Source organism: Haemophilus sp. SZY H68, assembly GCF_018829685.1.
Taxonomy (GTDB): Bacteria; Pseudomonadota; Gammaproteobacteria; order Enterobacterales; family Pasteurellaceae; genus Haemophilus; species Haemophilus haemolyticus_K.
On the sequence record NZ_JAHKKB010000002.1, the window covers coordinates 346,030 to 403,700 of the forward strand.

At 36.6% G+C, this 57,671-nt stretch carries 46 protein-coding genes (2 of these 46 only partly in view); 14 read left to right on the top strand and 32 right to left on the bottom strand.

The window, feature by feature from the left end; genetic code table 11:
* The 4 genes from yggU to holA all read left to right on the top strand — a co-directional run.
* Positions 1–166, top strand: partial view of a DUF167 family protein YggU gene (gene yggU, locus KP712_RS05645; protein ID WP_005631228.1) — the 3' portion only. 122 nt of this gene lie to the left of the window's left edge; only the last 166 of its 288 coding nucleotides appear in the window; its start codon lies beyond the left edge, outside the window; its stop codon occupies positions 164–166.
* A gap of 128 nt (positions 167–294) precedes the next feature.
* Positions 295–2,880, top strand: a complete 2,586-nt coding sequence (leuS, locus tag KP712_RS05650) for a leucine--tRNA ligase (RefSeq protein ID WP_215770639.1) — start codon at positions 295–297, stop codon at positions 2,878–2,880.
* Between the two features lie 96 nt (positions 2,881–2,976).
* Positions 2,977–3,480 carry an LPS assembly lipoprotein LptE gene (gene lptE, locus KP712_RS05655; RefSeq protein ID WP_215770640.1) on the top strand — a complete coding sequence of 168 codons (504 nt, stop codon included), beginning with the start codon at positions 2,977–2,979 and terminating at the stop codon, positions 3,478–3,480.
* Positions 3,480–4,514 carry a DNA polymerase III subunit delta gene (gene holA / locus KP712_RS05660; RefSeq protein ID WP_215770641.1) on the top strand — a complete coding sequence of 345 codons (1,035 nt, stop codon included), beginning with the start codon at positions 3,480–3,482 and terminating at the stop codon, positions 4,512–4,514. Before lptE ends, holA begins: the two co-directional genes overlap by 1 nt.
* 82 nt (positions 4,515–4,596) lie before the next feature.
* On the opposite strand, the gene mutT is transcribed toward holA, so the two are convergent.
* The 3 genes from mutT to secM all read right to left on the bottom strand — a co-directional run bounded on the left by mutT (position 4,597) and on the right by secM (position 8,206).
* A complete protein-coding gene (gene mutT / locus KP712_RS05665) occupies positions 4,597–5,007 on the bottom strand; it encodes an 8-oxo-dGTP diphosphatase MutT (RefSeq protein ID WP_215770642.1) in 411 nt (136 codons plus the stop codon).
* A 64-nt stretch (positions 5,008–5,071) separates the two neighbouring features.
* Positions 5,072–7,777: a preprotein translocase subunit SecA gene (secA, locus tag KP712_RS05670; protein WP_215770643.1), complete on the bottom strand. Its 2,706-nt coding sequence runs from the start codon at positions 7,775–7,777 to the stop codon at positions 5,072–5,074.
* A gap of 126 nt (positions 7,778–7,903) precedes the next feature.
* Positions 7,904–8,206, bottom strand: coding sequence for a secA translation cis-regulator SecM (gene secM, locus KP712_RS05675; RefSeq protein WP_048952772.1), 303 nt, complete (start codon positions 8,204–8,206; stop codon positions 7,904–7,906).
* A gap of 78 nt (positions 8,207–8,284) precedes the next feature.
* Here secM and KP712_RS05680 point away from each other — a divergent pair, with 78 nt between their 5' ends.
* Positions 8,285–8,614: a DciA family protein gene (locus tag KP712_RS05680; protein ID WP_215770644.1), complete on the top strand. Its 330-nt coding sequence runs from the start codon at positions 8,285–8,287 to the stop codon at positions 8,612–8,614.
* Here KP712_RS05680 and KP712_RS05685 read toward each other — a convergent pair.
* The 6 genes from KP712_RS05685 to yedE form a co-directional block, all read right to left on the bottom strand.
* Positions 8,604–9,458, bottom strand: coding sequence for a Dam family site-specific DNA-(adenine-N6)-methyltransferase (locus KP712_RS05685; protein WP_111407655.1), 855 nt, complete (start codon positions 9,456–9,458; stop codon positions 8,604–8,606). The two genes, KP712_RS05680 and KP712_RS05685, sit on opposite strands and share 11 nt — an antisense overlap.
* 1 nt (position 9,459) lies before the next feature.
* The gene (aroB, locus tag KP712_RS05690; protein WP_048952769.1) at positions 9,460–10,548 is read right to left on the bottom strand and encodes a 3-dehydroquinate synthase; all 1,089 of its coding nucleotides are present in this window, start codon (positions 10,546–10,548) and stop codon (positions 9,460–9,462) included.
* A gap of 20 nt (positions 10,549–10,568) precedes the next feature.
* The gene (gene aroK / locus KP712_RS05695; RefSeq protein WP_048952768.1) at positions 10,569–11,111 is read right to left on the bottom strand and encodes a shikimate kinase AroK; all 543 of its coding nucleotides are present in this window, start codon (positions 11,109–11,111) and stop codon (positions 10,569–10,571) included.
* 211 nt (positions 11,112–11,322) lie between these two features.
* Positions 11,323–12,066: a 23S rRNA (guanosine(2251)-2'-O)-methyltransferase RlmB gene (gene rlmB, locus KP712_RS05700; RefSeq protein WP_111407656.1), complete on the bottom strand. Its 744-nt coding sequence runs from the start codon at positions 12,064–12,066 to the stop codon at positions 11,323–11,325.
* Between the two features lie 55 nt (positions 12,067–12,121).
* Positions 12,122–14,470: a ribonuclease R gene (rnr, locus tag KP712_RS05705; protein ID WP_111407657.1), complete on the bottom strand. Its 2,349-nt coding sequence runs from the start codon at positions 14,468–14,470 to the stop codon at positions 12,122–12,124.
* A 103-nt stretch (positions 14,471–14,573) separates the two neighbouring features.
* Complete coding sequence (gene yedE / locus KP712_RS05710; protein ID WP_111407658.1) at positions 14,574–15,632, bottom strand: YedE family putative selenium transporter; 1,059 nt, start codon at positions 15,630–15,632, stop codon at positions 14,574–14,576.
* Positions 15,633–15,860: 228 nt separating this feature from the next.
* Between yedE and gss the strand changes: the two genes are divergently transcribed.
* Together gss and KP712_RS05720 are read left to right on the top strand one after the other, a co-directional pair.
* A complete protein-coding gene (gene gss, locus KP712_RS05715) occupies positions 15,861–17,756 on the top strand; it encodes a bifunctional glutathionylspermidine amidase/synthase (RefSeq protein ID WP_111407659.1) in 1,896 nt (631 codons plus the stop codon).
* Between the two features lie 130 nt (positions 17,757–17,886).
* Entirely contained in the window at positions 17,887–22,401 is a 4,515-nt protein-coding gene (locus KP712_RS05720) for a S6 family peptidase (RefSeq protein WP_215770645.1), read from the top strand.
* Positions 22,402–22,510: 109 nt separating this feature from the next.
* Here the strand turns inward: KP712_RS05720 and ispC are convergent, their stop codons facing one another.
* The 6 genes from ispC to serB all read right to left on the bottom strand — a co-directional run bounded on the left by ispC (position 22,511) and on the right by serB (position 28,724).
* Positions 22,511–23,698, bottom strand: a complete 1,188-nt coding sequence (gene ispC / locus KP712_RS05725) for a 1-deoxy-D-xylulose-5-phosphate reductoisomerase (protein ID WP_215770646.1) — start codon at positions 23,696–23,698, stop codon at positions 22,511–22,513.
* A gap of 109 nt (positions 23,699–23,807) precedes the next feature.
* Positions 23,808–24,365: a ribosome recycling factor gene (gene frr / locus KP712_RS05730; RefSeq protein WP_215770647.1), complete on the bottom strand. Its 558-nt coding sequence runs from the start codon at positions 24,363–24,365 to the stop codon at positions 23,808–23,810.
* Between the two features lie 150 nt (positions 24,366–24,515).
* A complete protein-coding gene (pckA, locus tag KP712_RS05735; protein ID WP_215770648.1) occupies positions 24,516–26,132 on the bottom strand; it encodes a phosphoenolpyruvate carboxykinase (ATP) in 1,617 nt (538 codons plus the stop codon).
* A gap of 173 nt (positions 26,133–26,305) precedes the next feature.
* Positions 26,306–27,187, bottom strand: coding sequence for an Hsp33 family molecular chaperone HslO (gene hslO / locus KP712_RS05740; RefSeq protein ID WP_065265417.1), 882 nt, complete (start codon positions 27,185–27,187; stop codon positions 26,306–26,308).
* 83 nt (positions 27,188–27,270) lie between these two features.
* Positions 27,271–27,762: a YajQ family cyclic di-GMP-binding protein gene (locus KP712_RS05745; RefSeq protein WP_005629625.1), complete on the bottom strand. Its 492-nt coding sequence runs from the start codon at positions 27,760–27,762 to the stop codon at positions 27,271–27,273.
* A 17-nt stretch (positions 27,763–27,779) separates the two neighbouring features.
* On the bottom strand, positions 27,780–28,724 hold the full coding sequence (serB, locus tag KP712_RS05750; RefSeq protein ID WP_215770649.1) for a phosphoserine phosphatase: 945 nt from the start codon (positions 28,722–28,724) through the stop codon (positions 27,780–27,782).
* A 56-nt stretch (positions 28,725–28,780) separates the two neighbouring features.
* Here serB and KP712_RS05755 point away from each other — a divergent pair, with 56 nt between their 5' ends.
* The 4 genes from KP712_RS05755 (at position 28,781) to tal (ending at position 33,630) form a co-directional block, all read left to right on the top strand.
* Entirely contained in the window at positions 28,781–29,419 is a 639-nt protein-coding gene (locus tag KP712_RS05755; protein ID WP_215770650.1) for a YtjB family periplasmic protein, read from the top strand.
* A gap of 111 nt (positions 29,420–29,530) precedes the next feature.
* Positions 29,531–31,528 (top strand): transketolase, encoded by a 1,998-nt coding sequence (gene tkt, locus KP712_RS05760; protein WP_065265420.1) that lies wholly within the window; start codon positions 29,531–29,533, stop codon positions 31,526–31,528.
* 158 nt (positions 31,529–31,686) lie between these two features.
* The gene (locus KP712_RS05765) at positions 31,687–32,553 is read left to right on the top strand and encodes a DUF535 family protein (RefSeq protein ID WP_215770651.1); all 867 of its coding nucleotides are present in this window, start codon (positions 31,687–31,689) and stop codon (positions 32,551–32,553) included.
* Positions 32,554–32,676: 123 nt separating this feature from the next.
* Positions 32,677–33,630, top strand: a complete 954-nt coding sequence (tal, locus tag KP712_RS05770; protein ID WP_065265422.1) for a transaldolase — start codon at positions 32,677–32,679, stop codon at positions 33,628–33,630.
* Positions 33,631–33,713: 83 nt separating this feature from the next.
* On the opposite strand, the gene KP712_RS05775 is transcribed toward tal, so the two are convergent.
* Positions 33,714–35,576, bottom strand: a complete 1,863-nt coding sequence (locus KP712_RS05775) for a monovalent cation:proton antiporter-2 (CPA2) family protein (RefSeq protein ID WP_140449886.1) — start codon at positions 35,574–35,576, stop codon at positions 33,714–33,716.
* 132 nt (positions 35,577–35,708) lie between these two features.
* Here KP712_RS05775 and KP712_RS05780 point away from each other — a divergent pair, with 132 nt between their 5' ends.
* From KP712_RS05780 to hrpA, 3 genes are read left to right on the top strand one after another with little or no spacing between them, the layout of a single operon-like run.
* Positions 35,709–36,161, top strand: a complete 453-nt coding sequence (locus KP712_RS05780) for a DUF441 domain-containing protein (RefSeq protein ID WP_215767991.1) — start codon at positions 35,709–35,711, stop codon at positions 36,159–36,161.
* The gene (locus tag KP712_RS05785) at positions 36,162–36,536 is read left to right on the top strand and encodes a DUF423 domain-containing protein (RefSeq protein WP_215767992.1); all 375 of its coding nucleotides are present in this window, start codon (positions 36,162–36,164) and stop codon (positions 36,534–36,536) included.
* Positions 36,533–40,444 (top strand): ATP-dependent RNA helicase HrpA, encoded by a 3,912-nt coding sequence (gene hrpA, locus KP712_RS05790; protein ID WP_215770652.1) that lies wholly within the window; start codon positions 36,533–36,535, stop codon positions 40,442–40,444. Before KP712_RS05785 ends, hrpA begins: the two co-directional genes overlap by 4 nt.
* A 120-nt stretch (positions 40,445–40,564) precedes the next feature.
* On the opposite strand, the gene rfbB is transcribed toward hrpA, so the two are convergent.
* The 16 genes from rfbB to glnA all read right to left on the bottom strand — a co-directional run.
* Positions 40,565–41,581 (bottom strand): dTDP-glucose 4,6-dehydratase, encoded by a 1,017-nt coding sequence (rfbB, locus tag KP712_RS05795; RefSeq protein ID WP_215770653.1) that lies wholly within the window; start codon positions 41,579–41,581, stop codon positions 40,565–40,567.
* Position 41,582: 1 nt separating this feature from the next.
* Positions 41,583–42,515: a glycosyltransferase family 2 protein gene (locus tag KP712_RS05800; RefSeq protein WP_215770654.1), complete on the bottom strand. Its 933-nt coding sequence runs from the start codon at positions 42,513–42,515 to the stop codon at positions 41,583–41,585.
* Positions 42,516–42,518: 3 nt separating this feature from the next.
* Complete coding sequence (locus KP712_RS05805) at positions 42,519–42,875, bottom strand: GtrA family protein (protein WP_215770655.1); 357 nt, start codon at positions 42,873–42,875, stop codon at positions 42,519–42,521.
* Positions 42,853–45,357, bottom strand: coding sequence for a YfhO family protein (locus tag KP712_RS05810; protein ID WP_215770656.1), 2,505 nt, complete (start codon positions 45,355–45,357; stop codon positions 42,853–42,855). The genes KP712_RS05805 and KP712_RS05810 overlap by 23 nt, the downstream gene beginning before the upstream one ends.
* A gap of 13 nt (positions 45,358–45,370) precedes the next feature.
* Entirely contained in the window at positions 45,371–46,786 is a 1,416-nt protein-coding gene (gene wbaP / locus KP712_RS05815) for an undecaprenyl-phosphate galactose phosphotransferase WbaP (protein WP_215770657.1), read from the bottom strand.
* 12 nt (positions 46,787–46,798) lie between these two features.
* Positions 46,799–47,902 carry a UDP-galactopyranose mutase gene (gene glf, locus KP712_RS05820; protein ID WP_215770658.1) on the bottom strand — a complete coding sequence of 368 codons (1,104 nt, stop codon included), beginning with the start codon at positions 47,900–47,902 and terminating at the stop codon, positions 46,799–46,801.
* 4 nt (positions 47,903–47,906) lie between these two features.
* Positions 47,907–48,953: an NAD(P)-dependent oxidoreductase gene (locus KP712_RS05825; RefSeq protein ID WP_215770659.1), complete on the bottom strand. Its 1,047-nt coding sequence runs from the start codon at positions 48,951–48,953 to the stop codon at positions 47,907–47,909.
* Complete coding sequence (locus KP712_RS05830) at positions 48,953–49,669, bottom strand: 2-C-methyl-D-erythritol 4-phosphate cytidylyltransferase (protein WP_215770660.1); 717 nt, start codon at positions 49,667–49,669, stop codon at positions 48,953–48,955. Before KP712_RS05830 ends, KP712_RS05825 begins: the two co-directional genes overlap by 1 nt.
* Before the next feature lie 21 nt (positions 49,670–49,690).
* Positions 49,691–51,109 (bottom strand): flippase, encoded by a 1,419-nt coding sequence (locus KP712_RS05835; protein ID WP_252346411.1) that lies wholly within the window; start codon positions 51,107–51,109, stop codon positions 49,691–49,693.
* A gap of 36 nt (positions 51,110–51,145) precedes the next feature.
* Positions 51,146–52,300, bottom strand: coding sequence for a hypothetical protein (locus KP712_RS05840; protein ID WP_215770662.1), 1,155 nt, complete (start codon positions 52,298–52,300; stop codon positions 51,146–51,148).
* A gap of 9 nt (positions 52,301–52,309) precedes the next feature.
* Complete coding sequence (locus tag KP712_RS05845; protein ID WP_215770663.1) at positions 52,310–53,356, bottom strand: glycosyltransferase family 2 protein; 1,047 nt, start codon at positions 53,354–53,356, stop codon at positions 52,310–52,312.
* Positions 53,349–54,161, bottom strand: coding sequence for a phosphorylcholine transferase LicD (locus KP712_RS05850; protein WP_215770664.1), 813 nt, complete (start codon positions 54,159–54,161; stop codon positions 53,349–53,351). Before KP712_RS05850 ends, KP712_RS05845 begins: the two co-directional genes overlap by 8 nt.
* 3 nt (positions 54,162–54,164) lie before the next feature.
* Entirely contained in the window at positions 54,165–55,163 is a 999-nt protein-coding gene (locus KP712_RS05855) for a glycosyltransferase family 2 protein (protein ID WP_215770665.1), read from the bottom strand.
* Positions 55,163–55,963 carry a DUF4422 domain-containing protein gene (locus KP712_RS05860; RefSeq protein WP_215770666.1) on the bottom strand — a complete coding sequence of 267 codons (801 nt, stop codon included), beginning with the start codon at positions 55,961–55,963 and terminating at the stop codon, positions 55,163–55,165. Before KP712_RS05860 ends, KP712_RS05855 begins: the two co-directional genes overlap by 1 nt.
* A 2-nt stretch (positions 55,964–55,965) precedes the next feature.
* Entirely contained in the window at positions 55,966–57,084 is a 1,119-nt protein-coding gene (locus KP712_RS05865; protein ID WP_215770667.1) for an LPS O-antigen chain length determinant protein WzzB, read from the bottom strand.
* Between the two features lie 174 nt (positions 57,085–57,258).
* Positions 57,259–57,671, bottom strand: partial view of a glutamate--ammonia ligase gene (glnA, locus tag KP712_RS05870; protein WP_215770668.1) — the 3' portion only. The gene runs 1,006 nt beyond the window's last position; only the last 413 of its 1,419 coding nucleotides appear in the window; its start codon lies beyond the right edge, outside the window; it ends in the stop codon at positions 57,259–57,261.

Here is a 57,671-nt window from a genome sequence, read left to right on the forward strand (position 1 = left end):
ACCTGTTGATGGTCAAGCAAATGCGCATTTATTGAAATTTTTAAGTAAATCCTTCAAAGTACCCAAAAGCAGTATTATTTTAGAAAAAGGGGAATTGAGCCGACACAAACAAGTTTGGATTCCTGAACCCAAATTAATTCCAAAAGAAATTCAAAATCTATTGTAAAAACAAAGAAAAAAATCACCGCCCTTTGGTCTCCTACCCTATCAATTTATGCCGTTTTACGGTATTCTATGCCACATTTTCTATTGTCAAAATGCTGCAAAAGTGCGGTTAAAATTTAAGGTGATTTTATGCAAGAACAATATCGCCCCGATATGATCGAACCAAAGGTTCAACAATATTGGGCAGAAAATAAAGTTTTCAAAGCAATCAAAGACGAATCTAAAGAAAAATATTACTGTCTTTCTATGTTCCCATATCCTTCTGGCCGCCTGCATATGGGGCATGTGCGTAACTACACTATTGGTGATGTAATTTCTCGTTATCAACGGATGCTAGGCAAAAACGTATTACAGCCATTTGGTTGGGATGCTTTCGGCTTACCGGCAGAAGGTGCAGCGATCAAAAATAAAACTGCGCCAGCTAAATGGACGTACGAAAACATAGCCTACATGAAAAAACAACTTCAGCTTTTAGGCTTTGGTTTCGATTGGGATCGTGAAATCGCAACCTGTAAACCAGAATACTACAAATGGGAACAATGGTTCTTCACTGAGCTTTACAAAAAAGGCTTAGTGTACAAAAAGACCTCAACCGTAAACTGGTGTCCGAATGATGAAACCGTACTCGCAAATGAGCAAGTACACGAAGGTTGTTGCTGGCGTTGTGATACACCTGTGGAACAAAAAGAAATCCCACAATGGTTTATCAAAATTACTGACTATGCCGAGCAATTATTAGGTGGTTTAGATACCCTTCCACAATGGCCTGATATGGTAAAAACTATGCAGCGCAACTGGATTGGTCGTTCTGAAGGGGTAGAAATTACCTTTGATGTTGCAGATACCAACGAAAAAGTAGCGGTTTACACCACGCGTCCAGATACCTTTTACGGCGTAAGTTATTTAGGCATTGCGGCAGCGCATCCATTAGCAAGTTTGGCAGCTCAAAACAATCCCGAATTAGCCGCCTTTATCCAAGAAGCGAAAAACGCCAAAGTAGCAGAAGCTGATCTTGCGACAATGGAGAAAAAAGGAATGGCAACGGGCTTATTTGCTATTCATCCATTGACGGGTGAGAAATTACCAATTTGGGTCGCTAATTTCGTGTTAATGCACTACGGTACTGGTGCGGTAATGGCTGTTCCAGCTCATGACCAGCGTGACTTTGAATTTGCTCAAAAATACAGTTTGCCAATTAAACAAGTGATCGCACCGCTTGCAGATGAAGAAATTGATTTAACTAAACAAGCCTTTACTGAACACGGCAAACTTGTTAACTCAGCCGAATTTAATGGTAAAGATTTTGATGGTGCTTTCAACGGCATTGCAGATAAATTAGAAAAATTAGGTGTTGGAAAACGTCAAGTTAATTATCGTTTACGTGACTGGGGCGTTTCTCGCCAACGTTATTGGGGGGCACCAATTCCGATGCTAACCCTTGAAAATGGCGATGTAGTACCTGCACCAATGGAAGATTTACCAATTATTCTTCCTGAAGATGTGATAATGGATGGCGTGAAAAGTCCTATTAAAGCTGATCCTAATTGGGCAAAAACAACCCTTAACGGCGCACCAGCACTCAAAGAAACTGATACCTTTGATACCTTTATGGAATCCTCTTGGTATTACGCGCGCTACACTTGTCCACAATATCAAAATGGCATGCTTGATGCGGAAGAAGCAAACTATTGGTTACCTGTAGATCAATATATCGGTGGTATTGAACACGCAACAATGCACTTGCTCTACTTCCGTTTCTTCCACAAATTATTACGCGATGCAGGATTTGTAACCAGTGACGAACCAGCCGATAAATTATTATGTCAAGGTATGGTGCTTGCAGATGCCTTCTACTACACCAGTCCGACCAACGAGCGTATTTGGGTAAGTCCAACACAGGTGACTCTTGAACGTGATGAAAAAGGCAGAATTATTAAAGCAACCGATCCTGAAGGACGTGAACTAGTCCACAGTGGCATGACAAAAATGTCGAAATCCAAAAATAACGGTATTGACCCACAAGAAATGGTAGAAAAATATGGTGCTGATACTGTTCGTCTCTTTATGATGTTTGCCTCTCCAGCAGAAATGACCTTGGAATGGCAAGAATCTGGCGTAGAAGGTGCGAAACGTTTCTTAGGGCGTGTTTGGAATTTGGTATATCAATATCAACAAAACCCAGCAAAAACTAGCCTAGATATCACCGCACTTTCAGCAGCGCAAAAAGCGCTTCGTCGTGAAGTACATAAAACGATTGCGAAAGTGAGCGATGATATTGGTCGCCGTCAAACATTTAATACTGCGATTGCAGCAGTAATGGAGTTGATGAATAAACTCACTAAGGCTTCCTTAGAAAGTGATCAAGATCGTGCTGTCATGGTGGAAGCATTAAGTGCAGTTGTTCGTATGCTTTATCCAATTACACCACATATCTGCTTTGAATTATGGCAAGCGCTAGGAAATGAAAGCAACATCGATACCGCTGAATGGGTGAAAGCTGATGAAGCCGCAATGGTAGAAGATGAAAAACTCATTGTAGTGCAAGTAAATGGCAAAGTTCGAGGAAAAGTTACTGTTCCTGCAACATCTTCAGAAGAAGAAATTAAAGCAGCAGCTAAAGCAGATCCTAATGTTGCAAAATTCCTTGATGGAAAAGAAATTCTTAAAGAGATCTATATTCCATTAAAAATGTTGAATTTTGTGGTTAAACCATAATCCGTAGAATCTGTGGAATATTGATATTTCACAGATTCTATCTTTATTAGTGTATGGATTTTAAATTTGTACACTCCACAATAAAGGGTAATTTTTATGATTAAATCAATCAAAGTGGTGTTTATTGTAGCAGGTTTTACCGCGCTTTCTGCTTGCGGCTGGCATTTTCAAAACGGTACATTAATTCCACAAGAATTACGTACTCTTACATTTGAAAGCCCCGATCCATATAGCGAAATGTCAGTGGCGATGCGTAATCAGTTACAAGCGAACAATGTTCAACTCGTCAATTCGACTCAAGGCATTCCTGTTTTACGCATCAATAAATTCCGTACAAATGATGAAGTCGCTTCTGTCTTTAAACGCGGACGCGAAGCTGAAAAAGTATTGATGTTAGAAGTGGAAGCAAGCATTCGTTTAGCGAATGGTGAAAGCCACCCAATCACGGCAAAAGTCAACCGCACTTTCTTTGATAACTCTCGCGCAGCATTAGCTAAATCCGCCGAACGAGACGTAATTTGGAATGATATGCGAGAACAAGCTGCACGTCAGCTCATTACTAAAATGGTTGCATTAGAAAAACAAGTGAAAAACAAATAATGAATCGCATCTTCCCTGAGCAACTCAATCAACATCTTTCCCAACGTTTGGCCAAAGTTTACTTTTTGGTAGGGCAAGATCCATTGTTACTGAGTGAAAGTGAAGATGCCATTTATAAAACAGCCAACCAACAAGGATTTGATGAGAAAAATAGCATTCAGATTGATAGCCAAACTGACTGGGCACAACTCATAGAATCCTGTCAGTCCATGGGATTGTTTTTTAATAAACAAGTCATGGTATTAAATTTACCTGAAAATTTCACCGCACTTTTACAGAAAAATCTGCAAGAATTTATTTCGGTTCTACATGACGATATCTTGCTGATTTTACAAATTGCAAAGCTAGCAAAATCAAATGAAAATCAAGCATGGTTTGTTGAACTAAACCAATATGAAACCAGTGCGATTCTTGTAAATTGTCAAACACCTACGGCTGAAAATCTTCCTCGTTGGGTAAAAAATCGTACCAAAGCGATGGGATTAGAAGCTGATGATGAAGCCATCCAACAACTTTGTTACAGTTATGAAAATAACCTGCTCGCGCTCAAACAGGCTCTGCAGCTTTTAGATTTGCTCTATCCTGACCATAAGCTTAGCTATAATCGTGTCATTAGCGTCGTCGAACAATCCTCAATTTTTACACCATTTCAATGGATTGATGCTTTGCTAATGGGAAAAGCAAATCGTGCTAAACGTATTTTAAAAGGGTTACAAGCTGAAGATGTGCAACCTGTCATTTTATTACGCACACTACAGCGAGAATTATTTACGTTGCTTGAACTTACCAAACCGCAGCAACGTATTGTGACAACGGAAAAACTTCCAACTCAACAAATTAAGACTGAATTTGACCGTCTAAAAATCTGGCAAAATCGCCGACCGCTCTTTTTAAGTGCGATTCAACGTTTAACCTACCAAAAGCTCTATGAAATTATTCAAGAGCTCACCAATATTGAACGTCTTGCTAAGCAAGAATTTAGCGATGACGTGTGGATTAAACTCGCTGATTTATCTGTAAAAATTTGTTTATAGAGCACTATTTTTCAGCCGTGAATTCACATTCCTAGCAATCAATAGATTAAAAATAAACCCCAGCTAAAAACTGGGGTTTATTTTAAAGAGAATTATTCGCTTCATTCAGTAATCGATGAATTAATTTTGCATTAGCGGGAGGAAACTGTCCTGCATCTAATGCACGTTGCTCAACCCAAAAACCTTCTTGCCCTTCTCGCCCAAAAGGCTCACCAATCCATTCATCTACGACATAAAAGAAAAAAGAAATAATCTTTGTTGGATATTCAAATTGGAAGCGTTCGTAAAGTTCAGCATTTAATACCACAATGCCAATTTCCTCTTCCAGTTCACGTTTTAAAGCCTGTTCTGGGGTTTCCCCCGCATCCACTTTTCCACCGGGAAATTCTAAAGATTGAGCAAAATCCTGTCCTTCTAAACGCTGCGTTAAATAGATCTGGCCAAACTCATTACGAATAATCCCCGCAGCAACTTGTATAATTTTTTTATCCATTTCTTCTATCCGATAGCACCTATGAAAAAAGTGCGGTGAAAGATCACCGCACTTTGGCTAATCATTAATGGCGAGCAGCACGACTACCATGACAATGCTTATATTTTTTACCCGAACCACAAGGACAAGGCTCATTGCGTCCAATACGACGATCTGAATAATCTTCAGAATCTGAATTCTGGATTGCCTGACCATTTTCATCCACAGGTAAATTATTTTGATTGATACGAGCAGCCATTTCTTGACGAGCACGTTCAGCTTCTTCCATTTCTTCTTGAGTACGCACACGCACACGCGTTAAAGTCGTGATAACGTGGTGTTTTAAAGAATCCAACATTTCCGTAAACATACGGAAAGATTCTTTTTTATACTCTTGTTTTGGATCTTTTTGCGCATAGCCTCGTAAATGAATACCTTGGCGTAAATAATCCATAGCAGCTAAGTGTTCTTTCCAAAGCTCATCTAAGGTTTGTAACATGACACCTTTTTCAAAGTTGCGCATGGTTTCTTCACCAGCTAGCGCTTCTTTTTCTTTATATTCTTTTTCGGCAACTTCTACGATGCGTTCACGCAAGTTTTCTTCGTGAAGATTATTGTCTTCTTCTAGCCAATGAGAAATTGGTAATTCCATACCAAACTCTTGAGCTAAACGCTCTTCAAGCCCTTTAATATCCCATTGTTCTTCCAAAGATTGCGGTGGAATATATTGATCAATCACGCTATTAAATACATCGTGGCGAATAGCGTTGATAGTTTCAGAAATATCATCATTATCAAGCAAATAATTACGTTGCTCATAAATGGCATGACGTTGGTCATTTGCCACATCATCATATTCAAGTAGGTTTTTACGACCATCGAAATGGAAAGCCTCAACTTTTGCTTGAGCAGATGCAATCACTTTCGCCAACATTTTCGATTCCATAGCCTCACCAGGCACGGTGAACGCTTTACGCATTAAATTAAGTTTACCTTCATTTAAATAAATGCGCATTAAGCCATCTTCCAAAGAAAGATAGAAACGAGAAGATCCAGGGTCACCTTGACGACCAGAACGACCACGCAACTGGTTATCGATACGGCGAGATTCATGACGCTCTGTACCAATAATATGCAAACCACCCGCCTTCATTACAATCTCATGATTCTTTTCCCACTCAGCTTTAAGCGCTTCAATTTGTTCTTGAGTTGGATTTTCTAATTTGGCAGCCTGCGCTTTCCAGTTACCACCAAGAATAATATCCGTACCGCGACCCGCCATATTCGTTGCGATAGTCACCGCACCAGGATAACCAGCTTCTGCCACGATTTCCGCTTCTTGTTGGTGGAATTTCGCATTCAACACATTGTGTTTGATGCCCGCTTTATCTAAAGCCTTAGATAACTCTTCCGATTTTTCTACTGAAATCGTTCCCACTAATACTGGTTGTTGGCGTTCTACACAATCTTTGATGTCTTCAATAATCGCATTAAATTTATATTGTTCATTTTCAAACATCACATCGGTACGATCATCACGAATCATTGGACGATTTGTTGGAATCACAACAGTTTCCAAGCCATAAATTTGTTGGAACTCAAACGCTTCGGTATCCGCAGTCCCCGTCATACCCGCAAGACGCTCATATAAACGGAAGTAGTTTTGGTAAGAAATTGACGCAACAGTTTGGTTTTCACTCTTAATTTCAACCCCTTCTTTTGCTTCAATGGCTTGATGTAAGCCATCTGACCAACGACGCCCTGCCATCGTACGACCAGTGTGTTCATCAACAATCACGATTTCACCATCTTTCACAATGTAATCGACATCTTTTTCAAACAATGTGTGCGCACGCAAGGCAGCCATAACATGATGAAGCAACACGATTCGGCCAGGAGAATACAAAGAGTCGCCTTCTGGCATTAAACCTTGCGCAATCAACCAATCTTCCACTTTTTCTTGGCCACGTTCCGTTAAATGTGCCTGTTTAGATTTAAGATCTAAAGTAAAGTCCCCTTCACCTTGGTATTCTTCTGTATCTTCTTTTTCCTGTTTAATTAAGTTTGGAATCAGTTTATTAACCGCAATATAAAGCGCAGAACTGTCTTCCGCTTGACCAGAAATAATCAATGGTGTACGAGCTTCATCGATTAAGATGGAGTCCACTTCATCCACCAGCGCATAGCCTAAAGTTCGTTGGAAACGCTCTTCTTTTGAGTGAGCCAAGTTATCACGTAAGTAATCAAAACCAAGTTCACTATTGGTTGCATAAGTAATATCTGCTGCATAAGCTGCACGTTTTTCTTCAGGTGGTAAACCAGGAATATTCACGCCTACACTCATGCCTAAAAATTCAAATAACGGACGGTTTGTTTCTGCATCTCGGCGAGCAAGATAATCATTCACCGTCACAACATGAACGCCTTTACCTTCAAGTGCGATTAAATAACAAGGCAAAGTCGCCGTTAATGTTTTACCTTCACCAGTACGCATTTCTGCGATACAGCGGTTAGTCAATACCATCCCACCGATAAGCTGAACATCAAAATGTCTCATACCAAGCACGCGCTTACTTGCTTCACGTACCGTTGCGAATGCTTCTGGTAAAATTTGTTGCAAAGTTTCGCCCGCACTTAAACGTTGACGGAATTCATCTGTTTTTGTACGAAGCTGTTCATCTGTGAGGGCTTCAAACTCAGATTCTAATTTATTGATTTTTGCAACTTGTTTTCTTAATTTACGTAAAATACGGTCGTTACGGCTGCCAAAAATTTTCGTTAAAATGCTCATAATTTCTCTTTTTAAATATATAAGTTAAATAGCTAAATGCGTATGAAATACTTTATTTCATGAACAATAATTCTTTTTTAAAATATCGCTATTTCAATAGCAATATTCTTTACAGAAAACAGAAAATTAAATAAGCAAAGGGCCTGCTCGAATTGGCGCACTAGGATTCAACACTTCAACCAAAAAGTGCGGTTGAATTTTAAGTTGTTTTTCAGTTTGGTGGGAAATTGAAGGTTGAGGAATGGCTTGTCGTTGCACTTCACGTGCAACTTTTACCGTCTCTAACGCTTGTTGAATGGAAACACTTGAAGAATAATTTTCTGCATTATTTTGATTTTCAAAACTTTGTGCGTTAGGCAAAGCAAAAATCGCGATGATACTTAAAAGTAATCGCGACCAAAAATTCGGTTTGACAGTGCCTGAAATCATCATCTCGTTGTTTATTATGAAAATTGCGTGTATTGTAGCGGAAATCTAAACTAATGTCATTTACTGGGGGCAGACTTTATGGAAAACAAGGCTGAGCGTTATCAAAAAGCAGTCAATATTATGGATGTGCTTGAGCAATCGCCCTTTGCCAAAATAATGAAAAAAGGTCTTGCTATCAATGAACTGAATCAAAAATTTAACCGCATTTTTCCACAGGAATTTCACGGCAAATTTAGTATTGGTTCCGTTAACGGTAATAGTCTTTTTTTAGAAGTATCGAATGCAATAGTGCGTCAAGGAATCTTATTTCGTCAAACTGAACTTATAAAATTAATTCAAGAGGATTTTCCACAAATCATAAAATTGGATATCGTTATAAACCCTGAGCTATCAAAAATTATACCTTAAAAATCGCAATCAACTCTCTTACTTTTACTCGTTTTTCTGAGCTCTGGCTAATCGAGCGTTGTACTTTCACACGTTTAAATTTAGCCCCCTTATAAATTTCTCGGGTAAATTTGGTATCGTGGTTAGATATTAAAACCGAAATTTGTTTTTCTTTTTGTGTAAATTTTGCGAGTTCAGCTAAAATGAGTTGATGCTCACAACTAAACTCATTACCCGCATAGCTCGTAAAATTTGAATCCTGCAGTAAGGGAGCATAAGGTGGATCGCAGTAAATCACCGAATCTTTATCAGCTAATGCAAATGTTTGCTGAAAATCGCTACATAAAAATATTGCACTTTGTGCCTTATGTGCAAAATAACGTAACTCGTCCTCTGGGAAATAATGCGTTTTATATGCGCCAAAAGGCACATTAAATTCATTTCTGCTGTTATAACGGCATAGTCCATTAAACCCAAAGCGATTTAAGTAGAGAAAAAGTACAGATCGTTCAAAAGGATCAGTTGAAGCATTAAATTGGCGACGTTTGTCATAGTAGTAATCAGGATCATTCGCATTAGGGGCAAAAAAAATGGTTTTACAAGCCTCAATGTAAACATCTACATTTTCTTTCACTATATTAAAAAGATTAATTAAATCAGGATTAATATCAGCCAAAATATAGCGCTCAAAATTCGAGTTTAAAAAAACGGCCCCTGCTCCGACGAACGGTTCAATAAGACATTGTTTTCTCTTAGGAAAGATATTATTAATTTCATCTGTTAAACGAAACTTCCCACCAGCCCATTTCAAAAATGGACGGTGTTTAAGTTTCGGTTTTAGGGAATGTTTTTTTGGACGTAACATCTTAGTCCATTTGGGTACAACGCTTAATAGCGTTTAACACAAGATCCTTATCAGTATCAGTTACTATATAAGCTTGACCTAGTGATTTAAGTAACACCAGACGCAACTTACCTGCTAGAACTTTTTTATCTCGCATCATATGCGGTAAATAGTCCTCCGGCTGCATCGAATCCGGTGATAAGGTGGGCAAATTAGCGCGTGCGAGTAATTTTTCTAAGCGTGAAACATCTGCTACAGAAATATCACCCAACTGCTCGGAAAGCGCGGCTGCCATCATCATTCCGGTAGATACCGCTTCACCATGGAGCCAGTTACCATAGCCGAGATGAGTTTCAATCGCATGTCCAAAGGTATGACCAAGATTAAGTAAAGCTCGATCACCTTTTTCTGTTTCATCACGAGCAACTACATCCGCTTTAATTTGACAGCAACGAGCAATACAATGTTGTAGGGATTCGTTATTTAATGCAACAAGCTCATCAATATGAGCTTCAAGCCATTCAAAAAATTCGTAATCTAAAATTGCGCCATATTTTATTACTTCAGCCAACCCTGCATTTACTTCACGTTTTGGTAACGTGCCAAGAGTATGCGTATCAATAATAACCATAGAGGGCTGATAAAATGCACCGATCATATTTTTCCCAAGTTCATGATTCACTGCTGTTTTTCCTCCAACAGAAGAATCCACTTGGGAAAGTAAAGTGGTTGGAATTTGAATTAATCGTACTCCTCGTTGATAACTGGCTGCGGCAAATCCTGCCACATCACCAATCACACCACCACCTAGTGCTATAATTGTTGTATCACGCCCATGATTACCTTGTAAAAGCGCAGTAAAAATTAAATTTAAGGATTCAAGCGTTTTATACTTCTCACCATCGGGCAAAAGAACATGATCGACTTCGCATCCGCGTTTTTTTAGCGCAAATGTTACCGTATCTAAGTAAAACTGTGCAACCGTGGGATTCGTCACAATCATCACGCGCTCTCCTCGCTTAACCGGATAACTGCGTTCATCTTGCAATAGTCCATTACCAATTAAAATTGGGTAACGACGCTCCTGTAATTCCACGTTTACGCACAGCATAAATTTATCCTTAGACACACTTAAAGTGCGCCATTTAATCCATTCATATTATCGATGAGTTCAACAATCTGGTTTACCATTACTTTGGCATTTTGCTCATCTGTAGGTAGGGTGATGTCAGCTACTTCCTCATAAAGTGGATTACGAATTTTTGCCAACTCTTCCAATACTTGACGAGGATCTTCTGCGCCTTGCAACAGCGGACGTTTTTTGTCACGCTGAGTACGTTGAAATTGTTTTTCTACAGTAGTTTCTAAATAAATTACAATACCACGTGCAGATAAATAATTACGGCTATCTTTAGAAAGCACTGCTCCTCCACCAGTAGACAGGACAATCCCCTGCATTTGAGTGAGTTCGTTAAGAATACGTTCTTCACGTTTGCGGAAGCCCTCTTCGCCTTCCAGATCAAAAATCCAGCTAATATCTGCGCCAGCACGTTCTTCAATTACAGCATCCGAATCAACAAAATCCATATTTAACTGTTGCGCTAACTGACGACCAATCGTGCTTTTTCCTGCCCCCATTGGCCCGACTAAAAAAATATTACGTTTTTCCGCCATTGTTCTTATCTAATTTAAAGGTGAAATAAAAATCTAATCTTTCTAACAAAAAATAAACAAGCCAAAATAAACTTCAGCAGTTAAAAAGATTTTCCCGAAATGGTTTAAATTATCGCAATAAATCCCCCTATTTTTCAACCTTTTGAGGGAATTTATTTTCTTTAACGAAAAAGGAAAATAAAATAGCGGTGAAATTTACAACGCTTCTAACTTAAATGTATGCTAAACGCTGACGCACAATTTCAAATAAACATACCCCTGTTGCGACAGATACATTTAATGATGAAACTGAACCAGCCATTGGAATGCTAATCAGTTGATCGCAATGTTCACGCGTTAAACGACGCATTCCTTCGCCTTCAGCTCCCATAACAAGTGCTAGTGGCCCTGTCAGTTTGCTTTGATAAATGGTTTCAGTGGCTTCGCCAGCAGTGCCAACCACCCAAATATTATGATTTTGCTGTAAATCGCGTAGTGTGCGAGAAAGATTGGTTACACGAATTAACGGTACGGTTTCTGCAGCACCACAAGCAACTTTACGCGCGATAGATGTTAATTGTGCCGATTTATCTTTCGGTACGATCACGGCTGCTGCGCCCGCTGCATCAGCTGTTCGCAAACATGCTCCTAAGTTGTGTGGATCCGTCACACCATCCAAAACTAATAAAAGCGGATTTTGTTTATTCGCAAGAATTTCATCAAGATCATTTTCATTAAGTTCTTTTGCCGCTTGTACTCGAGCAATGACACCCTGATGAACCTCACCATCGGCTTTTTTATCAAGTGTTTGTCGATTAACGAATTGCACACCAATTCCTAGGGAATAAAGCTCATTTAAGAGTGGCTGTAGACGTTTATCTTCACGGCCTTTAAGCACGAAGACTTCAATTAAACGTTCTGGTGAATGGGTTAAAATACTATTAACAGCATGAATGCCATAGATTTGTTCTGACATAAATTTCTCTTTTTCTTATTTGAATTTTTAATTCATTCTTAAAATAGGAAGTGAATTATTTTCGTTTTCTAGATGTTTTCTTCGAAACTTCTTTCTTTTTTACCGCACTTTTCCGTTTTTTGGATGCTTTAGACGGTAGCTCTTTAAAGACTTTCTTGGCTTTTTCTTTCGCGGTTTTTCCAGCTCGACGAGGTTTACGTTCACTCCCCATCAGCGAGAAATCGACCATTTTATTTTCTAAATGTACTGCTTCAACTTTGATGCGAACTTTATCGCCTAAGCGATATTGTATTCCGCTATTTTCTCCAATTAAACGCTGTTTTGTTGCATCGAATTGGTAATAATCGTTTTCTAAGGTGGAAATATGGACTAAACCATCGATGAATAAGTCATCTAAGCGTACAAATAAACCAAATCCAGTCACAGATGAAATAACACCGCTAAATTCACCGCCAACATGATCTTGCATATATTCGCATTTCAACCAATCTGCCACTTCACGAGTTGCGTCGTCAGCACGGCGTTCCGTCATTGAACAGTGATTGCCAAGTAAATCCATTTCATCAAAAGAGTAATGATAACCGCCAGTATCAGTTGTTTTACGTTTTGCTCCTTGTTCTTTAGCGAGTAAATACTTGATGCCTCGATGAAGTGTTAAGTCTGGATAACGGCGAATTGGCGAAGTAAAGTGTGCATACTCTTCCAAAGCCAAACCAAAGTGCCCAATATTATCAGCATGATAGACAGCTTGGCTTAATGAACGTAGCAACATTGTTTGAATAAGTTCATGATCAGGTCGTTCTTTAACTTTTTCTAAGAGCGCAGCATAGTCTTTTGTGGTTGGTTTTAATCCGCCTTCTAAAGTTAAACCAAACTCACTTAAGAAAGTGCGGAAAGATGTTAATTTTTCTTCGCTCGGGGTGGCATGAATACGATATAACGCAGGCTCTTTATGTTTTTCCATAAAATTGGCTGCTGCGATATTCGCAAGAATCATACATTCCTCAATGATTTTGTGGGCATCATTTCGAACAACGGGTTCAATGCGCTCAATTCTCCCCATTGCATTGAAAATAAACTTAGTTTCAATGGTTTCAAAATCGATCGCACCACGTTGATGACGCGCACCAAGCAAAGCTTGATAGAGTTTATAAAGAGCTTCCAAATGAGGCACAAGCGTAGAATAACGAGCGCGTAATTCTTCATTGCCTTCAAGCATTTTTGCTACTTTGGTATAAGTGAGGCGGGCGTGAGAATTCATCACCGCTTCATAAAAGCGATAATCTGTGAGCTTACCTTTGGCAGAAATTTGCATCTCACACACCATACACAAACGATCCACTTGTGGGTTAAGAGAGCATAAGCCGTTTGATAAAATTTCAGGTAGCATTGGTACAACTCGGTTCGGAAAATAGACCGAGTTACCACGATTATGCGCTTCTACATCCAAAGCGGAACGTAAACGTACGTAATAACTGACATCTGCAATCGCTACCCAAAGTTTCCAGCCTTTGCCATGTTTTTCACAATAAACAGCATCGTCAAAATCGCGAGCATCTTCACCATCAATGGTCACAAGCGATAAATTGCGTAAATCCACACGACCTTTTTTTGCTTCTTCAGGGACTTCTTCAGTGAATTTTTTTACATATTTTTCCACCGTACTTGGAAACTTATGGGGAATATCGTGGTTACGCAAGGCGATTTCCACTTCCATTCCTTTCGCCATATTATCGCCTAGAATTTCAGTGATCACGCCAATTGGCTGGTTAAAACTGGCAGAGCGTTCTTGCAATTCGACAACGACAACTTGTCCCATGCGAGCGCCATTACGATGTTCATTTGGCACGAGAATATCTCGGCCAATTCTGTTGTCATCAGGCACTACATAGCTAAAACCGTTTTCTAAGAAAAAACGGCCCACAATTTGTTTTTTACGACTTTCTAATACGCGCACAATTCGCACTTCACGTCGACCACGACGATCTAAACCTGCAGGTTGCGCTAAGACAAAATCTCCATGCATGACTTTTTGCATTTGATGGTTCGGAATGAATAAATCATCTTTTTTGCCATCGACCTGTAAAAAACCGAAACCTTCGCGATGACCAATTACCGTGCCTTTAAATAAATCTAATTTTTCTGGTAAGGCATAGCGTTTACGTTTGGTGAACACTAATTGTCCGTCATTTTCCATCGCTCGTAACCGGCGACGCATCGCTTCTATTTGATCTTCATTTCGAATGGAAAGTGCGGTCAAAATTTCATCCCGATTCATCGGTGCATTATTGTCTCGAATAACGCTTAAAATGAATTCACGGCTCGGGATTGGATTGCCGTATTTTTCCAATTCTCGTTTGTAATGCGGATCTTGGTTGATTAAGTTTTTACGTTTTTTTGTCATTATTTTTTACAGTTTTAAAAAGTGCGGAGAGTTTGACACTGTAAGGGGGATAATGCAAGGAAAAGAAAATCTGCACTCGTGATGAGTGCAGATAGAAAGTGAGTTAAGCCGATTTTTTTGTAAAGCCAATATAGGCGCAGAATATAAATCCAAGAACTAAAGCATAAGGCGTGAATTCACCAATGCCAGAGCCTGAAGCAGCAAGGCTTAAGCGATGTGCAGCGGCTGCACCTAAAAGCATACCAAGTACAAAAATAGCGGAGTCATTATCGCCTTCACCAAGATGAACTAAATGTTTGCCAGGACAACCACCGCCAAGGGAGAAGCATAATCCGCAAAGAGCCATGCCGAGGAAGTTCCAAAGATATTGATTATGTGCACCAGGTTGTTGTTCAAACCCTAAATGGAATTGACCAAGTAAAGCATTGGTAATAGTAGCAAATACCACTAAAGCGATGACACCGTTCAATAACGAAGAATCACGGAATAGAATAAAATTACGGAATGCGCCAATTGAGCAGAAACGTGATTTTTGCATTAATACGCCTATGATTAGCCCGCCTGCTAAAGATAATGCCCAAAATGCATGTTGTGTGCCAGGGCCTTTTTGTGAGAAATAAAGGGGTAAGCCTTCGCCAAAACTAAATTGTGTGATAACACCAATAAGTAATAAACCCGCAATAATGACAGAAATCCATCCACTGATGGGAGCTTGTTCTTTTGATTTGCCGAGAGAAAATCCTCGATTACTAAAGAAAATTCCACCTAGTACACCGACAAATAAACCGACAATACCGGCAATTGCAGATAAATCGCCACCGCCTAAACGCAAATATGCCCGCCATGGGCAGCCTAAGAATGTTAGTGCACCAATCATGGCAAATGCCCCTAAAATTAAGCGAATGAATGGCGATGAACCACCACGAGCACGGAATTCTTTTGCAAATAACGCACTCACTAATGCACCGAAAATTAATCCGATGAGTTCTGGGCGAATATATTGAAGTGGAGCGGCTTGATGTAAGCCAATGGAGCCAGCTGTATCGCGTAAGAAACAGGCTGCGCAGAATCCCATATTACCAGGATTTCCGCTATAAGTAAGTAGTGGAGCGATGATACCAAGTGCAGCACCTGCAACCACAGGCCATTTTGATCCTTTCATAATGAAACCCTTGTGATATCTAAAGTTAAACTAAATTGTGTACTCTCGAATACTCGAAAAGCACGTTCATTTTAATCTAAGAAGTTAAATGGTAAAGAATGTTTTGATGAAAAGATGAGATAAATCAAAAATTTGCCACGAAAAAAGTGCGGTAAAATTTTTATTGATTTCCGTAATGAAAATAAAAGATCTATACTAACTACGTTCATTTTTTACTCGGAAGATACTATGACAGAACGTTCAGCCAATATCATTACCCACGATCCTTTTGGTAGCTTGCTTGGATATGCACCTGGTGGCGTGGCAATTTATTCCTCAGATTACAATACTGCAGATGATAAAGAGTTCCCGAATGATGCTGCATTTCGGAGTTATCTAGGGCGAGAATATATGGGCTATAAATGGCAGTGTGTGGAATTTGCACGTCGTTATTTATATCTCAATCATGGCGTTGTGTTTGCCGATGTTGGTATGGCGTACGAGATCTTTTCTTTACGTTTTTTACGCCAAGTGGTGAACGATGCCTTGTTGCCCTTGCAGGCATTTTCTAATGGTTGTAAACGTAAACCTCAAGCAGGTTCCTTATTAATTTGGCAAGAAGGGGGAGAATTTAAACACACGGGGCATGTGGCAATTATCACCGAGGTGTTGCCTGATAGCGTTAGAATCGCCGAGCAAAATGTAATTCATTCCCGCTTGCCAAGTGGTCAGCAATGGACGCGTGAATTGCCGATGATTGTTTCAGAACAAGGTTATTTTCTACAAGATACTTTTGATGATACTAAAATTCTTGGCTGGATGATTCAAACAAACGATACTGAATTTTCAGAACCCCAACCTTTCCCAAAATCCACCGCACTTCGGTTACAAGCTCATCATGTTGACAATCACGGTCAATTTAATGGGAAATGGTTAAATGAAAATGAGCCATTTGATGCAGCATATATTAAGGCAATGAGCGGACATAAAGTGAGCCATTCTGATCAATATCGCTATTTTGCTATGTCTGAAAGTGCTCAACAGGAATTAATTCACGCCACTAATGAACTGCATTTAATGTATTTGCATGCGACAGACAAGGTACTTAAAGATGATAATCTGTTGCAGTATTTCAATATTCCGAAACTCCTTTGGCCACGCTTAAGGCTTTCTTGGCAAAATCGCCGTTATCAGACGATTACAGGTCGTTTAGATTTTTGTATGAGTAAACGAGGTTTGAAAGTCTATGAATATAATGCAGATTCAGCTTCTTGCCATGCTGAGGCAGGCGATATTATGAATCGTTGGGCAAAACAAGCTGGTGGCGTATTGGGGGAAAATCCATCCGATGGTTTACGTAATGCGTTAGCTGATTGTTGGCAACATAGTCAAGCCTCAAAATTAGTTCATATTTTGCAAGATCACGATGATGAAGAAGATTACCACGCTATGTTTATGCAACAAGCATTGGTACAAGCGGGATTTCAAGCTAAAATTATTCACGGCACAGAAGGATTGCATTGGGATAATCGTGGTCGCCTGATTGATGATGAAAATAACCAAGTTCAAACCGTTTGGAAAACATGGGCGTGGGAAACTATGCTGGAACAACTTCGTGAAGATGCAACAGGAATGGAAGTCGCACCACCTATTCGCACTGGTTATCCTGAAGATAAAGTACGGTTAATTGATGTACTACTTCGCCCAGAAGTGTTGGTTTATGAACCACTTTGGACGGCAATTCCAAGTAATAAGGCGATTTTGCCTGTGCTTTGGTCTTTATTCCCTAATCATCGTTATTTATTAGAGGCAAGTTTTCATCTCACACCAAATTTAATCCAAAACGGCTACGCACAAAAACCAATTGCAGGTCGTCGAGGTGATAATGTTAAATTGATTGGTGAAAATAATTCTACGCTGGATACAACCGATGGGCAGTTTGGTCAGCAAGATAGTATTTATCAACAGCTTTGGTGCTTACCGCAAGTGGAAGATCAATATTTGCAAATCTGTACTTTTACCGTGGGAGGGCATTATGGTGGCACTTGCCTACGTTCTGATTCGAGTCGTGTCATCATGGGAAATAGTGATATGCAGCCTTTGAGGGTGTTGAAGGATAAAGTATTTTTTGGACAAAAGAAATAATCAGGTTACCGTGCATTACCTACGAAAATAGGGTAAAATTAACGGATCTAATTTTTAAAGATTTACGGAATTTTTACCGCACTTTACTCGAATTTATATTTTTCTATTTATAAGTTATAAGGCAACCATAATGCATCAAATCAATTTGTTTCGTCCAACACTTTTGGCATTAAGTCTTGCTTTTGCGAATTCTTACGCGCAAGCCTCAATGGTCCGTAATGATGTGGACTACCAATTCTTCCGCGATTTTGCTGAAAATAAAGGACAATTTTCAGTCGGTTCTAGCAATATTCCCGTTTTTAATAAACAAGGTCAGAAGATTGCAACTGTATTACCTAATTTACCTATGCCTGATTTACATGTGGCAAATAGGGTAAGTGGTATTGCAACCTTGTTTAATCCTCAGTATATCGCCAGTGTAAAACATAACTCAGGTTATGGTTCTGTACAATTTGGTGATAGTGGCAATAATTCAGATAGTCATTATTTTAATTATCTTATTACAGAGCGAAATAATCATAGCAGATTGGATTTTCACGCCCCTCGGTTACATAAATTAGTGACCGAAGTTGCACCGATACCTCTAAATAATATTGCTTTTGATAATGCTAAAAAAACAGGGCCACATAATGGCGCTTTTTTAGATAAAAATCGTTATCCGTACTTTGTACGAGTAGGTTCTGGACGTCAATATTTAAGAAGTAAAGATGGCAAGGAAAAAACGTCTTTAACCTCAGCATACAACTATCTTACAGGTGGTATACCACTTACACCGCGCTCATCAATGGATAATTGGGTGTTATTCAATGGTGATATTTATGATGGATTAGCAACTTATGGTTTGCCTGGTGATAGTGGCTCACCACTATTTGCTTATGATGCTAAAGAGAAACGCTGGGTATTAGCAGCGGTGTTATCTACTTTTGCAAATTATGATCGCACAGAGAACATTTATACGATTATTCAACCTGATGTCATAGCACAAGCTTTTCAGAACGATGAGATTCAGATTCCATTTCGTGCCAAAGAGATTCAATGGTGGAATTTAGGTAATGGCGATAGTGTATTAAAAAATGGTACTGAAAATATTCATTTAGCATTAGAAAGTTCATCTAAAAAATCATTAGATCAAAATACGCAACGCCCTTCTTTAGATAACGGTAAGACTATTCATTTCCAAGGTGGTGATGGTTCAACTCTAATCCTTAAAGATAGTATTAACCAAGGTGCGGGGGCTTTATACTTCAATCAAAATGCCATTGTTCGCGCAGAAAATAATGATACGACTTGGCTAGGAGCGGGAATTGTCGTCAACGGTGATAAAACAGTTCATTGGCGTGTAAAAAATCCTATTAATGACCGCCTTTCAAAATTAGGTTCAGGCACACTTTATATTGATGGGCAAGGCAAAAACCTAGGTGATATTAGTGTAGGCGATGGAACTGTAGTACTTGATCAAAAGCCGTTTAATGGACAGCAGCAAGCTTTTAATCAAGTTGGGATAACAAGTGGCCGAGGAACGGTTATTCTTGCCAATAATAAGCAGGTCAATCCAGACAATATTTACTTTGGTTTCCGAGGTGGGCGATTAGATGTTAATGGAAATTCGCTTACTTTTCATCGTATTCAAAATACTGATGACGGTGCAAAAATTGTCAATAATCACCGCACTTACGCCGCTGAAATTAATGTAATTGGTCGTAATGATGTAACAGCTCAAAACATAGAATGGGTAAAGTGGGGAGAGGAACCAACCACTTCATTTGCGCTTTATGAATATAAAAACATCCACAGAAATAACCGATTAGATTATTTCCGTCTAAAAGATGGGAAAAATCCTCGAGCTTATTTCCCTTTGGATATGACAACCGCCAATGATTGGGAATTTTTAGGTAACGACAAACAAAAAGTTATAAGAAACGCGGTCGAAAAAGAAAATTCGAAAAAACGTTTAGATACGTTTAGTGGTTTCCTTGGCGAGTATGATTCTCAACGTTATAACGGTGCGTTAACGTTTAATTACAACCCTAACTATTACAATAGTGTGCTTGTATTGAACGGCGGTACGAATTTAAATGGTAATTTAAACGTATCAGCAGGGCACTTAGTACTTTCAGGCATTCCTACTCCTCACGCTTATGATCATTTAAACAAAAAAGAAGTTATAGATGAAAATAGTTGGATTAATCGCCAATTCAAAGCGCGTGAATTTAATGTTTCAGGCAATGCAAAACTAGAAAGTAGTCGTAATGTAAGCTTACTAGAAGGAAATTTCAACGCTCGACATCAAGCCCAAATTCAGCTAGGTTTTACCCAAGGTAAATCCAATGAATGCATTCGTGCATCTTATACAGGTTACACAGCTTGTTCTGAGAATAAGACTTTAGGGCATTTAGCTTTTAATAGTATGCCTGTTACAGTTGTATTCGGTAACATTGATTTAAAAAATAATAGCCAGCTTAATTTAGGTAAAGCGCATTTAGTTGGGCGTATTAATGCAGCCCCTACGACACAAATTTACTTACAACCTAATAGCCAGTGGTCACTCAACGGAAATAGTACAGTAGGAAATTTAGAGCTTTTACCTAATAGCCAGATCACATTAAATGCCAATTATGATGATGTAAATAAAAACTATCGTGGTTGGATTCAATTTAATGAGTTAACAATTAATGGCAAATTGACAGGGAATGGTCACTTCCGTTTCTTAACGAATGTGGCGGAACGTAGAGGCGATCATATTACAGTAAATGGGCTTGCCTCGGGTTCTTATATCCTTTCTGTAAAAAATACGGGTAAAGAACCTAATGAAGTAAATCCATTAAGCCTTGTTAAATTAAATCATCCAAATCAGCGAATAGGGCAAGCTCGCTTTGCGCTTGAAAATGGTTATATTGATTTAGGGGCATATCGTTATATTCTAGCTAATCGCAACAATGACTATCGACTATATAACCCATTGCGTGAGGCTGAACAGTCTTTTCAAGGTAACGAGCAACTTATTGCAAATAGTCAGCGTGAATTTGAGAAAGTGCACCAATTACTTAATCAAAAACAACAAGAGCTAAATCGATTAAATGCTCAATACGAGGATGTGAAAGCAAAAGAAAATACTTATAAATCACATGTTGCACGATTGCTTTCAGATATAAACCAAACCAATAATCAAATTGATAATGCTTTTAATGAATACAATCGTACGCCTCGTATCCGTTTTATTAAACGTCGACGATTATATGAGCAATTTACGCAATATAAGTCTAAATTAGAAAATCAACGTAATGAATATCGCAACCTTAATTCTCAAGCAAATTATTATACGCAACAAGTATCTTCGGTACTTAATGGTGTTAATTCGATAAAAAATGAAGTTAATTCACTTTCATCTCAACAAGGTAATTTGCAAGCAGAATTAAATCGTTTACAAGTGGGTTATGCAAATAAAATTGCGCAAGCGCAAAAACTTTGCACAGCCCAAGGGCTTTCATCTGATGTATGTCGAAAAGTTGCTAAAGTCGCAAATGATAGTGATCTAGCGGCTTTTGAAGCGGAGCTTGATGCAAATATTGAGCAAGTAGAGTTTGCTCAACAAGCATTAGAACATGCTAAAGCATCTAGTGATGAAAGTGCGGTTCATTTTGCGCAAGAAAATTTGGATCAAGCTATACATTCTCTCGTTAATGCGCTTGAAGATACTTATACAACTTTAGGTGATATTAATCATTTCTTAGGTGAGATACCTAAAAATGTGGCAATACCTGTACAGGCTCAATTAATCAGTCGTTATTCCAATACGGCTTTATCAGAGCTTTCTGCAAACGTTAATTCGGTATTACAAATTGGACGAAATTTAGAGCGTCATTTATTAAGCCAAGATAAATCGAATGTTTGGGTGAATACGGAAGCTAGTCAGAGAACTTATCGTTCCGACTATAATCGTCCATATAAGCAAAATTTAACATTGACTCAAGTTGGCGTCGCTCAGACATTAAATTCGAATATGCAAATTGGTGCGGTGCTTTCTCATTCTCGTGCGAATAATGAGTTTGATGAAAATGTATCGGGTACAAGCCGACTAACAGGCATAAATGGTTTTGTTAAAGGCGAGTGGAATAATGGTGTCTTTGCAAGTTTTGACTTAGGTTATGGACGCAGCCGTAACAATGTAAAATTTGACGAAGAAAACAAAACGTTCCACCGTAATATTTTGAGTGCAGGCGGAAATATTGGAGTTTCTCTAGACTGGGGAATTAATGTCATACCTTCAATTGGTATGCGCTATTACCGTCTATCTACCACAAACTACCAATTAGCAGGCGCGAATATCAACAGTAAACCCTTACATTTAACCACTTACCGTGCTGGTGTAATGTTAGATAAAACGTTTGATATAAATGGTGTAAAATTCACCCCAAGTTTCTCAAGCAACTACTATGATGCCACTCAACAAAAACTTGCCCTTGATGGTATATTAAGTGTCAATGATGTTGCATTAAAACAACAATTCGGACGTTATTTTACTCATGAACTTGGTTTTAATGCTCAAATGAAACAGTGGAATATAAGCACGAATATTGGAATGCTTAAGGGCTCTGATGTCGCACCACAGAAATTTGCTTCATTAAAGGTCGGTTTTACTTGGTAGCATTATCTAGTAAGTAAATAAAAAAAGTACGGCTATATTTTGCCGTACTTTTTTATTAGTAATAAACAAACTCTATCCATAATAAGAATATAAACGCAACATCACACTTTTATATTAGTTCTGCAGCAATCTTTCTCGCTAAATGATCAACTTCCAATACATCCTCAACATATTGAATAGTTTGCGGTGTAATCTTCTCAATAGTACGCTCATTAATTTTTGCAATATCCATAAAACTAATTTGACGATCTAAAAATGCTTGTACGGCAATTTCATTAGCTGCATTCATTGCTGTTGTCGCATATTGACCCGCAGCAAAGGCATCAATAGCCAGTTTTAAATTTGGATAGCGATTAAAATCAGGTTCAATAAACGTCAGTTCTTTGATTTTAAAGAAATCGAGAGGTTCTACTCCTGCAAAAGTGCGGTGAGGATATGCCATAGTTTCTGCAATTGGTGTACGCATATCTGGATTTCCCATTTGAGCAATCACTGATCCGTCAACATAACGTACCATAGAATGAATAATTGATTGTGGATGAATAATGACTTCCATTTCTTCCGCACTTGCGTTGAAAAGCCAACGAGCCTCAATGTATTCTAAGCCTTTATTCATCATGGTAGCTGAATCGACAGAGATTTTTTTACCCATAGACCAATTAGGGTGTGCAACCGCTTGTTCTGGTGTGATGTTGGTGAATTGTTCGAGTGACGTGTAACGGAATGGCCCGCCAGACCCAGTGAGTATAATTTTACTTACACCTAATTCAGAAAGTGGGCAAAAACCAATTTTTTCTTGTGCTTCTGGCGGTAATGATTGAAAAATAGCATTATGTTCACTATCTACTGGTAAAAGCTTCGCACCATAGTTTTTTACGGCATCAATAAAAAGCTGTCCGCAGGTTACCAATGATTCTTTATTTGCCAGTAATACCCGTTTACCCGCTTTAACCGCTGAAAGAGTTGGTAACAATCCTGCAGCACCAACAATAGATGCCATTATCTGATCGGCATCTGGATGTGCTGCAAGTTCACAAATAGCTTGTTGTCCGGCTAATACTTCCGTTGGAATATGATACGCAATTAATTTCTCACGTAAAATTTTAGCCGCATTTACATCATCAAGAGCCGCAAAGTGCGGTCGGAATTTTATGCATTGTTCAAACATTGCTTCTACATTTTTTCCGCCGACGAGTGCAAATGCATGATATTTCTGAGGGTTATTTTCGATAACAGAAAGTGTGCTCTTACCGATTGATCCCGTTGAACCAAGAATGACAATGTTTTGTTTTTGCATAGAATCTTTACCGCACTTTTGTTGATTATATTTTTATTGCTACGTCTAAATCCGCATACCTAATAAAATAAAGGCAGACAAAACTGTCTGCCTTTCGCATTTTTGATGATTAGAAATCCATTAATTCTTTTTCTTTATCCGCTAATACTTCATCTACTTTTTTAATGTAAATATCTGTGATTTTTTGGATTTCTTCTTCTGCTTTATGTTGTTCGTTTTCGCTGATTTCTTTGTCTTTTAATAATGCTTTGATTTTATCATTCGCATCACGACGCACATTACGAACCGCAACTTTACCTTGTTCACCTTCGCCTTTCACAATTTTGATTAAATCGCGACGGCGTTCTTCTGTTAATGGAGGAAGCGGAACACGGATTGTGGTACCCGCTGAAGATGGATTTAAACCTAAATCTGAGGTTAAAATTGCTTTTTCTACCGCTGAGATTAAAGAACGATCAAAAACAGTTACAGCTAAAGTACGCGCATCTTCTGCCACTACGTTTGCTAATTGGCGAAGTGGAGTTGCTGCACCATAATATTCAACTTGAATTGCATCAAGTAAACTCGGTTGTGCACGACCGGTACGGATTTTCGAAATATGGCTTTTTAATGCTTCAAGGCTTTTTTCCATACGATCTTGAGTATCTTTTTTAATTTGGTTAAGCATTGCATTGTCCTTTTAATTGACGAAAGTTAAAACGCAGTGATTTTACTGGATTTTTGTCAATTTTTGAATACATTTATCAGCTTAAAAACAGATAAAAAATGACCGCACTTCAGTCACCCAAAGTGCGGTTAATATTTTTAGTATTTTTAATTACGCTTTAGGGCCAGCTGCAATTAAAGCTTTGCCTTCTTCGTTAGTGGCATATTTAACAAAGTTTTTCACAAAACGACCTGCTAAGTCTTCAGCTTTTGATTGCCATTGTGCTTTATCTGCGTAAGTATCACGAGGATCTAGGATTGCAGAATCTACACCTGGTAATGCTTTAGGAATTGCTAAGTTGAAGATTGGCAATTCGCCCATTTCAGCTTTTTCAATTGAGCCATCTAAGATTGCATCAATGATTCCGCGAGTATCTTTGATTGAGATACGTTTGCCTGTGCCATTCCAACCAGTATTCACTAAGTAAGCTTCAGCGCCTGCTGCTTGCATACGTTTTACTAACACTTCTGCATATTGAGTTGGATGAAGCGTTAAGAACGCAGCACCGAAACATGCTGAGAAAGTTGGAGTTGGTTCAGTAATACCACGTTCAGTACCTGCTAATTTCGCAGTGAAACCAGATAAGAAGTAGTATTTAGTTTGTTCTGGTGTCAATTTAGATACTGGTGGTAATACGCCAAATGCATCTGCTGTTAAGAAAATAACTTTAGTTGCGTGACCAGCACGAGAAACTGGTTTTACAATATTATCGATGTGATAAATTGGGTAAGACACGCGAGTATTTTCTGTTTTTGAACCATCATCGAAATCAACAGAACCATCTGCACGAACAACTACGTTTTCTAATAATGCGTCGCGACGGATAGCGCGGTAAATATCTGGTTCATTTTCTTCTGAAAGGTGAATGGTTTTCGCATAGCAACCACCTTCAAAGTTAAAGATACCAACATCATCCCAACCGTGTTCATCGTCACCGATTAATTCACGTTTTGGATCGGTTGAGAGGGTTGTTTTACCTGTGCCAGATAAGCCGAAGAAGATTGCCACATCGCCATCTTTACCAACGTTAGCTGAGCAGTGCATTGCACCTACACCTTTAAGTGGTAGGAAGTAGTTCATCATTGAGAACATACCTTTTTTCATTTCACCGCCGTACCAAGTACCACCGATTAATTGAATGCGCTCAGTTAAGTTGAAAGCAACGAAGTTTTCTGAATTTAAACCTTGTTCTTTCCAGTTTGGATTGGTTACTTTAGAACCGTTCATTACAACGAAATCTGGTTCAAAATTTTTGAGTTGTTCTTCAGTTGGGCGAATAAACATGTTTTTCACAAAGTGTGCTTGCCATGCAACTTCAGTTACAATACGTACTGCAATACGGTCGTGTTCGCTAGCGCCACAGAAACCATCAACCACAAATAAGCGTTTACGAGAAAGTTGGTTAGTTACCAAGTCTTTTAAGCTTTGCCATGTAGCTTGGTTCATTGGTTTGTTGTCATTTTTCGCTGCTTCAGATGTCCACCAAACAGTATCTCTGGTTTTTTCATCTAACACGATATATTTATCTTTTGGTGAACGGCCAGTGAAGATACCAGTATCTACAGCTACTGCACCAGTCGTAGTTAAAGTACCTTTTTCAAAGCCTCCTAAACCTGGATTGGTTTCTTCTTCGAACAATTGCTCGTAGCTTGGATTGTAGACAACTTCTTTTACGTCATAAATGCCTAGAGCTTCAAGTTCTTTTACTACTTTGTTTAAGTCTGTCATAAGTCACCTCTAATATTTAAGATTAAAATTTAACTGTCGCCTATTCTAAAGAATGTCAATGCAAAAAAATGTTAACTAGATCTCATTTTTGAAAAATCATGGCTTTTTATTACCTATTTTTAGGTGTATTTATGATATAGATCAAAAATCCCGACATGGCGTCGGGATTGTTTTTAAAGTTTTGTTGATTTTAATTTTCCAATTGCTTCTTTATTAAAGAAGTAGTGTGTACCACAGCACTCACATTGCATATCAATACTGCCTTTATGCTCGGCTAATATTTCGTCAATTTCTTCATCGGAGATGAGCAGTAATGCAGAACCAGAACGCTCTGCAGAGCAGCCACAGAAAAATTGTACATCTTGTGCTGGATAAAGATTGACGGTTTCTTCGTGATATAAACGATAGAGTAACTCTTCTGCAGGGAGACCAAATAATTCTTCATCTTTTACTGTTGCTGCGAGCGTAGTTAAATGCTCAAAATCTTCTGGTGTACCAGAACCATCAGGCATAATTTGTAATAACATACCTGCTGCCACTGGCTTTCCTTCATATTCTCCAGTACGAATAATTAATTGAGTTTGAAGCTGTTCTGAGCGTACAAAATAATCTTCTAAGCATTCAGTGATCGTTGGTTTATCCAGGCTAATTACACCTTGATAGCGTTCTCCTTCTTTTGGTGCAATAGTAATGACCAATACGCCTTTGCCAATCATATTGTGCAGACTCATATTTTCAGTGATGTTGCCATCCACTCGAGCAAGGGCGCGGATTTGTTGTTGATCATTGCCATTTACTAATGCTAAGCGTAATGGACCATCGCCTTGAATTTGTACGGTGATATTGCCGTCAAATTTTAGTGTGGCAGTAAGCAAATTAGTCGCTACCATCATTTCACCCAATAAATCCTGTACTGCTTTCGGATAGTGATGGGTATTTAATGTATCAGTGAATGTTTTATTTAAGCGAACCCATTCCCCACGAACCGCACGATTTTGGAAAAGATAACGGTAAAGCTTGTCATTGTCTTGAATATGTTTTTCCTGTTCTGTCATTAACTATTTCTCATCGATAATACATTGAAAAATATGCGGTAATTTTGCATACTTCTATGAGTTTAAACCTCAATAACTATATCCTAGTCTCTAAAATTATTAAATTGGAATGGTTGGCCTAATTCAGCGCCTTTAACAAGTTGAATGACAGCCTGTAAGTCATCGCGTGACTTACCTGTCACACGTACTTGCTCACCTTGAATTTGAGTTTGAACTTTGATTTTAGAATCTTTTACTAATTTAGTAATTTTCTTCGCCATCTCCGTTTCAATCCCCTGTTTAAGTTTGATTTCTTTACTATAAAGTTTACCGTGGTGTTCGCTTTCTGCTGGAATATCTAAAGAGCTGTGCTCAATACCACGTTTAATACAAGATCCAATTAAAATCTCAATTAATTGTTCAAGTTGGAAATCAGATTCTGTGGTAATTTTAATCGTTTCATTTTTTTCATTTAATTCAATTACCGCTTCTACACCACGAAAATCATAACGCGTGCTAAGCACACGGTTGGCATTTTCCACGGCATTACGGACTTCGTGTAAAGTGATTTCAGAAACAATATCAAAAGATGGCATAGTCTTCTCCCATTTTATTAAATTCTATCATTAGCACTTAAAAGGCATAAAAGTGCGGTTAAGTCGGCGAAGTTTACCACAATTTGCGCTTGTTGTTGCACTTTAGGTTTAGCATGAAACGCAACACCTAACCCAGCTACGTTCATCATTGCCAAATCATTTGCACCATCACCAATAGCAATAGAATGTTGTGAATCAATACTGTATTCCTCTAACAAACGTTGTAATGTTTTAGCTTTATATTGGGCATCAACCACATCGCCTTTAACTAAGCCAGTGAGTTTTCCATCTTCAATATCAAACTGATTGGATGCAGCAAAATCAAGCTGCAATAAGGCTTTCAAATAATCCGCAAAATAAGTAAATCCGCCTGAAGCAATTGCGGTTTTCCAACCATATTTCTGTAAGGTTTGGATCGTTTCAACTAATCCAGGCATTAGCGGTAAATGCTCTCTAACTTGCTGCAAAATGCTTTCTGGCGCACCTTTTAATGTCCCCACTCGACGACGCAAACTTTGCTCGAAATCTAATTCACCTCTCATTGCGCTTTCCGTAATCGCAGAAACAAGTTCACCAACACCTGCTAGTTTCGCAATTTCATCAATACACTCAATTTGAATAGCGGTAGAATCCATATCCATCACCAACAACCCAGCTTGAGACAATTTAGGGCTAAAATCTAATTTAGCAATATCTACTTCAAGGTCATGAGCAAAGTTAACGAAATCAACAAACCACTGGCCTTTCAATAAGGCTACAATATTTTGTTCCACAATCCAAACATCAAAAATCTGGAAATTTTGACCGCACTTTTGTTGAAATTTTTCCAGCTTAGTCATGTCCAACTTTGTGCCGTATAGGATAAAAGGTTCACCATCCTGTATAGGATCCTCATTAGCTAAAAGTGCGGTAGGAAATCGTGGGTATTTTTGTGTAATGCTTTTGAAACGTTGAATTTGCATAAAAATCCTGTAAATTGTGGCGACTGAAAAGATTTTAACCGATGTGAGTTGAAAAAGTGCAAATAATTAAAGAAAAACTAATCAAATCAACCATGCTTGCAACGATTATTGTGCTAAGCCTAACTGCACTTGGCGTTATCTTATTTGGTGTAAAACAATTTAAGCTGAGTTCTCAATTTGCGAGCGTAAACCAAGTGGCGAATATCTCACATATTTTAGTTCGTCAACAAGCCAATTTATTTTCAGTTTTACTTACAAACAATGCCAAAACAGAGCAATTAACGGATAATCTTGATCAAATAGTCAAAGAAGACTTTATTTTAGATGCGAGCTTATATGATGGCGAAGGAAAATTACTGGCTCAAAGTCGCGAAATGGGCAATTCACCCGATACAAACAATCAACAAATTGTAGAGCCACTTTACTCGCAAAGCGGCATTAAAGGATTTTTACGTGTCACCATTGATGCCCAATATACGCAATCTAACCAATCAAAAATTAATCAGATCTTTCACCAATTATATGGTGAGCTTATTATTGTCTTTTTACTTGGCGCGGTGATGGCTAGCTCTATTCATTATTTTTTAAGTCACTATCGACGGACTTACCGCAAATCTAAAGAGAAAAAAAGTGCGGTAAATTTGAAAGTAAAATCGAGTAGCACGCGTTTTCACCAGCGTCGTCGTAGAATTTGATTATTGTCACAAACTATTAAATTGAGTGCGGATTTTTGCTAAATTTCCTTCAGAAATAAGGTAGAATGCGCAAGATTATTTTTTCAAAGCGAATTATAACAGGAGAACAAAATGGCAACTCGTAGACAATTAGCCAATGCAATTCGTTTCTTATCAATGGATGCTGTGCAAAAAGCTAAATCTGGTCACCCAGGTGCACCAATGGGGATGGCGGATATCGCTGAAGTATTATGGCGCGACTTTTTAAAACACAATCCGACCAATCCTAAATGGGCTGACCGAGATCGTTTTGTACTTTCTAACGGCCATGGTTCTATGTTGATTTATAGCCTTTTACATTTAACTGGCTATGATCTTTCTATCGAAGATTTAAAACAATTCCGTCAATTACATTCTAAAACCCCAGGTCACCCAGAATATGGTTATGCGCCAGGTGTTGAAACCACAACAGGTCCATTAGGCCAAGGTATCACTAATGCGGTGGGTATGGCGATTGCTGAGAAAACCTTAGCAGGTCAATTTAACCGTGAAGGTCATGAAATCGTTGATCACCACACTTACGTGTTCTTAGGCGATGGCTGTTTAATGGAAGGGATTTCTCACGAGGCTTGCTCTTTAGCAGGAACATTAGGCCTAGGTAAATTAATCGCATTCTACGATGACAACAACATTTCAATTGATGGTCATGTAGATGGTTGGTTCAGCGATGATACCGCAGCACGCTTTGAAGCTTATGGCTGGCAAGTAATCCGTAATGTGGATGGCCATGATGCAGAACAAATTCGTCAGGCTGTTGTACTTGCACAATCAGAAAAAGAAAAACCGACTTTAATTATTTGTAAAACGATCATTGGTTTCGGTTCACCAAATAAATCAGCGTCACACGATTGTCACGGTGCACCATTAGGCGATGAAGAAATTGCATTGACCCGCAAAGCCTTAAACTGGGATTACGCACCATTTGAAATTCCGGCTGAATATTATGCTGAATGGTCTGCAAAAGAGAAAGGAGCTGCAGCAGAAAAATCTTGGGAAGAAAAATTTGCTGCTTATGCAAAAGCATATCCAGAACTTGCCGCAGAATTTACACGTCGTGTAAACGGTGAATTACCAGCAAACTGGGCGGCAGAATCTAAAGCGTTCATTGAAAAATTACAAGCAAATCCAGCGAGTATTGCAAGCCGTAAAGCATCACAAAATGCAATCGAAGCATATGCTCATGTGTTACCTGAATTCTTAGGTGGTTCTGCAGACTTAGCAAGCTCTAACTTAACGTTATGGAGTGGTTCTAAACCGATTCGTGCGCATGAAAACGTAGGTGGTAACTACATCAACTACGGTGTTCGTGAATTTGGTATGTCTGCCATTATGAACGGTATTGCCTTGCACGGCGGTTTCATTCCTTACGGCGCAACCTTCTTAATGTTCTACGAATATGCACACAATGCGGTGCGTATGGCTTCATTAATGAAACAACGCTCATTATTCGTTTATACTCACGACTCTATCGGTTTAGGTGAAGATGGTCCAACTCACCAACCTGTGGAACAAACTGCATCACTACGCTTAATTCCAAACCTTGAAACATGGCGCCCATGTGACCAAGTGGAATCAGCCATTGCATGGCAACAAGCGGTTGAACGTCAAGATGGTCCAAGTGCGTTAATTTTCACTCGTCAAAATCTTGCACAAATGGACCGTACTTCTGCACAATTAGATGCTGTTAAACGTGGCGCTTATGTATTAAAAGACTGCGAAGGTACACCTGAATTAATTTTCATCGCGACAGGTTCTGAAGTGGAATTAGCAGTGAAAGCAGCGGATGTATTAACCGGTGAAGGTAAAAAAGTACGTGTCGTTTCTATGCCAAGCACTAACCGTTTTGATAAACAAGATGCAGCGTACCGTGAAAGCGTATTACCTGCAGCAGTAACTAAACGTGTTGCGATTGAAGCGGGTATTGCCGACTTCTGGTATAAATACGTTGGCTTTGAAGGTCATGTGGTAGGCATGAATAGCTTCGGCGAATCAGCACCTGCTGATCAATTATTCAAACTCTTTGGTTTCACTGTTGAAAACGTGGTAGAGAAAGCGAAAGAGATTTTATAATTCCCTCATGATAAAAAGCGGTCAGCAAAAACTGGCCGCTTTTGATTTTCCTAAACTTCATATCAAATAGCAATATTTCCAAAATTATGTCAAAATTCATTGCATTTTGCGGATCGGTATTCATCATTTATTTTTGACCGCACTTTTAAGGAATCCACATGACTGTACCAACCTTATATCAGTGGCCTAAAGCCGAATTGATTTATCCTGATAGACCTAATAAATCTTATGCAGCAAAACGTTTACGTTATCGTCTTCGTTCACTCTTACATTGTCAAACAATAAAAAAATTTGAAGCCTTCGTTAATCAAACTCCAGTTCTGATTAGCTTGCTAACACAACGTCCCAATTATAGCTATCCCTTAGTTCATCGTTTTGTAGATAAACGTTTCAATACCCAAAAACGTTTATCAACCATTTGTGATAATTTTCTATTTGTACCACAAAAATTATCAAACCTATCTCCTTCTATTTTGGAAACCCCCATTTCTTTTGGTGAAATTATTCCTGATTTTGAATTGCTATTCATGCTAAGCAATCACCAACCCATGGAAGGTTTTTGGACATTAGAGTTACGTTATAAACCCACTGATGCTGAAGTTTATCTACTCACATTTGGGAAGTTAGAGGAGGCATTGCTTATTGCTGTTGTGCAAGGCCCAAATTTTGAAGGCGCTAAAGAAATGGTAAAACAACTCACTAAAACTTGCCACGGATTACGCCCAGCCTATCTAATGGTTGAAATAATGAAATCGCTCACAAAAATATTAGGCTATGACAAACTTTATGGTATTCCTCAAAAATACCAAAATAAGTCTCGCTTTGTTCAAAGTAAACATTTCGTGGTTGATTATGACGCCATATTTTCAGAAGCTGGTGGTGAACGAAAAAATTATTGGATGTTACCTCTTATTAGAGATACAAACCTAGACGATGTTCCAAGTAAAAAACGCTCAATGTATCGTAAACGCTATGCTATGTTAGATGAAATTGAAACCACACTTAAAAATAAACTTCAAATGTAAATCTTCCGTGCAGATCAATGTCTGCACCTATTTTTTCTATTGAAAAATTTTTCCTTTTCGTCATAAATTTATGCTATCGTAGCTGAGATTATTTATTCCATTTCATTTGAATAGGAGAGACTGATGACAACTCAATTAGATTCACTTCGTAATATGACCGTTGTGGTTGCTGATACTGGCGATATTGAGGCCATAAAAAAATACCAACCACAAGATGCGACAACTAACCCATCTTTAATTTTAAGTGCATCTGCCCTACCACAATATTCACCACTTATTGACGAAGCTGTTTCTTACGCGAAAGCACAAAGCAATGACAAATCCCAACAACTCATCGATGCAGAAGATAAATTAGCGGTAAACATTGGTTTAGAAATTTTAAAAATCGTTCCAGGACGTATTTCTACTGAAGTGGATGCCCGTCTTTCTTATGACACGCAAGCAACGGTTGAAAAAGCACGTAAATTAATTGCACTTTACAATGCTGCTGGTATTTCAAATGATCGCATTCTGATCAAAATTGCATCAACATGGCAAGGAATTCGTGCTGCAGAAATCCTTGAAAAAGAAGGCATCAACTGTAACTTAACCTTATTATTCTCTGAAGCTCAAGCTCGTGCTTGTGCAGAAGCAGGCGTTTACTTAATTTCTCCATTCGTAGGCCGTATTTTAGACTGGTACAAAGCAAACTCCGATAAAAAAGAATATGCGCCAGCAGAAGACCCAGGTGTTATTTCTGTTACCAAAATCTATAATTACTACAAAGAATATGGCTACAACACCGTTGTGATGGGCGCAAGCTTCCGTAATGTAGGCGAAATTACTGAACTTGCAGGTTGCGATCGTTTAACCATTGCACCGGCATTGCTGAAAGAATTACAAGAAAATTCAACCGCACTTGTACGTAAACTAGAATACAAAGGCGAAGTAAAAGCGAAACCACAACCTCTTACTGAAGCTGAATTCTATTGGCAACATAATAGCGATGCGATGGCAGTAGAAAAATTAGCAGATGGTATTCGCAAATTTGCTGTTGACCAAGAAAAATTGGAAACCATGCTTTCAGCAAAACTTTAGTTGCATGAAAGTGCTAACATATCTTTATGTCAAAACTCGCCATATATGTATGGCGAGTTTTTTATTGAGAAATTAAAAATGAATTATTTCTGTATTGTTTCTTCTCTATCTTGATGTAAATCATCCTCATCGATTAACAATTCTGCCGTTTCATCATTTAAAGCCTGAGCATCAGCATGAGGTTTAATAAAAGGTTTTGGCGTCCAATACTTTTTCACAATTTCATTAGAAAAACCATGCAGAACTTCCTCATTTAGACGTTCTTGATCCAATGCTCGCACTTCTTTAATGACTTCATCAGCCTCAATCTTATCAATGCCAAGTTTCATCAATGTTGCTTGGCTAAGCGCAATGGCGGATTCAAAAGTTTCACGCACAATAAAGTCCACATCTTGCTTAATTAGGCTCACGGTCGTTTTTCTATCATAAGTGCGGGTTAAAATCGGCAAGTTTGGATAAGCCCCTTTAAGTTGGCTCACAATCGTTTCAATGCGATCTGTATCATTAATACCAATCACCACACATTTAGCTTTTTCAATTCCAGCGGCGTAAAGTACATCCAAACGAATACCATCACCATAATAGACTTTAAAACCAAATTTTGCCGCAGCACGGATATTTTCTATATTACGATCAATCACTGAAACGCTGATGCCACGGATTAATAATGTTTGACATACGATCTGGCTAAAACGCCCAAAACCAATTACAAGCACGTTATCTTCTAAATCATCAATAGGCGACAGATCGCTCGTATCTGGTTGAGTCGCCGATTTTCTCTCTCCACATTGCGCTAATTTACGAGTAATTTGTGTAATAAATGGAGAAAACAACATGGAAATAATTACCGCTGCAGTAAAAGTAGCGTTTTCATGGTTGCTCATTACGCCTGCTGTTGTTGCGGCAGAGAAAAGTACGAAAGCAAATTCACCACCGTGCGCCAAGAGTGACATTCTTCCTACTGCTTCTCTATGTTCTAAGCGAGTGATTCGGGCAACGACATAAACGGAAAGCCCTTTGCCAATAATGTAAAGAAATACAATTCCGAGTAGTAATAACCAGTGATTAAACACTAACATCAAATCCAATGACATCCCCACGCCCATAAAAAACAGGCCAAGCAATAAACCACGAAATGGCTCGATATCCGCTTCTAATTGATGGCGGAACGAAGACTCTGACAGCATAACGCCCGCTACAAATGCCCCCATTGCCATTGAAAGTCCACCTATTTCCATGGCTAATGCCGCGCCAAGTACAACTAATAAAGCGGCTGCTGTCATCATCTCGCGAATATGTGCTTTAGAAATTAATCGGAATAACGGATTCATTAACCATTTACCCGCAACAATCAAGCCGATTACCGCGCCTAATGCGATGCCGATTGACATCCAATCGGTATGAGTGCTTTCTTCAGAATGAGGCGCAAGAAACGCCACTGATGCCAATAATGGTACAATAGCAATATCTTCAAAAATTAAAGTCGAAATAATTCGCTGACCTTTAGATGTGCTGGTAATACAACGTTCTTCCAAAGTTTGCATCACAATAGCAGTTGAAGAAAGTGTAAATCCCATGCCTGCTATAAACGCGACTTCTTTCGGTAAATCGAGCAAATAAATTCCAGCTAAAGTAAGTAATGCACCACAGCATCCCACTTGCAAAAAACCACGTACAAAAATTGCTTTTCTCATTGCCCAAAGGCGTTCAGGGTGCATTTCAAGACCAATAATAAATAAAAACATTACCACACCAAGTTCAGCCAAATGCACCACTGCAGCAGGATCTTGAATTATGCCAAATACAGAAGGCCCAATTAGACAACCAGCCACCAAATAACCTAACACACTACCAAGACCAAGGTGTTTAAATAGTGGTACAATGGTTACACTGGAAGCGAGTAAAATAACGGTTTTGATGAGTTCATGGTTAGCTAGATGCTCAATAGTATTCGACATAAAAACGCTCAATAAAACTGAAATGTAGCTTGTATTTTAGCCTGTTTTATTGAAATAAAGAACACATCAATTATCTAAACTTGCTATAATTCTTCACCACTTTTAACCGCACTTTTACTTATGACGTTACAATTTAATATCGTCACCTTATTATTGGTGATTTTAATTATTCTCGGATTACTCAGCCATAATAGCGCAATCACAATTTCTGCTACCGTCTTGCTCATTATGCAGCAAACTTTTTTATCACAGTATATTCCTTGGATCGATCAATATGGTTTAAAACTGGGAATTATGGTTTTAACCCTCGGTGTCCTCAGCCCTTTAGTGTCAGGGAAAATTCCATTGCCTGAACTTTCTGCCTTTATTCACTGGAAAATGTTTTCCTCTATCGGCGTTGGTATTTTTGTAGCCTGGCTTGCAGGCCAAGGTGTTGACCTAATGACAAATCAACCCGTTCTCGTCACAGGGCTTATGATTGGTACGGTTATCGGCGTATCTTTCTTTGGTGGCATACCCGTTGGTCCACTTATTGCTGCAGGTATATTAGCTTTACTTTTAGGGAAAATTTAAATGAAAAACAAATACCTTACTCTTGCCGCTTTAAGCGGATTCTTCTGCGTCGCACTAGGCGCATTTGCAGCTCATGGCTTAAGCCATGTATTAGAAGCCAAAGCATTATCATGGATTGATACGGGTTTAAAATATCAAATGTTCCATACTATTACAGTACTTGCCGTTGCATTATCTGCTTTACGTGACAAAAAATTCGCCCGATTATCCATGTCTTCTTGGTTAATTGGAACCTTATTATTTAGTGGAAGTTTATACGCCCTCGCTTTCGGAGCAAGCAATGTAATAGTATGGATTACGCCTATTGGCGGAACTTTATTTTTAATCGGATGGATTAGCTTAGCTTACGGAAGTTTCAAAAATAAATCGCTATGAAAAACAGATCGGTAAAACACGCATTAACACCTTTACAGCAATCTCTTTTTTCTCAATTAAATGACATCATGCAGGTGGATCAACGTCGCTTATCCGCCCGCATTCATGGTATTGGAAAAATTAAAAGTCAAGAGGCCCAACAAGCCGTTGTTACAGAAATCCAGCTGCAGATTGAACAGGCTCAATTACGTGTAGAAAATCGTAAAAGTGCGGTTAAAAATCCCATCATTTTTCCAGAAAGCCTGCCCGTTAGCCAACGTAAAGCAGAAATTCAAAAACTGCTTTCTGAATATCAGGTCATCGTGGTGGCAGGGGAAACTGGTTCAGGTAAAACCACCCAATTGCCGAAAATGTGTTTCGAATTAGGTTTTGGCAATTTGGGCATGATTGGTCATACTCAACCACGCCGTATTGCCGCGCGTTCTGTGGCTGCGCGTATTGCGGAAGAACTGGAAACGGAGCTTGGCGGTTTAGTTGGTTATAAGGTTCGTTTTAACGATCAAATCAGTGATGATACACAAATCAAGTTGATGACAGACGGGATCCTGTTAGCGGAAATTCAAAACGATCGTTTCCTCAACCAATATTCTTGTTTGATTATCGATGAAGCGCACGAACGTAGCCTAAATAACGATTTTATTCTCGGTTATCTGAAACAGCTTTTACCACGTCGTCGTGATTTAAAACTTATCATTACCTCTGCGACCATTGATGTGGAACGTTTTTCCAAACATTTCAACAATGCCCCAATTATTGAAGTCTCAGGTAGAACCTATCCTGTTGAAGTGCGTTATCGTCCCGTAGTGGAAGAAGACGACCAAGATCAGCTACAAGGCATTCTCAACGCAGTGGATGAACTGCAAGCAGAAGGCCGAGGTGATATTTTGATCTTTATGAACGGTGAGCGTGAAATTCGTGATACCGCTGAAGCTTTACAAAAACAGAATCTAAAACACACGGAAATTCTACCGCTCTTTGCTCGCTTGTCTGCGCAAGAACAGAATAAAATTTTTCATCCTAGCGGTTTAAATCGCATCGTGTTGGCGACCAACGTAGCGGAAACTTCATTGACCGTGCCGGGCATTAAATATGTGATTGACCCAGGTACCGCACGCATTTCCCGTTATAGCTATCGCACCAAAGTACAACGTTTACCGATTGAACCTATCTCACAGGCATCCGCTAATCAGCGTAAAGGTCGTTGTGGTCGTGTGAGCGAAGGGATTTGTATTCGTTTATATTCGGAAGAGGATTTTAATTCTCGTCCAGAGTTTACCGATCCTGAAATTCTACGCACCAATTTAGCCTCCGTTATTTTGCAAATGACAGCATTGGGTTTGGATGATATTGAAGCTTTCCCATTTGTTGATGCGCCAGATAAACGCCATATTCAAGATGGGATAAAACTGTTGGAAGAATTGGGTGCGTTTGAAATGGTTCGCACCAAAGCGGGCGAGAAACGTCAATTAACGGCTGTAGGTCGTCAATTATCGCAACTCCCTGTGGATCCACGTTTAGCGAAGATGTTGCTGACCGCTGTTTCACAAGGTGCGTTGCATGAAGTGATGATTATTGTTGCCGCATTGTCTATTCAAGATCCTCGAGAGCGTCCACAAGAAAAACAACAAGCTTCCGATGAAAAACATCGTCTTTTTGCCGATAAAAAATCGGATTTCTTGGCTTTCCTCAATCTTTGGCGTTACCTACAAGAACAACAAAAAGAATTAAGTAAAAACCAATTCCGTCGTCAGTGCCAAAAAGATTTCTTAAATTATTTACGCATTCGCGAATGGCAGGATATTTATCATCAAATTCGTTTAGCTGTGCGCGAAATGGGCTTGCCGATTAATTCCGAAAAAGCAGAATATCAGCAAATTCATACCGCACTTTTAAGCGGCTTGCTTTCTCATATCGGTTTAAAAGAAGCGGAGAAACAACAATATCTTGGCGCACGTAATGCCCATTTTGCAATTTTCCCCAATTCTGTGCTTTTCAAGAAACAACCGAAATGGGTGATGGCGGCAGAGTTAGTGGAAACCTCCAAGCTATGGGGGCGTATGGTGGCGGAAATCAAGCCAGAATGGATCGAACCACTTGCCGAGCATCTAATTAAAAAATCCTATTCAGAACCGCGTTGGTCGAAATCCCGTGGGGCGGTAATTGCCGATGAAAAAGTCACGCTTTACGGTGTGCCGATTGTGGCTGCACGACCAGTGAATTACGGTTCTATTGATCCGACGGTAAGCCGCGAGATCTTTATTCAATCTGCCTTAGTGGAAGGGGATTGGAATACCAAACATAAATTCTTCAAAGAAAATCAACGACTCGTTCGAGAAGTAGAGGAATTGGAACACAAAAGCCGCCGCCGTGATATTTTGGTGGATGACCGTACGCTTTTTGAATTTTACGATCAGCGTATTGGCACGGAAGTGGTTTCCCAAAAACATTTTGATACGTGGTGGAAAAAGACACAGCAAAAAGATCCTGAATTACTTAATTTTGAACGTTCATTCTTGATTAATGATGATGCGGAACAAGTGAGCAAGCTGGATTTCCCGAATTTCTGGCATCAAGGTAATTTAAAACTCAAACTGACGTATCAATTTGAACCAGGTACCGATGCGGACGGGGTGACTGTGCATATTCCGTTGCCATTGCTCAATCAAGTGGAAATGATAGGGTTTGACTGGCAAATTCCGGGCTTGAGGGAAGAACTGGTGATTGCGCTGATTAAGTCTCTGCCGAAATCTTATCGCCGTAATTTTGTGCCGGCACCCAATTATGCTCAAGCCTTTTTAGGGCGCGCCGTGCCGTTAGAAAAACCGTTGTTGGATACGTTGATTTATGAATTGCGCCGCATGACGGGCGTTACCGTAGAAGCGGAACATTGGAATTGGGAACAAATTCCAAGCCATTTGAAAATGACTTTTCGTGTGGTGGATGAAAATGGCAAGAAAATTGCTGAATCCATGAATTTGGATGAGCTGAAATTCAACTTAAAAGATCGTGTACAGGAAAGTATTTCTGCTGTGGCAGATGATGGCATTGAGCAAAGCGGGCTACATATTTGGAGCTTTGCAGATTTACCACAATGTTACGAACAAAAACAACGTGGTTTCAGCGTCAAAGCTTTCCCAGCCATCGTAGATGAAAAAGATGCCGTAGGTATCAAACTGTTTGAAACAGAGTTTGAGCAAGCGGTGGCGATGCAAGAAGGTTTGCGTCGATTGTTGTTACTCAATGTGCCATCACCAATTAAGTATCTGCATGAAAAATTGCCGAATAAAGCTAAATTGGGGCTGTATTTTACACCATTCGGTCGCGTGTTAGATTTGATTGATGACTGTATCGCTTGTTCCGTGGATAAACTGATTGCCGATTTTAGCGGTTTTGTTTGGAATGAAGCAGGCTTTGAAAAATTACGTGATTTTGTACGAGAAAACCTTAACGAAGTGACCGTGGATATTGCGCAGAAAGTGGAGCAAATCCTATCCCTTAATCATGCCTTAAACCAACGTTTAAAAGGCAAAATGGATTTCACCATGGCATTCGCATTGTCCGACATCAAATCACAACTTTCAGGCTTGGTGTATCAAGGTTTTGTACAAAAGAGCGGTTATGATCGCCTACCTGATTTACAACGCTATCTACAAGCCGTTGATAAACGTATTGATAAACTGGCTCAAGATGTAAACCGTGATCGTGCAGCGATGCTACGCGTGGAACAAGTACAACAAGCCTACCAACAACTTCTTGCCAAACTGCCAAAATCTAAACCAATTTCCGATGAAATTGCAGAAATTCGCTATATGATTGAGGAATTGCGTGTGAGTTTATTTGCACAGCAGTTAGGGACGAAGTATCAGATATCAGATAAGAGAATTTTGAATATAATGGGAGGAATATAAATAAAGATACTCATAGAAATAATATAAGCAATATGTAATCACTCTATTTTACTGGATTACAAGCTTACTATCCAAATAGTACCTATCTAGAGATGTAGTTCGTTTATTTAATTAGGCAACCTATTTAGCATAATAATTATCCGATAAATACCATTCTACTGTTTTACGAAGTCCTTGTTCAAAGGTTATTTTTGGTTGCCAACCTAATTCTGCATGAATTTTAGAACAATCCAATGAATATCGCACATCGTGACCAGGTCGGTCTTTTACAAAAGTCATTAAATCTTGGTAATACTGAATGTAATTAGGCTTATTTGGCGCAAGTTCTTCGAGTAGCTTACAAATCATTTTAACTACTTCAAGGTTCGTTTTTTCACAATTTCCGCCAATATTATAGCTTTCCCCGACTCGACCTTTTGTTAAAACTAAATATAAGGCTTGAACATGATCTTCCACAAATAACCAATCACGAGTCTGCTGCCCATCACCATAAATTGGCAAATTCTTTCCCATCACAGCATTTGAAATCATTAAAGGAATAAGCTTTTCAGCGTGTTGATAAGCTCCATAGTTATTGGAACTGTTTGTGATAATCACCGGCAAACCATAAGTGCGATGCCAAGCGTGCACCAAATGATCACTCGCCGCTTTTGAGGCTGAATAAGGGCTACTCGGATGATAAGGGGAATGTTCAGTAAAGGCTGGTTCAGAAAAGGATAAATCCCCATACACTTCATCTGTAGAAATATGGTGGAATCGAAAGGCAGATTTTTTAGCCTCGTCTAAGGTATGCCAATAATTCTTAGCAACTTCTAACAACGTATAAGTGCCAACAATATTGGTTTGAATAAAATCAGCCGCTCCCGTAATAGAACGATCGACATGACTTTCTGCCGCTAAATGCATCACTGCATCCGGCTGATATTTCTCGAAAACGCTTTTTATCGCCTTAAGATCACAAATATCAATTTGCTCAAAAGCATACCTAGGATTATTTTCTACCCCTTTCAAGGCTGATTGATTTGCCGCATAGGTCAGCTTATCAATATTGATAACAGAATCTTGAGTCTGATTAATGATATATCGAATAAGGGCGGAACCGATGAAGCCAGAACCGCCAGTGATGAGGACTCGCATATCATTTACAATTAGCTTTATTTTTCTTTAAAATATATCTAGGCCGTTGCTTAGATTCTAAGTAAATTCGTCCAATGTACTCCCCCAATACTCCTATGCCTACTAACTGAACTCCTCCTAAGAATAATACTGCAACCATTATAGACGGATAGCCAGGAACAGGATTACCCCAAAATAGCTTACTTAGTATTAAATATACTCCATATAAGAAACTAAAGAGAGATATTACACCACCAACATAACTCCAAACACGCAAAGGGACTGTACTAAAAGATGTTATACCTTCCAGAGCGAGATTCCATAATTTCCATCCATTGAATCTACTTGAACCAGCTGTTCTTTCTTCAATATCATAATTAATTACTGTTGATGAAAAGCCAACCCATGCATAAATCCCCTTCATAAATAATTGACGCTCAGGCAATTGCTTAATTGCTTCAATTACTTCTCTGGACATAAGACGAAAATCACCTACGTTTTCTTCAATTTTTAAAGATGATATTCTATTGTGAAATTTATAAAACCACTGAGAAGTCTTTCTTCTCAGAAAACTATATGAGTCTTTCTCTTGACATTTAGCTAAAACGACATCAAAACCCTCATGATATTTCTCTATCATTTGAGGAATAACATCTAATGGATGTTGTAAATCTACATCAATTGGAATCACAACATCGCCTGTTGAATAATCAATACCTGCAAATAGAGCCGACTCTTTTCCAAAATTTCTAGAAAATGAAAGTACTTTTATATGTTTTTTATTATCTCTCTCTAAGTTTCTAAGTATCGTACTCGTACTATCTGTACTACCATCATCAATAAATACGACCTCAATATTATATTCTGAATAAATTTGATGTTGAAAAACTGCTTTCCAAAATAATGGAATTGTCTGCTCTTCATTAAAGCAAGGAACAACTAATGAAATTTTCATAAACTACCCTTTAAAAACTAAATATTTTGAGAAAATAAATCCTAGAACTGGGCCTACTACAAATGAAATAACCAGTGTAAATAATGCTGGTAATTCACTTAAATCAGAAATGTATCCAATCATAAAATTTAAAGCTCCCATCAAAATCATATACCATACTATACGCATATAAGTACTATTTTTCTTAAATGTAAAACGAGCATTCATAAAAAAAGAAAAAGTCACAGCACATAAAAATGCGATTACATTACTTATAGATTGCACTCCCAAAACTTTAATGGCAACAAAAAAAACGCATGCATGTACTAATGTATTTAATACACCAACCAATGAATAGCTAACAATTTGTTTTTTTAACATAATTACCTCTAATAAGAAAATACACTAGAAATAACAAACCTATTAAAGATAAAAATACCCCTAAATACAATTTAGGAATAGAATAATTCATTTCTATAACATATTCTTTACCAGCCACCAAATCAAATGATATGAATGAATTATAAATTATATTAGGAATAACACTCTCCCCATTTATCTTAAACTCCCAGCCTGAGGAATGAGGTATAGTTATTAGAAGAGAATAATTTTCCTTAATTAAATCTGTGTAAAATTTTACATTACCATCATCTATATGAGACTTCTTAATTATATTCTTACTACGCAATTCAGAAATTACTGAATTAAATAAATCTAAATCCAAACTATAAATTTCAATGGTGGAGACATCTTTTATTGTTGCATTATCTAACAATAAACGTAGGCGGTTTTCTCTTTCATCACCTAGATATATAACTCTTGGAGCGAGCCACTTAGAATATCCAGTTAAAAATTTATCATTCAAGTATAATTTACTATTAATATTTCTTTTAGTATCTATGTATCCATAAATATTATCTGATTTATTTTGATTAAATAATATATCTACATAACCAATTTTATTAACAATCTCATGATTCATTTTTTTAAAGATAGATACCTTTCTCCCTAAAAGATAACTATAAATATCATTTACATTATTAAATGGGTTTCTAGAAAATTCTCCATGATACAAAGCGCTATCTCTAGAATATGTAATACCTAATGGCAAGACATATGGATTTACATATATAGACTTATCTCCATAATTATCATCCATTTTAATCAAACCATTAATGGTCTTATCTGACAATATATATTTAACCCCAAGCAATGAGTCTACTGGTAATATTGATGTATTTACTACATTAAGTGTTCCAGCATATTGAGGATAACCAAGACTATTTAACAACTCTAACTGTTGTTTATCCGATGATGATGTATATGTATTAACCCCGGCATACCCATATGAAAATGAATCAAGATAATATGCTGTAGTGTTATCATTCTTAGTTTTTCTGTTCTTTATTTGTGAAACACGATAGAATGATGAATCTTTAGCTTTTAAAGAACTAATTAGCTTTTCTTGATTATTGGTATATATAATAAAATTAGAAACATCATTTCTTATATTTTTTATGTATACAGCATTACCGTATAATTCCCCAAAAGAGATGGCAAAAATAAATACATAACATAATCGATTTAAATATTTATTATTCTCTGCAAGCCATAGCAACCCCAAAAGTATAAAATAAATAAAAGCACCCAAATAGATCAAAGAATACTGACTATCTTTGACATATGCAATGAAGAGCATAACTAAGAATAACAAAACGCTAACTCTAATTAGCTTAGATAAGTTATCTATTAACTTATGAGTAGCAAGAGCATAGGCTGCCACAAATATATAAACAAAATGAGCCAAATAACTGTATCTATACCAATAGCTATCTACTTTTTTAAAGACTGAGAAAACTAAGATTAACGGATTCCAATAATAAAGTAGAATGGTAACTAGAAATAATAATAATACTAAACTATCCTTTTTATTAGATGAAAAACTACTACTAACAAAATATACACAGATACCAATAAGAGCTATAGTCCCAGAAAATAGAGATAGATTACCCCTTGATTCTTTTGCTCCAATAATGATACCTTGTAACAAATTAATAATATTTCCAGAAAAATCGATATTAATAAGCCAAAGATCTAATCCACCTTTTCCATTCTGTAATTCTATATACGTTGGTAAAAAAACTACTGCACAAAGTAGTAACCCTACTAACACTTCTGAAGAATATCGAATAATAATGAGAATATTATTTCTTAAGCTTTTACTGTGGAATGAAATCTCAAATAATAACCATATAACAGAAAACAAGCAATTGATTACCCCGCTATACCAGTTAAAGATCATTGATATAGCAATCGCAATTGCTAATAATCCAGGCTTTTTATGATGAATGATTCTATATATACCTAACAAAACTAGCGGTAACATATAAACACCATCTAACCACATAATATTACTAGCCTGCAAAATAGTATATTGAGAAAATGCGTAACCAGCAGAAAGCAAAATAGCATATATAGCTTTTAGATTCCCAAACCTATTACAGAGAAAGATAGAACTCGTAACTGTAGCTAAGACAATTTTAATCGTAAATGCTAAAGAAAAGAATTTATGTAGTTCCGATTTATTGAAAAATATAACTAATAAATTAATAGGTGATGCTAAATAATATGAAAAGATAGCAAAATTATTCCCTCCTAACCCTTTAGAAAAATCATAGCCTATGCTTTTACTACCAGATAATAGCTCTTGCAAATATGCAAAAAGATCAAGATACTGAATATCTGCATCCATAGTTGCTAAAGTATAATTTCCAAAAGGCACTATCTCATTTAAGAATAAGAAACTTGTTATAAGTATTAAACTAAATATTGCACTTAACACATGAACTATATTAATTTTCATATTATCTTTCCTATCAATAAGCTCCATCTCTTTTTAAAACCACATTAATAGTCTTAAACAAGATTGCAATATCATTCCAAAGTGACCAATTTTTCACATACCAGGAATCAAAATAAACGCGAGTGCTATAATCTACATCATTACGACCACTTACTTGCCATAACCCTGTCATTCCTGGTTTAGCCATAAGGTAATACTCAACATCATCCTGATAACGTTCTAACTCCTCAGCTACAATAGGGCGAGGACCAACTAAACTCATTTCACCTTTTAAAACATTAAAGAGTTGAGGTAATTCATCTAAACTTGTCTTACGAATAAAAGCACCAATTTTAGTAATACGGGGATCATTCTTTAATTTAAAATCTTTTTCCCATTCTGCTTTCGCTTCAGGATCTGTTCTTAGCAATTCATCTAGCACTTCTTTAGAGTTCACTACCATTGATCTAAATTTTAAGCAGTTAAACGTCTTTCCATTACGACCAATTCTAGGATGTCCATAAATAGCATTTCCACCATCTTTTTTTACTGAAAAATAAAGATAAAGCAATACAGGAGAAAGCAAAGTAATAATGGCTAAAGAACCGGCAATATCCATTGTTCTTTTTAGAATACGAGAGGAACGTTTTGCAAGATTATTATTGACTCTCAACAGCAACATTTCATGGCTGAATAAGAAAGACATATCTGTACCATACAATGGTATTCCCCTAATATTAGGAATAACCGAAACTGAACGACATTTATTCGAAGCTAAATATCTCAACCAAGAATCCAGCAATATCTCGTCATCTAAAGCTAATATGAACTGAACTGTCTTAGGATCTAGTTGCAGAAGTGAAATAATATCCTTATTCTTTGCATCAATGACTTTAATTTCATCTATACCATCTTCTGGAATAAGATCCGATAAAACAAAATAGCACAGACTAAAACCTAAATAAGATTCATCAGCTAATGCTTTATATACATCTTTAGCATTTCGCCCACTACCAATAATAACGGTATCTTTTTGGTATAAATTTAATTTTAAAAGTAATTTTTTTAAACAAATTCTAACTATAGGTACTAAAACTACTGCTCCAAACCAAGTTAACACCCACAATGTTCTAGATACATAAAGTTTGGAGAAAGCTATAATTGCTAGCTCTATAATAAAAAATATAACCAAAGTTCGAAGTATTTCTTTAAGCTCAAACCAAAAAGGTTTTCTATATGTGTAGTGGCGTAAACGAATCCAAAACCAGCATACACAGCCAAGAGAAATCACTAGATGAATAAAAATATACTCATCCACCTCCTCTTTTGGGAAAAGAGGCTGATTGCTATTAATTAAAGGTAATAACATCAATGAAATAAAAAAAGAGGAAAAAAAAGCAAAAAAATCACCAAACCAAAGAAATATTTTTGATAATGTTATTCTATGCATATCACTCCTTATCTAATCTAAATCTTTAGCTACACATCCCAAGGCTTCAGCAATAATATTATGCATATCAAAATATTTATACTGAGCTAAACGACCTCCAAAAATAACATTTGATACATTATCTGCTAATGCTTTATATTTTGAATATAATTCGTTATTACGCTGATCATTAATTGGGTAATAAGGTTCATCTCCCTCTTGATATTCTTTTGAATACTCACGTGTAATCACTGTCTTATCTTGCATACCATATTCAAAGTGCTTATGTTCAATTATACGTGTATAAGGGACTTCATTTTCAGTATAGTTCACAACTGCATTACCTTGATAATTTGGCATATCTAATACTTCATTATCAAAATTCAAACTTCGATATTCTAATTTACCGAATTGATACCCAAAGTACTCATCAATCATTCCTGTAAACACGATTTTATCAGCTATACTTTCGTAATATTCACGACCTGCAAAAAAATCTACACTCAGTTTAACCTCAATACCGTCTAACATTTTTTCAAAAATCTCTGTGTATCCACCAATAGGAATACCTTGATAAGTATCATAGAAATAGTTGTTATCGTAGGTATAACGCACAGGTAAACGTTTAATAATAAATGCAGGAAGTTCCGTACATTTACGCCCCCATTGTTTTTCTGTATAACCTTTGATTAATTTTTCGTAAATATCACGACCAACAAGTGAAATCGCTTGCTCTTCTAAATTTTTAGGAGCCGCAATATTTTCTTTTGTAATCTGTTCTTTGATTTTTTCCTCTGCTTCTTGTGGAGTAATTACCCCCCACATTTTATTGAAGGTTAGCATATTGAATGGCAAGCTATAGAGTTCATCTTTATAGCGTGCAACGGGTGAATTGGTAAAACGGTTAAATTCAGCAAATTGTTGAATATAGTTCCAAACTACTTTATTACTAGTATGGAAAATATGCGCACCATATTTATGCACATTGATACCTTCGATATTTTGGGTATAGCAGTTTCCACCAATGTGATCTCGTTTTTCGATCACTAAACATTTTTTACCACGTTTAGCTGCCTCATGAGCAAAGATTGATCCGAAAAGACCAGCTCCAACAATAAGATAATCATATTTTTTCATTTTATTATTCCTGTAATTCCCAACTGCTAATCATGCGTTTAAACATATTCTCAAGATCCGTTTCTGGTTGCCAACCTAATGCTTTAAGTTTATCTGAATTTAATTTTAATTTAACATCTGGAGCATATCCCAGACTACCTAAATTTTCAGGAATATGAACTTCTGCTTTAATTTGATTATTACCAATTTTATCTGCAACCATTTTTGCCATATTTAAAATAGTGCTATGATTGCGAGCAACATTATAACTTTGACCTTTCTCGCCTTTTTGCAAAAGCAAAAAAATACCATACACCGCATCTGCTGTATAACAATAATTACCTTCAGATTGCCCCATAGTATGTAAAATAATATCCATTTTATTGAGTGCACTTTTTGCAAATTGTGCAAATACACGGTTATCAGAAAGAGGTACACCTGCTCCAAATGTTTGAGCAAGCCTTGCACTACACACATTCAGATTATATTGCACTACATAAGCATTGCATAGTGTCTCGCAAACTCGCTTACTTTCAGGGTAGCAACTACGTGGTTTACTAAGATCAATATAACCTAATTTATCTTCAGTAACATTAGTATAATCATCCGTAACCTGACCATAATATTCCATTGAAGAAATATAAACCATCTTACAACTTGGATGTGCCTTCACATATTCCAGTAAATTCCTTGTACTTTCAAATGCGGTTAATAGTACACCTGTTGGATTTTCTACCATTTCTTTTGAAGCAGTAATACTTGCAGCATGTACAATAAAGTCAATATTTTGATCAAAATATAAGGGCGATAACAAACTATCTGTCACAAATATTAAACTTTCATTTGAAAAATCAGCAAACGTATCTGTTGCTTTTTCTAAATTTCGGACACTAGCTAAAACTGTAATCTGAGCATTTAATACCTGGTTAGCATATAGCATGCTTTTTACGATTAAGGAGCCAACAAGACCTGTCGCGCCAGTGACTAATACTGTTGAACGATTAAATTTTCCTTCTTTGAAAACCTTATCTGAAAGAAATTCTAAATCTTCTTTTAAAACTAGATCTTTCATTATTTTTTCTCATCACCACGTTTAAAACCATAAAGTTGCTCATCTTCTTCTAAAGAGAACATAGCCTTAGCTAAATAAAAGTCCTCTTGCGTTGTGATCTTAATATTTTCAGAACCGCATTCCACAATATTAAAGTCCGATTCAGGGAAATAATGTTTTACAATTGCACAAGAATCTACAAAAGAAAAATTATTGTCTTCGATAGCTTTTTTGTGTGCTAATTTTAACAAAGACACATCAAAAGTTTGCGGTGCACGTGCTATATAAGAAATATCACGTTTAAGCACACCGTTAATTTTATTATCCTCAACAGAGACTAAAGTTTCTTTTGCTTTTACACATGTAATAGCAATTTTATTGACCTTTGCAGTTTCAATATTTTCTTTGATAAGGTGACTAGAAATAAATGGGCGAACACCATCATGGATCAATACAATACCATCACGAATTTCTTTCAATCCGTTATAAATAGACTGCTGCCCGGTTTCACCGCCTGTAACCACTTTCTTAACTTTAGTAATACGATATTTTTCTAATAAACATTGCAAATATCTTTCCCACCCTTGCAAAATCACAACAATGATTTCATCAATTTCATTGCAATTTTCAAAAACTTCTAGGGTATGAATAATCACTGGCTTACCATAAATTTTTAAAAACTGCTTTGGCAATACCTTAGAATTCATACGAGACCCTGTTCCGCCTGCAAAAATCACTGCCGAATTCATATCCATCTCCTAATTCTTAGTTAATTTTGATCTAATTTGATTTAGAATAGTTAAAATAAAAGGCTCTTTAGACAGTAGCAAAACACCGAAATAACAAATAAAAAACAGGCTCGCGCTTACTAAAAACACAATAATTTCATTATAATTCAGTTTTATATTCAACCATATTGATACACTAATAGCCAAGACTAATGCCATAATGATCCGCATATAACTGACGCCACCAAATAGCACTTGAGAATAAGCTCTTAATATATAAATCTGGTAGATTAAAATACTCGCCTCAGAGATCATTACAGAAACTGCCGCACCGATTGCTCCGTATTCTGGAATTAAGATTAAATTAAGCAGCATATTGATTACAGCAGCAATTACCACGGAATAGCATAGATATTTTTCCTTCTTCAGTGGAATAAGCATCTGAATCCCTGTTAAATTAGATAATCCCACAATAAAAATAATTAACGCTAATACTTGCAGCGGAACAATCGAACCTGAATACGCAGAACCAGCCAAAATCAAAACTGATGGTTTTGCAAATAAAATACAAAAGACAACCAAAGGAAGCGATAAGATAAAAATAAATTGTGTTGATTTTGATAAAATATCATTAAACTTATCCCACATATTATTTTCAATATAATAACTTAATCTTGGTAATAAAACGGCACCTAACGAAGTAACAATACTCACCATCACATCTTTTATGCGATATGCTGCATTATAATAACCAACTTCTTCATTCCCTTGTATAAAACCAAGCAATGCCACACTTACATTTACATAAAAAGCGACTGCAATCGTAGTAATAAAAAAAGTCATCATTGGCTTAAGATGGCGTTTAAAGTCATAATTTGAGAAATATTTAATTGTTATTATTTTCCGCAAATTATATAAATTTACAACACTTGAACCAACAGTCGCAAAAATAATTATAAATGCATAAGCACTATAATCCTCTTCAGTTTTAACACACGTGAAAACAAGAACAAAAGCAATTAATTTAAAAATAATGGAACGGATAGTAATATAAAAATACTGCTCAATTCCTTTATATAGCCATTCCACTCCCACAATTGTGAATAGAATATTTAAACCCGAAATTAAAAAAAGTGTTTTCTCCACCTTCAATTCAGGAACAAAAACAATTCCTAAAAAATAGACAACGTAGACAAAACTCATCAATATCATATTGATGAGTAATATTTCTTGCACTGTTTTTGATAATTTTTCTTTATCATCCCGTACTTGAGCACAAGCTCTAATACCATAATTAGCCACACCAAAAGCTGCAAAAATGCTAAAATAAGAAACGATAGAATAAGCAAATGCAACTTTCCCTGTTCCAATAGGGCTTAGCACCCTAGAAACATAAGGAAACGTAATTAACGGAAATAAAAAGTTTGAAACCGTTAATAACATATTCATTGCAAAGTTAAATTTAACTGAGTGAATTTTCATTATTTATCTAAATATATTCTCCCTATATTTATTTAACCCATAATAACCCAAGCAAAGTAAGAATGGATTAAATTCAGGAGACAGTAATTGAGGATCAGTAATCGAATGTGCAAATAAAAGAATTAACACCAAACCAAAATATTTATCATTATGTTTAACAACTCTTATTCCAATTCTTGTATAACCTATACACACTAAAGCAAAAATAATTGCTCCATAAACCAATAATAACTGAACATAAGCAGAATCAATATAAAAGAACTTATTTGTTTCGGTAGCCTCTAACATTGTTGTAAACTCAACAAAACTGCCAAAAGGCTGAATACCATATAATTCGAACCCCCAATGCCCTAACGCTAAACGTCCACTAAACATAGTATTTAACTTGCCCATCCACTCAAGTTCTGGATTATATGTATATTGAAAATATATGGCTATTGCGGAAAAAATAATAAAACTATATTTTGTAAATAATTTATATAACTTACCAAACATCAGCGTAGAGTAATTAGTTTTTAAATATTTAACAAATAACATTGCAATACAAGAAAGAATGACTAATCCAAATGATGCTTTCGTATCTGTAAATACATAAATAGGATAATTCAATAATAAAATTACTAACAACTCTAGAAAGGTAACTTTTTCTTTTCTTATAAAAAACCAACATAACACCAAATGAAAATAGTAATTCGGTAAAAAAGTTGGAAACCGATAGCCTAATAAATAACGATATGTGCCATCTTCACGAAATAGATTTAAATAAGTTTCAGGATAAAGATTAAAAAGATATGTAAATAAAATAAATAACATTCCTGAAAACGTTGCTAATAAGAATGTTTTCATTACTTTAGAAAATGGAATATTACGACATAGAATAATAAAAAGATAAATCAATACACCTTTTTTAAAATGCATATAACCTATAAAAAATATGATAGTTATTAACAGATCTAAAAATGAAGCCCTGTTAAACGAATAACCTATTACAACATAAGCAAGCAATAAAAACATTACACCTGCATTAAATGATTTAAGCAAGAGCTCACCATCAAACAATGTGAAATATTGACTACCACTGATATGAATAAAAAACACCCATAAAAAGTAAGCCAACAAAAATACGTACGTCGATATCCTCTTATTAGAATTAACCATCAAGAATTCCTATTTAAGCTTAGCAAAAATAATAGGTAAATTCGCTTTTAAATACTTTATTATATTACCTAGAACTACTAACAACCAAGAAAATTTAGTTGAAAAAAGAGGCTTAATTAACTTCATTTTCCCTGTTATTAGCTCTAAGCGTTCTAAAAAATAAGTATATTTTGAATCAGATAGTACCGATCTAACCCATTGAATCTGATTAAAAAATGTCAAACCTGAAATTTTGTTTGCATTTCTTTCTATTGCAGAAAGAAAATATCGAACAAAACGATTTACTAGTAATGCTTCAACATTTCTATCTATGCCATATTTATTTCCTATCAACGCTTTAAATTTAAAAAGCGTATCCATATGAATATCAAAATACTCTCTAACAAATTTATTTGTTAAACTTCCATTATTACGTTTCTTATAAAAATAATACGGCTTGTTCAAAATATAAAAATCATTAATTAAGCCAAAAAATTGAATATTAAATTCAAAATCCTCTTTTAATGCAAGTGGTTTATTTTTAACATGATTTTTCAAAATAACTGATAATTTATAGAATTTATTATTAGTATAGCCAAATAAAAACGTTTTCTCTAAATTAACTAATACATTTTTAAAATCACTTTGAATATAACCAGAATATAAACTTGTTATATCTTTAGTATATTCAAGCTTACCATCTTGCTCATATTCTTCTCGCATACCACATATTAATACCGATGGAGAAATTTGCTCTAAAATATCAGCGGCTTCAGTGATGAGACTTTTATCAAATAAATCATCAGGATCAGGAAACCAAACATAATCACCTGTCGCACAGATAATACCAATATTACGACTGATTGCAGCTCCCTGATTGTTAGAATTTTCAATCAGTTTGACCCGCTCATCAGTAAAACTTCTTAAAATTTCTCTAGTGTTATCTGTTGAACAATCTTCAACAAAAATGATCTCAATATTTTGATACGGTTGAGAGAGCAATAACTGGTAAAGCTCTTCCAAATATTGAGATACATTATAACAAGCAAAAATTAAGCTAATTTTTATATTACTCATCATCAACCCATGTTTTCATGCTGTGAGTTACTTGCTTTTCTTTAGGAGGTAATTGCATATAATTACCATATAGACCAGTTAAGTAAGAATCCCAGCAACCAAAAGAATTAAATTTACCTGTTTCAAAATCAACAAGAACTGAGTTTTCAGCCTCTGATTTTAACATCCGTTCTCCTATACCATATAATCCACAACTTACTGCACCAATATACTTAGAAGATTCATAATCATAGGTTAAAGCAAGCATATTGAGATTATTTATAGCTCTCTTCTTTCCATATAACATCGCTATTGGCTTAAAAATATACTTAGCATATTTTTTTAATAGCGTTTTACCTTCGCCTAGTTTTGCATTGCATAGTTTAATAATTTGTCTATAAAATTCTGCTTTCCTATAAATTTTTCTAACTAACTGCTCATTCTCTGGCAATCCATCCATAGGCATAATATCTATCCATAAATGTTTTAAAACCTCATCTTCACTAAATTGAGAATCAATAAAGGTTTGTTTATTTACAAATTTTCCATAAGGTAATAAATAACTACCATCTTGGCTAAAGAAAAAAAACTCATATTTTTCATCCTTAAATCCCTTACTCAATTCAGCTAATTTCATAAAGTCTTTTCTAGGCATTGCAAGATCAATATCATCATCCCATGGAATAAATCCTTTATGACGAATAGCACCAAGCAATGTCCCTCCTGACAAATAATACCTTAAGTTATATTCTTCACAAATTTCAACAAATTTATAGAGAATATCTAATTCATATAACTGAATTTCTCTAGCAGTTAAATATTTCATCGTTTACTTCCTATAAATTAAATTTATTATTTTTGAAAAAAACTTATAATCCAAACAAAACAAATAAATAATTACTTTTCTAGAAAAAGAAATATCTGCACCTAGTAAAACATCCTTATTTGATTTTAAATCAGAAATTAATTTATTAATAAACTTCTTATTTTCCACTAAAATATTTGAATAGCTTTTAGATGTAGATATTTGAAAAAGAAAATTGAAATCAATTCTTGCCCTATTAATCTTTGCCCATTCTAAATACTGAGGAAGATGCTCAGATAAACTAACAACCTCATCCCATGCTGAAAACATATCAATTCCTTTTTCGGGTAAAAAAGAAGAGCTTACACTAGCCGGATTGTAAAAGTATAAATACCCGACCTTAGAAGAATAAATTATTTTTCTAGCTCTTAATATTGCCTTATATGTTCCAACAACATCTTCTGTTGTACAATTAGTAGGATACTGTCTGGTTACTAATAAAGATCGTTTATACAATTTATTCCAAGGGTAATATTCAATCGTTTGAGAACCTATTTTCATATATTTTTTTACATAGGAATCTCTATCATACTCAATTATTTCAACTTTATTTCGTTCTATCTTTGTCAGAATTTCTTTTGCTTCATATTGATCTTTGCAACGAATATATTCACAAATTGTCATATCTGCATCATATTGACTCATAAGATCGTATAGATATTGATACATTTCTGAATCAACCCAATCATCAGCATCAACGAACCCTACATAGTCCCCAGTAGCTTGTGAAATTCCAAAATTTCGTGCAGCACCTGCACCAGAATTATCTAAATGAAAAACCTTAACTCTATTATCTTGAGAACTAAAATAGTGGCAAAGTTCTAATGAGCTATCTTTAGAACCATCATCAACTAAAATTAGTTCTATATTTTTATATGTCTGTCCCAAAATAGAAAATATACAACGAGATAAGAACTTTTCAGCATTGTAAACAGGAACAATTATTGATATTTTATGACTCATCAAAAACTCTTTTCGTATTTTTTACCAAAAAATTTTGCCATTAAAAATGCGGTACCTTTCTTCAACCAATTAATTTTCTCACCATAGACAAATGAAATTGCCTTCACTTTTAATGGTTTAGATTGAGAATATTGTTTTAACCAAACATTGAATAACAACTCACTGACACGTCCATAAAAACGTGCATGGAATGTTGAATATTGTTCCGCCGGAATACGTTTTTCCAATTCAAATAAAATGGGGAATAACCAACTGCAGTAATCATTCACTAATTCTTTAGACATTATGAACATGTTAAACATGTAGCCACCACGCTGTTTCATTACCGCATCAAAACTTCCTAAAAATTCACCGCACTTTTCGGCAATAATTTCACGAGTTACATCTAAATGCTCGGCATGTAAGGTATTCGCATAATGTGAATAAAGCGTTTCAATGTAATAATTACGTTTACTTGGCACGATTACATCATATTGGCTTAATAATTGACTTGCTTCTTCGTGTGTTAAATAGAGTGTTTCTAACAGATTCTTTTTACGCTCTACACGGCTTTTTACACTAAAAAAACGGCGATAATGAATTAAACCTAAATAATCATTAGGTAAATTTTTCCACGCCCAATAAAGCCCTGTTAGCTCACAAAAATTAGGATTTTTAGCTGAAATACTATCACCAGTATTATCACCTTGGTAACCAAGTTCCTCTTTCCCTGATTTGCCCACATGTAATGGCAGATACATATCATCTAATGGCATAAAATGTTGCTTGTGTGTAGCAATAATAATTTTAATATCTTTCATATTTATGCCCTATTTGAAAATACTTCTCTACCTAAAATGATTAATGATGAAAGTACTACGCCAAAAATGAACCCTACAACAAGTAAAATCAATCTCTTAGGCCAATCACGTTGAACCGGGTAATCTGGTGAACTTAAATAATAATATCCTCTAACAGCACCTTCTTTCTCGACTTTTTTCCCTAATACATTTAATAAGTTAGCTTGTTTTTCAATATTATAATAATTTAGCGGATAGACTAAAGGTACATTTTTTAAGGTATCCACCTGAGCTTGTAAGTACTTTTCCCCCAACATAAATAAATATGAACCATCACTGAGTTTTGAATCACTAAATGGCACCTTTGCATCACCTAACAATACTTCTGGTACGCTTACATTGCCACTTAAAGATTTTGAATAATCTTTAATCCCAGCTGATTTTGCGATATCTAATGCCGTTGTAAGGTTTTCTAACTGAATTTGACGCACCATCTCTGTATCTCGTTCAATCTTGTTTTTCTGAACTTCGAATCCACTAAGCACCAAATTAATATTCGCTAGAAAGTCTTTTTTATTTTCAGCAAGCACCCATTGGTTTACAAATTGGATATAGTCTAATAATACATCCTGTGCTTCTTTTGGTGTCTCTGCAGCAAAACTAACATTCACACCAATTGAATTTGGATCTTTTTTAGGATCTGGTACGGTAACAATCAGATTTTTATCGACCAAATTAGATAATAGCTTCTGTTTAGCCTCTTCGGAATTAGTATTGTTAGTGGCATAGGTATCAAACCATTTTGATTGAGAAAAGAATGCCTCTTTCAAACTACGTGAAAATAGAGCCGTTTTAAAGTCATTAAATACTTTTTCTAAAACTTTATCTTGTGAAAAATCTTTAATATCTAGAATAGATGCATATTCACTACGGAATGATAAATAATCACCTAAATTAGCAACTTTAGGAGGAATTATTACCGATTTAGATGTCCATTGTTCTTTTGCTGTAAATGCATAAATACCAGCAATAACAGTAAAAAAACAAGCACATAATAAAATCCAAAGCTTTTTGTTCCATAATATTCTTATTAGCTCGATTAAATCTATTTCATTATTATTTTGATAATTAATATCATTCATATTTATGCCTTATTTTAATATATTTTATTTTGACGAATTCTACATAATATAACTATTATTAACAATAAAAGTTATGTAAAGATATTGTAAAGTTATAATAATAAATTCATAAGAAAAATGCGGCTAAAATTAGCCGCACTTCCTGTACTAATGAGATCCTTTTATTAATATTAATTAAGAATAATACATCTCAAACTCAACTGGATGTGGCGTCATATTTAAACGCTCTACTTCTTTACGTTTAATATTAATAAATGCTTCGATAAAGTCTTTAGTAAACACCCCACCTTGCGTTAAAAATTCATAATCTTTTTCTAATGAATTCAATGCTTCTTCTAACGAGCTTGCGACTGCTGGAATATCTTTTAATTCTTCAGGTGGAAGATCGTAAAGATTTTTATCCATTGCATCGCCTGGATGAATTTTGTTCACCACACCATCAAGACCTGCCATTAATAATGCAGCGAAAGCCAGATATGGGTTCGCCATCGGATCTGGGAAACGCGCTTCAATACGGATTGCTTTCGGGCTGGTTACGGCTGGGATACGAATTGACGCAGAACGGTTACTTGCCGAGTAAGCTAATA

What these genes read in the sequence shown, in the direction of transcription:
- KP712_RS05810 (WP_215770656.1), bottom strand. Translation starts at nt 45,357, where the DNA reads ATGAAAATTAATATAGTTCATGTGTTAAGTGCAATATTTAGTTTAATA.
- mutT (WP_215770642.1), bottom strand. Translation starts at nt 5,007, where the DNA reads ATGGATAAAAAAATTATACAAGTTGCTGCGGGGATTATTCGTAATGAG.
- holA (WP_215770641.1), top strand. Translation starts at nt 3,480, where the DNA reads ATGAATCGCATCTTCCCTGAGCAACTCAATCAACATCTTTCCCAACGT.
- glf (WP_215770658.1), bottom strand. Translation starts at nt 47,902, where the DNA reads ATGAAAAAATATGATTATCTTATTGTTGGAGCTGGTCTTTTCGGATCA.
- KP712_RS05745 (WP_005629625.1), bottom strand. Translation starts at nt 27,762, where the DNA reads ATGCCATCTTTTGATATTGTTTCTGAAATCACTTTACACGAAGTCCGT.
- KP712_RS05685 (WP_111407655.1), bottom strand. Translation starts at nt 9,458, where the DNA reads ATGTTACGTCCAAAAAAACATTCCCTAAAACCGAAACTTAAACACCGT.
- KP712_RS05765 (WP_215770651.1), top strand. Translation starts at nt 31,687, where the DNA reads ATGACTGTACCAACCTTATATCAGTGGCCTAAAGCCGAATTGATTTAT.
- hslO (WP_065265417.1), bottom strand. Translation starts at nt 27,187, where the DNA reads ATGACAGAACAGGAAAAACATATTCAAGACAATGACAAGCTTTACCGT.
- rnr (WP_111407657.1), bottom strand. Translation starts at nt 14,470, where the DNA reads ATGACAAAAAAACGTAAAAACTTAATCAACCAAGATCCGCATTACAAA.
- KP712_RS05825 (WP_215770659.1), bottom strand. Translation starts at nt 48,953, where the DNA reads ATGAAAGATCTAGTTTTAAAAGAAGATTTAGAATTTCTTTCAGATAAG.
- rfbB (WP_215770653.1), bottom strand. Translation starts at nt 41,581, where the DNA reads ATGCGAGTCCTCATCACTGGCGGTTCTGGCTTCATCGGTTCCGCCCTT.
- frr (WP_215770647.1), bottom strand. Translation starts at nt 24,365, where the DNA reads ATGCTTAACCAAATTAAAAAAGATACTCAAGATCGTATGGAAAAAAGC.
- KP712_RS05855 (WP_215770665.1), bottom strand. Translation starts at nt 55,163, where the DNA reads ATGAGTCATAAAATATCAATAATTGTTCCTGTTTACAATGCTGAAAAG.
- yedE (WP_111407658.1), bottom strand. Translation starts at nt 15,632, where the DNA reads ATGAAAGGATCAAAATGGCCTGTGGTTGCAGGTGCTGCACTTGGTATC.
- KP712_RS05805 (WP_215770655.1), bottom strand. Translation starts at nt 42,875, where the DNA reads ATGTTAAAAAAACAAATTGTTAGCTATTCATTGGTTGGTGTATTAAAT.
- ispC (WP_215770646.1), bottom strand. Translation starts at nt 23,698, where the DNA reads ATGCAAAAACAAAACATTGTCATTCTTGGTTCAACGGGATCAATCGGT.
- KP712_RS05780 (WP_215767991.1), top strand. Translation starts at nt 35,709, where the DNA reads ATGACGTTACAATTTAATATCGTCACCTTATTATTGGTGATTTTAATT.
- rlmB (WP_111407656.1), bottom strand. Translation starts at nt 12,066, where the DNA reads ATGTCAGAACAAATCTATGGCATTCATGCTGTTAATAGTATTTTAACC.
- aroK (WP_048952768.1), bottom strand. Translation starts at nt 11,111, where the DNA reads ATGGCGGAAAAACGTAATATTTTTTTAGTCGGGCCAATGGGGGCAGGA.
- KP712_RS05865 (WP_215770667.1), bottom strand. Translation starts at nt 57,084, where the DNA reads ATGAATGATATTAATTATCAAAATAATAATGAAATAGATTTAATCGAG.
- KP712_RS05850 (WP_215770664.1), bottom strand. Translation starts at nt 54,161, where the DNA reads ATGAAATATTTAACTGCTAGAGAAATTCAGTTATATGAATTAGATATT.
- secM (WP_048952772.1), bottom strand. Translation starts at nt 8,206, where the DNA reads ATGATTTCAGGCACTGTCAAACCGAATTTTTGGTCGCGATTACTTTTA.
- KP712_RS05720 (WP_215770645.1), top strand. Translation starts at nt 17,887, where the DNA reads ATGCATCAAATCAATTTGTTTCGTCCAACACTTTTGGCATTAAGTCTT.
- gss (WP_111407659.1), top strand. Translation starts at nt 15,861, where the DNA reads ATGACAGAACGTTCAGCCAATATCATTACCCACGATCCTTTTGGTAGC.
- lptE (WP_215770640.1), top strand. Translation starts at nt 2,977, where the DNA reads ATGATTAAATCAATCAAAGTGGTGTTTATTGTAGCAGGTTTTACCGCG.
- tal (WP_065265422.1), top strand. Translation starts at nt 32,677, where the DNA reads ATGACAACTCAATTAGATTCACTTCGTAATATGACCGTTGTGGTTGCT.
- KP712_RS05840 (WP_215770662.1), bottom strand. Translation starts at nt 52,300, where the DNA reads ATGGTTAATTCTAATAAGAGGATATCGACGTACGTATTTTTGTTGGCT.
- KP712_RS05785 (WP_215767992.1), top strand. Translation starts at nt 36,162, where the DNA reads ATGAAAAACAAATACCTTACTCTTGCCGCTTTAAGCGGATTCTTCTGC.
- KP712_RS05845 (WP_215770663.1), bottom strand. Translation starts at nt 53,356, where the DNA reads ATGAGTAATATAAAAATTAGCTTAATTTTTGCTTGTTATAATGTATCT.
- tkt (WP_065265420.1), top strand. Translation starts at nt 29,531, where the DNA reads ATGGCAACTCGTAGACAATTAGCCAATGCAATTCGTTTCTTATCAATG.
- aroB (WP_048952769.1), bottom strand. Translation starts at nt 10,548, where the DNA reads ATGCTGTGCGTAAACGTGGAATTACAGGAGCGTCGTTACCCAATTTTA.
- wbaP (WP_215770657.1), bottom strand. Translation starts at nt 46,786, where the DNA reads ATGCATAGAATAACATTATCAAAAATATTTCTTTGGTTTGGTGATTTT.
- serB (WP_215770649.1), bottom strand. Translation starts at nt 28,724, where the DNA reads ATGCAAATTCAACGTTTCAAAAGCATTACACAAAAATACCCACGATTT.
- KP712_RS05835 (WP_252346411.1), bottom strand. Translation starts at nt 51,109, where the DNA reads ATGAATATGTTATTAACGGTTTCAAACTTTTTATTTCCGTTAATTACG.
- pckA (WP_215770648.1), bottom strand. Translation starts at nt 26,132, where the DNA reads ATGACAGACTTAAACAAAGTAGTAAAAGAACTTGAAGCTCTAGGCATT.
- KP712_RS05800 (WP_215770654.1), bottom strand. Translation starts at nt 42,515, where the DNA reads ATGAAAATTTCATTAGTTGTTCCTTGCTTTAATGAAGAGCAGACAATT.
- hrpA (WP_215770652.1), top strand. Translation starts at nt 36,533, where the DNA reads ATGAAAAACAGATCGGTAAAACACGCATTAACACCTTTACAGCAATCT.
- KP712_RS05680 (WP_215770644.1), top strand. Translation starts at nt 8,285, where the DNA reads ATGGAAAACAAGGCTGAGCGTTATCAAAAAGCAGTCAATATTATGGAT.
- leuS (WP_215770639.1), top strand. Translation starts at nt 295, where the DNA reads ATGCAAGAACAATATCGCCCCGATATGATCGAACCAAAGGTTCAACAA.
- KP712_RS05860 (WP_215770666.1), bottom strand. Translation starts at nt 55,963, where the DNA reads ATGAAAGATATTAAAATTATTATTGCTACACACAAGCAACATTTTATG.
- secA (WP_215770643.1), bottom strand. Translation starts at nt 7,777, where the DNA reads ATGAGCATTTTAACGAAAATTTTTGGCAGCCGTAACGACCGTATTTTA.